Here is a 57,671-nt window from a genome sequence, read left to right as displayed (position 1 = left end):
CCGCACCGCGGGTGGTCACCGTCAGCGCCATCGCGGCGCGGTGGCCGATGGGCAGGCTGGACGACCTGATGAGCGAACGGAGCTACCGCGCCATGAGCGCCTACGCCAAGTCCAAGCGCGCCAACGTCGTCTACACCCTCGAACTCGCGCGCCGCACCGCGAACAGCCCTGTCGAGGCGATCGCCGTCCACCCGGGGTCGGCGATGACCGGCCTGCAGCGGCACGGCGACGGCGCCCTGAGCCGCATGGTCACCCCGATCGCCGCGCGCCTGCTCATGGGCTCGGCCGCGGGGGCGGCCTGGCCCTCCCTGTACGCGGCGACCAGCCCGTACGTCCAGTCGGGCAGGTTCATCGGCCCCGCCGGACGGGACCAGACCTCCGGCACCCCCAAGTCCGCCAAACTCCCCACGGGCGCCGACGACCCCGCGGAGGGCAGGCGACTGTGGGCGGCGAGCGAACAGCTCACAGGTGTCCCCTTCGACCTCGAAGCCGGGACCGGGGCCGGGACCGGGGCCGGGGCCGCGATCTAGGGCCCGTTCTTCGCAGGTCGCCAGATGGCGGATCACGGTGGCGTGACACGCCGTGATGAACTCACCTACGGGTGAGGGCAGTTACTCGCTCCGCTCATGCCGCGGGCCGCGACGGGTCTGCCTCAGGTGGAGGCCCGGGCGGACCGGCCACCAAGATCCGCCTCGCCTGCGACGGTGGACCCTGGAGGACGACCGACCGAGGGCGGCACCCCACGCGGAACCGTGGCCCGGACCATGTCAGTTGAGCGCGCCCCCGCCCCGGGGCCGGATGTCGGCAGGCGAGCCTGGACGCGTCGGTGCCTCGTGTCAGAGCCGGGCCATAGAGTCACCGCATGACCGTTCGAGACCGTGCGGCGTTCGATGCCGCGTGGGGCCGCTGTGAGGCATGGCTGTCCGCGCATTCGCCCATCGATCATGCCGCCCTGCGACCGCCCGCCACCGCCGAAGAGATCACCTCGCTGGAGCACCGGATCGGCTTTCCCCTCCATCCGCAGCTGCGGGCTCTTCTGGAGCGGCACGACGGTGTACTGGCCCATCCGGAGGAGGACAACCATCATGCGGGGGCCTTCCTGCCGCTGGGCCACCGGCTCAGCTCGGTCGACCAGATCGCCTCCCAGCATGCCTGGCTGGTGAGCGAGGCGGAGATGATCGCCGACTGCGGAGGGGACGAGCTCTACGGCCATGCCGGCCAGTGGGTACCGTTCGCGCTGCCCAACGACGGAGGCCTCGCCTTCGTGGACCACTGCCCCGGCCCCGCCTACGGACATGTCTACGAGATGGGTATCGGCTCGGGCTGCGGTGCGGTCGCGTGGGCGTCCAGCCTGGCCGAGCTGTTCGAAGAACTGAGCACCAGCCTGGAGGCGGGCGCCCCCTTCCGGCAGTTCCTGCCCACGCCTTGTGAGCTTCCGTCCGGGCACTTCTGTCTGTCCTGGGACAGCGAACCACGGCAGGAGCCCGGAGGTGTTCCGGGAGGGACGCGGGGAGACGTACGGGGAGGTGGGCGGGGCTGGCCGCCGGCCCGGCGGCCGGCCGTCCTTCGGCCCGCGGTCCCCCGGCCACGGCCCCTCACCGAGCTGGGACGCCTGGTCGTCGGCGAAGTCCCCGCCCCGGTGACTCCGGAGCTCCACTTCGTCGAGGTGGTCCACGACGTCCCGGCCATCGGGCCGTCCCACGCGAGCGAGGTCAGCGGAGCCGAGGGGCAGGCCCCCGACTGACGGGGGGCCGCCTCGCATTCTCCCTCCAGCCGTCCTCCGGCCTCCCGCCTCCCGTCATCCCCAGACAGCCTCCCGACAGCCTCCCCCCAACGGTCTCCCGACGGCCTCCCGACGGCGCCTCCCCCGACGCCTCCCCCGCCCCCTCTCCGACGTCTCCCTCCGGCCTCCCTACCTCGGGCTCGGCGTGATCAGCGCATACGGAGCGCCGAACGGATCCAGCAACATGGCCAGCCTGCCTATGCCTTCGGCGTCCTCCGGCGGGATGACGACCGTCGCGCCGCGTTCCGTGGACGCGGCGGCCGTCGCGTCGCAGTCCTCCACGGCGAAGTACGGGTGCCACTCCGGCGTGGAGCCCGCCGCGAGGTTCCCGGGCGGCAGCTGCATGATGCCGGCGTGGCCCGCGTCGCCGTTCGGGTCGGTGCCGGCGGGCGAGGCGACCGTGTAGACGACGTTCTCGCCCATCGCGTTGTCGACCGTCTCCCACCCGAAGACCGTGCGGTAGAAGTCCTTCGCGGCGGCCGCGTCGGTCGTGTAGAGCTCGGTCCAGCACATGGCGTTCGAGGCGCCGACCACGTCCATCCCCTGGTTGTCGCCGGGCTGCCAGACCGCGAACTCGGCGCCGGCCGGGTCGGTGAACCCGGCCAGCCGGCCGGCGGTGAAGACGTCGCACGGGCCGAAGCGGACCGTGCCGCCGGCCTGCTCCACCGTCTTGGCCAGGGCGTCCACGTCGGTGCTGTGGAAGTGGACGGTCCAGGCCGCGCTCGCGCCCTCCTCGGTCAGCGGTCCGGCCCCGGCGACGGTCTTCCCGCCGAGCTCGAAGAAGCCGTACCCGCCGGCGTCGGGGCCGGCCGACCGGAAGGTCCAGCCGAAGACGCCGCCGTAGAACGCGACGGCCGCGTCGATGTCGGGAGCCCCGAGGTCGAGCCAGTTGGGCACACCTGGGACGTACTGGGTCGTGAGCATGCTGATCTCCTCCGGCGTCCGATCGTCACGGCGCGCGACGCGGGCGGCTGCCGAACGAGCACGCACGCCCTCGTCACCGGGGAACACGCGGTGTCGGTCGATGCCTTTCCCCCGGCACTTCTCAGCATGGCAGGGGGGTCTGACAATCGCCCTCGGCGGACGTCGGGACGAGATCGCTCACACCGCTTTGGAGCGGAACCGGTCCCGGAGTTCCCGCTTGAGGATCTTGCCGCTGGCGTTGCGCGGCAGTGCCTCGACGAACAGCACCCGTTTGGGGACCTGGAACCCGGCCAGCCGCTCCCGCGCGACCGCGATCAGCTCCGACTCCCGCGGCACCCGGGCCGCCGCCCGCGGTACGACCACGGCGGTCACCGCCTCGATCCAGCGCTCGTCCGGCAGCCCGATCACCGCCACCTCGGCGACCGCCGGATGCGCGTACAGCGCGTCCTCGACCTGCCGCGAGGCGACCAGTACACCGCCCGAGTTGATGACGTCCTTGACCCGGTCGACGATGGTGAAGCGGCCTGCCGCGTCGCGCGTCGCCAGGTCCCCCGAGCGGAACCAGCCGTCCCGGAACGCCGCTGCCGTCTCCTCCGGCTTGTCCCAGTATCCCGAGCACAACTGGGGCGAACGGTAGACGATCTCCCCGGGCGTGCCGTCCGGCACCTCCGTGCCGCCCTCGTCCACCACCCGGGCCTCCACGAACAGCACCGGGCGGCCGCACGAGTCCATCCGGCCCTCGTGCTCGTCCGGCCCCAGGACGGTGGCCAGCGGGCCGATCTCGCTCTGTCCGAAGCAGTTGTAGAAGGCGAGGCCGGGCAGCCGGGCGCGCAGCCGTTCCAGCACGGGCACCGGCATGATGGAGGCTCCGTAGTACGCCTTGCGCAGGCCGCCGAGGTCCCGGGTGCCGAATTCCGGGTGCTGGGAGAGGCCGATCCACACGGTGGGCGGGGCGAAGAGGCTGTCGGCCCGCCCCGCCTCCACCAGTTCGAAGATCCGGTGCGGGTCCGGGGTGTCGAGGATGACGTTCTCGGCGCCGACGGCCAGGTACGGCATCAGGAAGACGTGCAGCTGCGCCGAATGGTAGAGCGGCAGGCAGTGCACGGGCCGGTCGGCGGCCTTGAGGTCCAGGGCGGCGACGGCCGACGCGTACGCGTGCACCAGCGCTCCGTGCGTCATCATCGCGCCCTTGGGGAGCCCGGTCGTGCCGGAGGTGTAGAGGAGCTGGACCAGGTCGTCGGAGCCCGAGCCGTACGGGCCATCCGTCCCACCCGTTCCCTCCGCTCCAGCCGCTTCCTTCGCTCCAGCCGCAGCCGGGACCACAGCCTCAGTCCCCTCCGGCAGCCCCTCCCGGGCGCGTTCCAGCAGCGACCCGGAGGCGTCGCGCAGCGGCATGGTGCGCACGCCGGACGGCAGCCGGTGCTCCAGCGCGGGGTCGGTGAGGACGAGGGCGCTGCCCGACTGCTCGACGATGTAGCGCAGTTCGTCGCCGGTGAGGTGGTGGTTGACCGGTACGTGCACCAGGCCCGCGCGGGCACAGGCCAGGAAGCCGATCACGTACGCGTCGGAGTTGTGCCCGTACGCGGCGACCCGGTCGCCGGGCCGGGGCCCGGTGTCCAGCAGGGCGTACGCGGCGGCCGTCACCGCGTCGTCCAGTTCGCGGTAGGTCCAGGACCGGTCGCCGTGGATCACCGCCGTGCGCTCGGGCGTCCGGCGCGCGCTCCGCCGCAGAACTCCGTCCACCGTGTTCGTCCGCGCTCCCGTCATGGCGCGATCCTGTGCCCCGGCCCGCGGCGGGTCAAGGACACGGGGCGCCGCTGCGCCGGCTACACGGCGCGCCCCCGCCCCGCCCAGTACGGGTCGCGGAGCCGCCGCTTGTAGAGCTTGCCGTTCGGGTCGCGGGGCAGGGTCGCGACGAAATCGACCGACCGCGGGCACTTGTAGCCGGCCAGCCGCTCCGCGCAGTGGGCCAGGACGGCCTCGGCGAGGGCCGGCTCCGGCGCGTACCCGTCGGCGGGCTCGACGACGGCCTTGACCTGCTCGCCCCAGTCGTCGTGCGGGACGCCGAAGACGGCCGCGTCGGCGACGGCGGGGTGGGCGAGCAGGGCGGCCTCGATCTCGGCGGGGTAGATGTTGACGCCGCCCGAGATGATCATGTCGATCTTGCGGTCCCGGAGGAAGAGGTAGCCGTCCTCGTCCAGGTGTCCGAGGTCGCCGACGGTGAAGAAGTCACCGATGCGGTTCGCGCGGGTCTTGCCCTCGTCCTTGTGGTAGCTGAAGCCGCCGGTGGTCATCTTCATGTAGACGGTGCCCAGTTCGCCGGGCGGCAGGCGCTCGCCGTCGTCGTCGAAGACCGCCAGTTCGCTGATCGGCCAGGCTTTCCCGACCGTGCCGGGTTTCTTGAGCCAGTCCTCGGCCGTGGCGAAGGCGCCGCCGCCCTCGCTCGCCGCGTAGTACTCCTCGACGCAGTTCCCCCACCAGTCGATCATGGCCCGTTTGACGTGGTCGGGGCAGGGCGCGGCGCCGTGGATCGCGTGCCGCATGGACGTCACGTCGTAGCGCGCCCGTACCTCTTCCGGGAGGGCGAGCAGGCGGTGGAACTGGGTCGGCACCATGTGCGTGTGGGTGCAGCGGTACGTGTCGATCAGGCGCAGCATCTCCTCGGGCGTCCACTTGTCCATCAGGACGACCTGGTGCCCGATGTGCAGGGAGGCGCCCGCGAATTGGAGCACGGCCGTGTGGTAGAGCGGTGAGCACACCAGGTGCACGTTGCCGCCGAAGGGGCGGATGCCGAAGATGCCGAGGAAGCCGCCGAGCGGGGACTCCTCGGGCAGCCTCCCGGAGAGCGGGCGGCGGATGCCGCGGGGGCGGCCGGTGGTGCCGGAGGTGTAGTTCATGACCCAGCCGAGGGTGCGGTCCTCGGGCGCGGTCTCCGGCTGTCCGTCGAGGAGTGCGGAGTACGGGCGGAATCCGGGCACCTCGCCGACGCAGTAGCGGTGTTGCGGCGGCAGGCCCACCTCGTCGGCGGCGGCACGGGCCGCGTCGGCGAACCGTTCGTGCGCGATCAGTGCCCTGGCTTCCGCGTCACCGGTGATCCAGGCGATCTCCGGGCCGACCGCGTGGTGGTTGACCGGTACGAGATAGAAGCCCGCCTGGATGGCGGCGAGATAGGCGGTGAACAGTTCCACGCTGTTGGGCAGCACCACCGCGAACGCGTCGCCCCGCTCCAGGCCCGCGGCGCGCAGGCCGTGCACCAGGCGGTTGCAGGCGGCGTGCAGCCGGGCGGCGGTCCACTCCTCGCCGTCCGGGGCGATCAGGACCGTACGCCCCGGATCGGCGGCTGCCTGCGCCCAGAAGCCGTTCGGGGTGGGTGACGCCATGGATGCCGACATACGTGTCCCTCCTCGGCTCGAAGCCGGTGTTCAGAACCCGGCCGTACGCCCGGCGATGCGGCCGATGCGGTCGACGGCCCGCTCGAAGCCGCGGGTCAGCTCGTCGAAGACGGCCTGCACACTGCGTTCGGAGTTCATCTGGCCGACGATCTGGCCGACCGGTGTGCCGAGCAGCGGCTCGACCTCGTACTTCTGGATACGGGAGACGGCCTCGGCGACCAGCAGCCCCTGGAGGGGCATGGGCAGCGGTGCGGGACTGGACGGGTCGTCCCAGGCGTCCGTCCACGCCGTACGGAGCTGACGGGCGGGCTTGCCGGTCAGCGCGCGCGAGCGGACGGTGTCACCGGAGCCCGCCGCGAGCAGCTTCTCGGTCAGCCGCCTGGAGTGCAGCCCGGCCTCCTCGGTGGTCAGCCAGACGGAGCCGAGCCAGACGCCCTGGGCGCCCAGGGCCAGCCCGGCGGCGACCTGTTCGCCCGTACCGATGCCGCCGGCCGCGAGCACGGGCAGCGGGTCCACCGCGCGGACGACTTCGGGGGTGAGGACCATGGTGGCGATCTCGCCGGTGTGGCCGCCGGCCTCGTAGCCCTGGGCGACGACGATGTCGATGCCGGCGTCCCGGTGGTGCCGCGCGTGCCGGGGGCTGCCCGCGAGGGCGGCGACGAGGACGCCGTGCGCGTGGGCACGCTCGACCACGTCGGCGGGCGGCGAGCCGAGCGCGTTGGCCAGCAGCTTGATCGGGTACTCGAAGGCGACGTCGAGCTGGGAGCGGGCCACCTCTTCCAGCCAGCCGGTGATGCGCCAGCCGGACGCCTCGCCCGGGGGCAGTTCGGGCACCTGGTGCGCGGCCAGGGTCCGTGCGACGAAGCGGCGGTGCTCGGGTGGGATCATCGCCTCGATGTCCGCCTCCGTGACGCCCTCCACCTTTTTCGCGGGCATCACGACGTCGAGGCCGTACGGTCCGCCGTCGGTGTGCCGCTCGATCCAGTCCAGGTCGCGGGCCAGTTCGTCGGCGGCCGCGTAGCGGACCGCGCCGAGCACGCCGAAGCCCCCGGCACGGGTGATCGCGGCGGCCACCGCCGGGAACGGGGTGAACCCGAAGACGGCGTGCTCGACTCCCAGCCGGTTGCTCAGCTCCGTCTGCATGGCCGCAGAATGCCGCAGGGACGCTTCCGAGGGAAGAGGGTTTCTGATGCCTCGTCAGGAAAGGGTGGGGCGGGGCCCGTAAGGCCGGGGTGGCTCCCGTAAGGGCCAGGGTGACTTTCGTAAGGCCGACGGCGGCTCCCGTGTCACACCCTCCGGGGCGCGATCCGTCCAGGAGGGCGGACATCTGCACAGCGGGGCGGACATCCGCCCAGCGGGCCCGGGAGGCACATCTTGCGGACGGGCATCACCCTCATCGGCGGCGGCACGGGGGGCCTGGAGGCCGCCATCGCCTGCGCGGAGACCGGAGCGGCCGTGACGCTCCACGAGGCGCACGGCTCACCGGGCGGGCACGGGCGCGCCACGGCCGCCCCCTACGTCGCCCAGGAGGGGCCGCACGTCTTCTACTGCGACGGTCCGCACTGGACCTGGCTCGCGGAGCGCGGCATGACGGGCCGGCCGGGCCGACCGCCCGCGCGCGGCCTGGTGCGGGTCTCCTTCGTAGGGGACGGGCGGCAGGCCTCACCGGCCGCGGGACCGTGGACGCCGCGTGAGCGCCCTGAGCGTCACCACCGTCCCAGAACGGCCATGGCGGCGTTGTGCCCCGGGATGCCGCTCACCCCGCCGCCCCGGATCGCCCCCGCGCCGCACAGCAGCACGTTGGCGTGCGCGGTCCGCACCCCCCACCGGGCAGCCGCGTCGTCCGCACCGTTCTCCGCACCGTCCTCCGCAGCACCCCCCGTACCGCCCTCCGCCCGGTACGGAAAGACCAGCTCGCGATGGAAGATGTTGCCGCCCGGCAACCCGAGGTCGCGTTCCAGGTCGAGCGGGCTGCGGGCCTCGATGCACGGGCGCCCGTCCGCGTCGGTGGCCAGGCAGTCGGTGAGCGGTTCGGCCAGTACGGCGTCGAGCTGGGCGAGGGTCGCCGCGAGCAGGCGCTCCCGGGTGGCGTCGTGGTCGTCGGCGAAGAGCCGGGCCGGGGTGTGCAGGCCGAAGAGGGTCAGCGTCTGGTAGCCCTGGCGTACCAGGTCGGAGCCGAGGACGGAGGGGTCCGTCAGGGAGTGGCAGTAGATCTCCGAGGGCGGCGCGGCGGGAAGTTCACCGGCGGCCGCCTGCCGGTAGGCGGTCTCCAGCTGCTGGTAGCCCTCGGCGACGTGGCAGGTCCCGGAGAAGGCCAGCCGCGGGTCGACGCCGGTGTCCCGCAGCCGGGGCAGCCGGGTGAGCAACATGTTGACCTTGAGCTGAGCGCCCTCGACGGGCTCCGGGGACGGCGCGCCGAGGAGGCCGGCGAGGACCTGCGGGGCGGCGTTGACCAGGACGTGTCGCGCGCCGACCGTGCCCTGTGCGCTGGTCACCTCGGCCGTGCGGCCGTCGGTGGCGATGCCGGTCACCGGGGAGTCGGTGACGATCTCCGCGCCGGCCTTGCGGGCGGCGTCGGCGAGCGCGTCGGTCAGGGCGCCCATACCGCCGATCGGCACGTCCCAGTCGCCGGTGCCGCCGCCGATGACGTGGTAGAGGAAGCAGCGGTTCGGTGCCAGCCCGGGGTCGTGGGCGCGCGCGAAGGTGCCGATCAGCCCGTCCGTGAGCACCACGCCCCGTACCAGGTCGTCGTCGAACACCGACTCGACCGTCTCGCCGAGCGGCCGTTCGAACAGGGCCTCCCAGGCCGCGTCGTCGCCGACCCGGGCGCGCAGCGCGGCGCGGGTCGGCAGCGGTTCGGTGAGGGTGGGGAAGACCCGTTCCGCGACCTGCCGGGTCATGCCGTAGAACCGCCGCCAGGCCGCGTACTCCCGGTCCGAGCCGGTGATCCGGACGAACGAGGCGCGGGTGGCGGCCTCGTCGGTGCTCACGTACAGGCCGGTGGGGCGGCCGCCGCGGACCGCGGGCGTGTAGGAGGAGACCGAGCGCCGGCGGACCGCGAAGCGCAGCCCCAGATCGTCCACGATCTTCGACGGCAGCAGGCTGACGAGGTAGGAGTAGCGGGACAGCCGCGCGTCCACGCCGCGGAAGGCGCGCTCGGAGACCGCGGCGCCGCCGGTGTGGCCGAGGCGCTCCAGGACCAGCACGCGGCGCCCGGCGCGGGCGAGGTAGGCGGCGGCGACCAGGCCGTTATGCCCGCCTCCGACGATGGCCACGTCGTACGAAGTCCGTTGCGGCATGTCTCTTGGTAGCACGCGGTGATCGGCGCCGCCAGGTACGGACGGCTGAATTCCGCGAGCCCCGCAGCGCGGCGCCTTGCCCCCCTCCTCCTACGTTCCTAACGTCCGACGATGCGTTGTATCGGCCTGCTCCGTCCCCCCGTGAGGTGACCTGTGCACGTTTCGTCGGCAACGCGTCCCCCGAGGCGCACCCCGACCCGCCTGAGCGCCGCCGCCCTGTGCGCGGCGGGTGTCCTGTCCGCGGCCGCCGCCCTCCCGGCGGCGGCCTCCCCCACCGCGCCCGGCCCGGCCGGGCCCCCGGGCGGCACGCGGGCCGCGGCGGACTACCCGAACCTCACCCCCAGACCCCCGATGGGCTGGAACAACTGGTCGTACTACATGTGCGACATCGACGAGAAGGTGATCCTCGGCAACGCACGGGCCCTGGTGAAGACCGGCCTCGCGGCCAAGGGCTACGACACGGTCACCGTCGACGACTGCTGGATGCTCAAGCAGCGCGACGCCAAGGGCAATCTCGTCCCGGACCCGGCCCGCTTCCCGCGCGGCATGGCGTACGTGGGGCGCGAACTGCACCGGATGGGGCTGAAGTTCGGCATCTACGAGGACGTCGGCAAGCTGACCTGCGAGAAGTACCCGGGCAGCCTCGGCCACTACCAGCAGGACGCCGACCTCTTCGCGAAGTGGAAGGTCGACTACCTGAAGATGGACGGGTGCAACCTGCCCACCGCCCCCGGCAAGACGAAGGAGCAGACCTATCAGGACGCCTACCGGGCGGTCAGCCATGCCCTGCGCAAGACCGGCCGCGACATCGTCTTCTCGGTGTCGGCGCCCGCCTACTTCCAGTACGACGGCGACCGGGTCTGGCACCAGGTCATCCGCTGGTCGTCGCAGGTCGGCAACTTGTGGCGGGAGGGCCGCGACATCGCGGTGGAGAAGCACGGCGGCGCCAGGAAGTGGTCGTCGATCAAGTACAACTACGCGTACAACGCCAAGCTGGCGCCGTTCCAGCGGCCGGGCCGCTGGAACGACCCCGACTTCCTGCTGGCCGGCGACTCCGGGCTGTCCACCCGGCAGATCCAGAGCCAGATGGCGCTGTGGGCGATGATGGCCGCACCGCTGATCTCCAGCACGGACCTCACGAAGATCTCACCGGCCGCGCTGCGGGTCCTCGGCAACCGGGACGTCATCGCCGTGGACCAGGACCCGAAGGGCGTCCAGGGACGCGTGGTCCAGCAGGGACCGGGGTACGACGTGCTGTCCAAGCCGCTGCGGAACGGTGACCGGGCGGTCGCGCTCTTCAACTCGGGCGACGTGCCGCGGACGCTGACCTTGACGACGAAGACGGCCGGTCTGTCGAAGGCGGGCGCGTACGAGCTGCGCGACCTGGTCACCAAGCGCACCTCCCGCACCGCCGGGAAGATCTCCGCACGGGTGCCGGCGCACGCGACGGTGCTCTACCGGGTGCACCCGGTGCGCTGAGCGGCCACCGGGCCGGTGCCTCAGGGCACCGAACGGCCGCCGGGGTGCCGGTGCCTCAGGGCACCGGCGGGCCACCGGGCCGGGACCGAAGGCGCAGCCCTCCTTCGTCCCCGGCCCGGCCTTCACCCCCGGCCCGGCGTGCGCCGCTGCCGCAGCGCGGCGACCCGGCGGTACAGTGCCACCGCCTCGGCGGAACGCCCCAGCTGCTCCAGGCACTGGGCCTCGTCGCCGCGGCTCGCGAGGGCGTCCGGGTGTTCGGCGCCCAGCACCCGTTCGCGGGCCGCCGCGACCTGCCGGTAGACGGCCAGCGCGTCGGGCCAGCGGCCCAGCCATCCCAGGGCGACGGCGATCTCCCGGCGGCTGACCAGGGTGTCGGGGTGGTCGGGGCCCAGCACCTGTTCGCGGAGCGCGGCCACCGACCGGGCCTCGGTCAGCGCCTCCTCCCAGCGGCCGAGACGGCCGAGGTTGACGCCGAGGCCGTGCCGGGCGCGCAGCGTCTCGGGGTCGGCCGGGCCCTGCGCGGTCGTACGGGCGTCGACGAGGTCCCGGTACAGCTCCAGCGCCTCGGCGCTGCGTCCGAGGCGTCCCAGGCTTATGCCGACCTCGTAGCGGGCGGCGAGCGTGTCCGGATGGCCGGGCCCGAGCGCCTGGGCCCGGTCGGCGGCCACCTCCCGGTACGTCCGCAGCGCCTCCGCCCAGCGCCCCAACTGGCCGAGCAGGTACGCCACCTCGTACCGCGTCACGAGCGTGTCCGGATGCTGCGCCCCCAGCACCCGGGCGCGGGCCGACGCCACGTCGCGCGCCATCCGGTACGCGTCCTCCAGCCGGCCGAGACGGCTGAGGTTGAAGGCGAGGTTGTGCCGGCAGCGCAGCGCGTCCGGGTGCTCGGGGCCCATGGTGCGCTCCCGGGCCGCGAGGACGGACACGTACACCTGGTGGGCCTCGAAGTGCCGTCCGAGCCGGCCCAGCGCGTACGCGGTCTCCTGGCGGGCGGCCAGGGTGTCCACGTGGTCGGGGCCCAGACTCCGTTCGCGCCCGGCGGCCACCCGCTCGTACTCGCGCAGCGCGTCGGCGGGCCGGCCCGACCGGGCGAGGGTGAAGGCCACCTCGAACCGACTGGCAAGGGTGTCGGGGTGGTCGGGTCCGAGCGCGTGCTCCCGTTCGGCGGCGACCGAGCGGTGCACCTCCCCCGCCTCCGCCCACCGGCCGAGCCGCCCGAGGCTGAGCCCGGCGTTGTGGCGGGCGGCCAGCGCGGCGAGGTGTGCGGGCGAGGGCGCGGGGCGCTCAGGGACGTACGGTGCCGGGGTGTCGCGGCTGAGCGGCGGCAGGCCGCTCGTCCACGAGCCGGTGAGCCCCGCGGCGCCCTCGGCACCGGTCGCCCGCGGCGCACGGGTACCGGCCTGGGACCCGCCCCGCATGCCCTGCGTCCAGGACGGCAGGCGGTACGCGGCGCGCGTCGGCGTGCGCCCGTCCGGCCATGCCGGGAGCGTCGCCTCCACCGTGGGGTACTCCGGCGGCCTGCGGGCCGAGACGAGCCGCTTCACCAGCTCCGAAGCGTCCCGGGGCCGGTCCTCCGGATCTTTCGCCAGCAGGTCCAGCACGATCCGCTCGTACGCCTCCGGCAGGTCGGGGCGGTGCCCGCGCGGCGGCTCCGGCGGCGTGTCGCGGTGGCCGACGAGCACCGCCCAGGCGTCGTCGAGATCGAACGGCGGCGCCCCTGTCGCCAGTTCGTACAGCACACACCCCAGCGAATACAGGTCACTGCGATGATCGACCGTCCCGGCACCGATCTGCTCCGGCGACATGTAGTGCGGCGTGCCCATCGCGATGCCGGTACCGGTCAGCCGGGCGGTGAACCCGATGTCGTGCCCCAGCCGGGCGATGCCGAAATCGCAGATCTTCACCGTCCCGTCGGCGATCCGTACGATGTTCGCGGGCTTGAGGTCACGGTGCACGATCGCCTGCTCGTGGGTGTACGCGAGGGCCGCCGCGACCTGCTCGGCGATGTCGGCGAAATCCGGAACGGGCAGCGGATCGTGCCGGTTGTCCTCCAGCAACTGGCTCAGGTTCCGTCCGTCGAGCAGCTCCATCACGAGATACAGGATCCCGTCGTCCTCACCGAAGTCGTGGACGACCGTGATCCCGCGGTGCTGGAGGGCCGCCGCCACCCGCGCCTCCCGCCGGAAGCGCTCCCGCAGCACCCGCAGGAACGACGGGTCGTGCTGCGGCCCGAGCGGCTTGAGGCACTTGACCGCGACCTGCCGCCCCAGCGACTCGTCCCGCGCCCGCCACACCTCCCCCATCCCGCCGCGCCCGATCAGGTCGAGCAACCGGTAACGCCCCTGAACCAGCCTGCTCTCCACCATCGCCCGCCCGCGCCCCCGTCCCCACCGCGTCCGCCGCGATCCCCCTCGGTGTCCCGCCCGTTCAGTATGGCGGGGCGGGGGCGTGGGGTGTAGGGCGCTGAGGAGGCACTGGGCGGAAGCAGACCGCCTCCGCGCCTCCGACGGACGCGGTTGGCGATGCGTGTGTGACCGCGGCCGCTGCGGTCACACACGCATCGCCCTGCCGCACTACGCCACGATTCCCCACGCCCGCGCCAGCACCGGCTCCAAGCGCCGACGGCCGTCGTCGTCGAATACCTGGAGAGCGTCCAGGCACGTCGGCAGCGCCCCCCTGCCCGTCCCGGTTCTGTGCCGGCCACCGCGAGAGCCGTCAGAAGATGCTCGTGCTCTCTCCACCCGGTCCCGAATGCCTCAAGGAGCACGCCGTACGCGTCGCACAGGCCCTCGTCGTCCGGCAGGCCGATGGCGTCCACTGACCGTTCGGCACCTTCGGCGCTGTTCAGCCACTCGTCGACACGGCTCAACGCGCGGTCTGGAATCACGTCACCGGCGAAGTCATGTACGACAAGGACTACAAGGTCGTCTTGAACGAAAGAGGGAGAAAGAAGCAGTGAAGGTGCGCTTCACCGGCGTGGAAGGCCACGAACAGCGCGTTCGGCAAGGAGCGGACGCACTGCGCCCTGGACAAGTCTACGAGGTACTGGAGACATGCAGTCAGTCGGACGGCCCCAACTACTTCAGGATCGAGTTCCACCGAGGTGAACTGCCTCCCATGTTCGACTCGCGACTCTTCGAAGTGGTCGGTCCGAAGATGCACCCGACCTGGACGGCCTGTGTCGGGTGGGATGGTTCGATCACCCTGGCTCCGCCCGCCTGGCAAGTCGCCGCCTTCTGGGAAGAGTTCATGAACCACTCCCCTGAAGCCGTGGAAGCCTACGAAACGGTTTCGAGCAGGAATCGAAGTGCAGCCAGCGGGCCTCGCAGTGAGAGTCCAGCGTTGCTTGAACCGCAGCCAGTGTGACCAGCTCCGCACCGGTCGGCCGGGGCGGCCGTCCGCGCCGCCGCAGGCTTTTCACGTGGTCATCGGCATGCACTCACGGTGTGGCCAAGAGGGTGTTCGACTCGGTCGCCCCAACCCGATGCCGGACATCTTGCGGGTCGCGTACTTGTCCAGGATCAGGTGGATTCGAGGCCGTCGGGAACTTCCCGGTCCGATCTTGGTCAGGAATTCCTTGAACTCCGCTGCCCGGTGCCGACGATGGACCATCACACGCTCGACGTCGGCATCGGTGTCCTTCCGCGGAACACCGGGCCGCCACTCGTCGCACAAGCTGCCCGGACCACGCTCGAAAAAGCGCCTTCGCCAGGTGCGGACCGTGTCCGCAGCGATCCGCAGCTTACACGAGACCTCTATGATCGAGCGCCCCCGGCGCGCTCCGGCACGATCCGCGACCGCTGGGCCGGCGGCCGAGCCGTCGTACGCCGACGCACCCATCCCTCCAGCACAGCCCACTGGGCATCAGTGACCGACAGCAGCGCGACCCTCGTCACCGCGCGTGTGACCACTGCTGCTAGGTGACATCTCAGCCCTGCCTCCCACCTGCTCTTTTGCCAGGTAGAGGCAGCACAGTAGCGTGCGTTCTGCAGAGCCTTCTTGGCACATCGGTACAGATCCGAGCAGTCCTCCTCGCGCACCTTGATAGCCGCGCGCGAGACGTCCTGCGCGCTGGCAGCAGCGGCACGCTGAGGTCCTTCCCTCGAGATTGCCGGATCATTCCCTCGAAAGGATGCTCGGCCACCCACCGCCGTCACTGCGAAGCGGATGAAGGGGGCTCCCAGCCATCGGCGAGGGTCACGGAGTCGGCAGGGCTGACACGTGCGACCGCAGACATGACAGGACCGACGCTCTCTCGAGGTCGATTGGGGTAACACCAGCTCCCCTCCAACACCCCCGCTACCACAGGGGCCTTGGTGGGCGATCTAGTCCTATGAGACGAGTTGCGGGATCGCTACTCATTTCACGATCATCACCGGAATTCCCTCGTAGCTCTATTCTCCCAAGGCAGAGACGTGACGCCTCAGACCCTGCTGCACGCCCCCGGTACCCATCGAAGCTCCGAGCACTTGCCCGTGGTCGGATACCTCGAACCTGTTGGACCTCGCCCGAACACATCACATCTCAGCTGATGCGGTCTCTCAACTTGCCATGCCACCGAACTGGGCGTCCCGATGGGTAACGCATTGGCGGTTCGGACGGACGGCAGTCGGGTGCGCCGTGAAAGATCTCGCCGAGATCGACTGCCTTTCCAGCGTTCCGGTGCGCCGTTTCACCTGGCGCACCGGCCAGTGGCATCGGCCCGGCCTCGAGTATCTGGTCAGCACGGATCGCCACCACGGATTCGAGAGTTTCGAGGAGGAGCTCCTTCTCCTTGCCGGAGGCTTCTCTGGATCACTGGTGGAGGCACTGTCCCAGCCGTTCTGTCTGCAGTTCCAGACGATCCACGGGAGTGTGAAACACACACCGAACTTCTTGTTGCTGACGGAGGGGATTCCGCTCCTGATCGACGTGCGTCCGGCAAACCGTATCGCTCCGGAAGATGAGATCAAATTTGCCGCTTCCGCGGAAGTCGCGCTAGCTGCCGGATGGAATTACGCCGTCGTCACAGGCTGGTACGACCACGCCGTGACCGTGATCGACTCGTTTTCTGCGGGGCGAAGGAAAATGACTGACCCTTTGCGTGTGCAGGAGCAGCTGCTGCGCGCGGCTGCCGACGGTCCTCAACCCTTCGGGGACCTGGTGGAGCGTTGCAGCATCCCGGCAGTTGCCCGTGCGCACGCCATGCATCTCCTGTGGTATCGCCGTCTGGGGCTGGAGCTGACCGGCCCGCTGATGGACGCAAGCATGGTTCGCCTGTCCCCCACCCGCCGTGCAGCAGTCGGGGGTTGGTGAGGATGGAGCGTCAGGCATGGGATCTTTCGCCGGGCAACGAGTTCATCCTGAACGGCACCGCCTGGACAGTGCAGACCTTCCAGCCTCAGGTGGGGAAGGTAGTGCTCGTACGGCCCGAGTGCGAGCCATGGCACACAACAGTGCGGCAGTTGATGCACCATCCCCAGATTCGTCAGTCCACACGGACACGGAAGGACCTTCCGGCTGCGAGCCGGGGGCGGCAGCCCAAGGGCATGCTCGATCTCCCGCCGGAGAAGCGGACGTTGGCGATACTGCGGGTCGCTCACCTGCATGAGGTGGAGACGGGGTTTCGCAGCGGCAACCCGCTGCATGCCCTGCCTATGGAGCCGAAGCCTAAGTACGACCCAGGGGTCACCACGCTGACCGAGCGCCGCCAGGCCAAGGTGCGGAAGTTGCGGAAAGCTACCGTGGCCGACCCTGACTTGGCAGCGGAGCAGTGGCTGGACCGGGTCAGCTATCGCACCTTGGTCCGCTGGGACTTGGCCCGCCGACGGTTCGGGCCCGGTGGGTTGCGCTGATGACCGGTGGCTGCGTGCGGCTACCGGCCGGAAGATCTCAGACGAGGTACGTGAGGCGATCTTCGCGGTGCGGCACGAAACCCTGCACCGCTCCAAGCTGACTGCCAAGGACCGTGAGCGGCTGATCAATCAGTACGTGCGCGAAGTGTACGGCGAGGAGACGGAAGTGCCGAGTTACGAGACCCTTCGCGTAGTGTGGAAGGAGTGGTTCGGATCCTCGGGCGCCCGACAGCGTTACGCGAGGTCGGCGGCGCGGGCCAAGGAAGTGGCCACCGGCCGGCATGTCGTGGTGAGCCGCCCCGGTCAGGTGGTCGCACTCGAGACCACGGTCCTTCCGGTCAAGGTCCGTGAGAACGTGTTCGGCGATCCGGTCTCGGTGCACCTCACGTTGGCGTTGGATGTGTACACGCATTCCATTGTTGCGTTCCGGCTCACGCTGATTTCCGATACTTCGGTGGACGTTGCCATGATCTTGCGTGACGTCATGATGCCCTTGCCTATGCGGCCCGACTGGGGCGAGGAGATGGAGTGGGCATATCCAGGGGTTCCCGGAACTGTGATCGCTGGATTCACCGGAGGTAAGGTCGCCAGTCTGCCGTTCTTCGCCCCCGAGACGGTAACCACCGACCACGGGTCGGTCTACAAGAATCACCATCTCATCGAGGTGCAACGAGTGATCGGGGCAAATATCCGCCCGAGCCGGGTATTGCGCCCCACGGACAAGCAAGCCGTCGAGCGGGCTTTTGGCGCTATTCAGTCGCTGCTGTTTCGGATCCTTCCGGGCTATCAGGGGATCGACACCGCAGATCGCGGGGTGGACCCCGAGGGGGATGCGTGCATCACCGTCGCAGAGATGGAGCATTTGATTGCTACCTGGATCGTGAGGATCTGGCAGAACCGCAGTTTTGGCTCGTATGGGCCGAGTTGGGATCCATCGGGCGACCACAGTCCGAATTCGCTGTTCGCAGCGTCCATGGCCCAGGGTGGCTTTGCCCTGCAGATCCCTCCGCCTGAGCTGTATTACCAACTGCTGCCCACGCACCGGGTGATGATCCACGGCCGCCGCGGCGTGAAGGTCAAGAACTTGTGGTACGACGGCCCGGCCCTGCGCGAGTGGCGGTTCCGCGGCTCGGGCAGGGGCGGCACGTCGAAGAACAAGTACGTGGTTCACCGGGATCCGCGGGATCCATGCTTTGTGTACTTCCAGGATCCGCAGACCCATGAGTGGCATCAGCTGCGCTGGGTGGGTTTGCCGGAGGAGGGGCGGATCCCCGCCTTCAGTGACGCGCGGGTGCGGCAGGTCATGCGTGAGCTGCGTATCAGGGGCCTGTCGCCGAAGTCGGACAAGGATCTGCTGCCGCTGCTGCTGGACTTGATCGGCGGGAACGTGCCGGTGGAGCAGTGGCCGACGCGTCTGACCAAGGCCCAGCGACTCGAGCACGCCCGCGAGGAGGCCCAGGCGGCCGCGGCCGCGGCGGACCGGCCCGAGATGCTCCCGGCGGATGAGGAGGAGCTGGCGCGTGTGCCCCGGCAGGGCGGTGAGAGCGACAACGTCGTTGATCTGCGCTGGCGTCAGCGGGCCGCGCAGGGCCATGCGGCCATCGACGAGGAGCGCCGGCGCCGGCGCGAAGAGGCGTCAGAAGAGGTGCCCGTGCCGTCCACACTCGGCCAACGGCTGCGGGGAGCAAGTCTGATGGAGCTCCTCGACGAAGACAACGACACGGCCACCGAGCGGGGAGAGCAGCCATGACCAGTCCGGACAAGCCTCGACCTGATGCGGCTGCCGCCTCGTTTCTTCCGGGCCCGCCCATCGATCGCACCCGTGTGGAGGGGTGGCAGAGGTGGATCGGCACGCGCGAGTTGTTCGAGCCGGCGCCGGTGCTGAGCAAAGGCCAGTACGCGCAGATGACGCCGCGCCGGCGGCGCCTGTATGACCTGCACCGGTTGGCAACGCACAGCAGTCTGCCGGTGCTCAGTACGCCGATGAGTGACGCGGTGGCGTGGCTGGTGAAGGCACGGATCGCGGACGGCTCCTACAGCCACAAGGCCGGCATCCGCACCGGGGTGATGGTCAACGGAGGCGGCGCGCAGGGAAAGACCGAGACGGTGTGCGCAGCGCTGGCGGCTTTCGAGGCGGAGTGGCTGGAGGTGAACCAGTTCATGAATCCCGAGGCCATGGAGGGGACCCGGGACTTGCTGGCGCCGGTCGCCTACGTTCGGTGCCCGGTGAAGGCCACGCCGGTGTCCACCTGCCAGCGGATCCTCGACTTCTACGGCGAGGACTACAAGAACATGCGGCAGGAGGATCTGATCCGCACGGTGAACGCCTCGATCTCCGCGCACGCCACCAAGGCCCTGGTGATCGACGACATCACCCGCCTCAAGCTGCACAGGGAGAGCGATCAGGACGTCCTGGACCTGCTGCTGGAGGTGATGAGCATGTCCGTCACGCTCATCCTGGTCGGGGTCGGCATCCCCTCCTCCGGGCTGTTGCGTCGTGGCCGATTCGACCCGGTAGCCAAACAGTGGATCTTCCCGCCGGTCAGGGACCGCGGGCGCAGCCCCAATCCGGAGGCCGCCACTCAGCATGAGCGGCGCTTCGAGATGATCGAACTGGAGCCGTTCAGCTACGACTCAGCCGCACAGACCAATACCTGGATCAGCCATCTGGTGGCGGTGGAGAAGAGCCTGCGGCTCCTGGACGACACGGACGGCATGCTCAGCGGCGGTTCCATGCCGGAGTATCTGTTCGGCCGCACCAATGGGGTGGTCGGGCTGCTGGAGAAGCTGATCCAGCGGGGATGCCGGCTCGCCATCGAGAACGGAAGTGAGCGCCTCGATACGACCTTGCTCAACCGCTGCCGGGTCAGCCCAACCGATCTGCCCGACCTCGACGCGGAATCCGGTGAGCAGCCGCTGATCCCTCCGATCAAGAACCCTCCCAAGAAGAAGAGGGGCAGGAACACCGTCTTCGACGACTCCGGGCCGGGCACGGAGGCCGCCGGATGAATCTGCCTGCTGCCCGGCCGCTCGCCCGCAGCCTCGATCCGCTGCCGGGCGAGTCCTTGGGCGGGTTCCTCCTCCGACTCTCCTACCGGCTCGGCGTCACGCCGCACCGGGTGGCGACGCTGTGCGGTCTGGAGGCTCGCAGTGACAGCATCCCGCAGGAGCAGCTGCGCTGGCTGAGCCCGAGCGCCGCCCGCACTCTGGCCACGGCCACCCGTCTGGCACCGGACGAGGCCACGGCTCTGACGCTGGCGGAGTTGGCCCGCGCCTATCCGCCCCTGGCCAGACTCCGAAGTGTCGAGACCAGTACCGGAGGCAAGGCGAAGATCAACTGGGCGGTCAACCCGGACAGCCGCTACTGTCCACAATGCCTGCAGGGGAACGGCAGCCCTGTCCAGGAGGCGTTCGGCGGCGCCTGGCAACTGCGCTGGCACCTACCAGTCGTCTTCGCCTGCACCCGGCACCGGCGTCTTCTGGAACATACCTGCCCCCAGTGCGCACAGCCCCTGAGCGGGCGTGTGGTGAGCCGGCACACCGTACTGTCATCACCCCACGTCGGTGGACTGCATCCCGCGCAGTGCCGCAATCAGGCGCCGGACGTTCCCCGCCGGTTCCACACCCGGGCCACCCCATGCGGGGGCCGACTGGACATTACAAAGGGGCTCGCCCTTGACCTGCCGCACCGGGACATTGAGCAACTCATCGGCCTTCAGGCCCAGTTCAATCTCGCTCTCGCCCCGCGGCAGGACAGTCGATCCAGAAGCGGCTCGACCGAAGCAACCTACTTCTCCGATCTGATCCTGACCGCTCACCTGATCGTGTTGAGCTGGCCGCTCGGGGCATCGCTGCTACCGTCGCCGGCCCTGGCGGACCTCGTCGACCGGTACGCCACCGCGCCCGAACACTTCTCCTCCAGCAAGTGTTTCCACGGCACGCGCACCGCACCATGGGACACCGCCCAGTGCGCCGCCGTGCTGCTTGCAGCGGCGACCGCACTCGGCGACCGCCGCCTGCTCCCTCTGCGGGAGCGTGTCAAGCCACTGGTCCGTGAGGTCTATCGCCAATCCCACTCGGGAGCAAACAAACTCTTCGGTCGCTACGACGTCTCGACAGTTCTGCTGCGGGCTACCGCGCCGCGGCTGTACGGACGCCAGGAACGTGCTGTCCTGCGCGTACGTCCTCGCCCCTACCGCTTCCGCGTCGAGGAGATCCCTCCGCTGTTCCCCTGGGACTGGTACGCCACCCACCTCCAGCCGCTGACCGAGCACTTCCCCACGATGACTATGCGCGTGGAGCGCCATCTGCGGTGGGCTGGCTCCCTCAGGCTCGCCGAACTGCTCAGCAGCCACCACTGGAGCCGGTGCGCTGTCGACCTGGGCATCCCCCCAGGCAGTGCGCGCCGCACCATGCACGTACTGGGCAAGCAGATGAACCCCGCCAACCTCTGGCCCTCCTTTGACCAGGCCGTCGAGCGTGCCGCCCGCGACCTGCACGACCAGGACAACCGGATCGATTACGCCAACCGGCGGCGAGCGATGACCCACTGGCAGCTGTCGCGTGAGCACTGGATCGATCTGTGCGCGCCGATCCCAGGACTCGAGCGACGGGGCAGCGAAGGAGACCCGCGTGTCGGTGAGGCCATCATCTGGAGCAAGGTCAATGAGGCCTGCTATCTGCGCAGCCCCGCCATGCTCCGGCCTTCCGCCATCTCCGCGGCACAAAACAATGTCGCCGATGACGCAGGGGCGATCATCCGCCGATGTCGGGGCTCCTACAGGGCCTTGAATCAGCGCCTGAAAACCTACGCTGCCCGCCTGGCCCAGGCCTGCGACGAGAAAAGGGAGCTGAATTTCAGCGTCCGCGTGACGCGCGCCACCGCGACCCCTGCAGCGCAGCCGGGTTTGGTCCGCTGATGGCTCGTCCACTGGCCCGCAGCCTCGCCCCGCTCACCGAGGAGTCGCTCCCCGGCTTGATCCTGCGACTGGCCCACCGGCTGGAGCGCTCCCCCGCCCGGATCGCTGAACTGTGCGGGCTGAACGGCCATCAAAACAGGCTTTCGGCCCACTACTTGATGGCCCTGCCAGACGATCTGACGCAGGCCTTCGCCATCTCCTCTCATCTGCACACAGACGAGGTCCGGACACTGACACTGTCCTGCTTCGCCTCTGCCTATCCTCCCTTGGGCTCGGTACGGCTGGACGGAAGCCGCAACACCGCTGCCGCCCGCAAAATGTGGGCTGCGGGCCTCTCGAGGAGCTACTGCCCCGCCTGCTTGGCAGGCGACGGAAGCACTGTCCAGAACCTCTACGGAGGGCCCTGGAGACTGCGCTGGCACCTTCCCGTCTCCTTCGCCTGCACCGCACACCACCGCCTGCTCGCCCGCTCCTGCCCCCAGTGCGATGGCACCCCGAACCAGCCCGCGAACACCGAACGCCAAGGGCTGATCACGCAGCGCACTACCAGCGGACTGCACCCGGCGCAATGCCGTCATCTCGCAACAAGCGACGGCGCAGGGCAGCGCCGGCCCGCCGCTATGTGCGCAGCCCGTCTCGATCGCCCCCAGGCAGCCGCGATACTGTCCGGCTGCGATCTGCGTCAGCTGATCGCCCTGCAGGCCCGCATCGACCGGCACCTGCTGCCCGGCCCGCATTCCCTCACCGTCACCGGGCCAGGACCGGATCCCGGCTTCTTTCCCGACCTCATCGCCGCGGCCCAACTCATCCGTCTCGCCTGGCCGGAAAGTGCCCGCTTCGCACCCTCTGCTCTGCTGGCTGAACTGATCGACCGTCACCTGGCCTCTGCCGCCGAGCAGCGTGCCGCGCTCGCCCCGGGTCAGCACGCTCGCCACACCTGGGCCGCCCCTACCGACCCTCTTGAGTGCGGCGCGCTGCTCGTGACCGCGGACTGTCTGCTCGGCGAGAACGCGAGCGACGATTCCGGCCTGGTCGAGCGCGTCCAGCCGCTCGCTGTCGCCGCGTTCACCCGCCATCCGGCCAATATCGGCGCCGCGTTGCGGCGCATGGACTTCTCCCCGCACCTGGCCCGCGCCCTGGCCCCCCGGCTGAACGGCTTCTACCGGGCGGGCGGTCATCGCCCCGCGGTGCGCGTCCCTTCACGCCACAGCACTTTCTCGATCGACCATGTCCCCGCGCGCTCCTTCCCGAGGAGTGGCTCCTCGCCCACTTCGGCTCCCTTTTGACCGACTGGAAAGACCTCACCCGCTGGCAGTCGCGGCACTTGCGACGTGGTGCTGTACTCAAACTCGCCGAGATGAGCTCCGGAAACACCTGGCCGGAATGCGCTCAGACACTTCACATTCCGTGGAACAGCGCCGAGCAGTCCCTCAAAGTGCTCAAGCAGCAAATGACTTCCCGCCATCTGTGGCCCGCATTCGATCACTCCGTTGCTGAAGTGGCTGGCCGCCTGGACTCCCCAGCGCACCGGGTGAACTACGCCCAGCGCCGCGACTTCCTCGCCACGTGGCAGATCCCGGCAGCCGACTGGGAGAAGCTGCGCCATGACCTCGGCGCGTTGGGGCAGGAGTACACCTCACCCACCCCAAAGACGGCGACCGCGCTCATCTGGGCTCACGTCACCCAAGGCGACTACCTCCACAGCCCCGCCCTGCAGAGTCTGCGCCGCTCCGGCCACAGCACTCGCCAACTGGTGGCGTCGATCGGGCAGCTGTGCACCCCCGCCAATTGCAAAGGCAGTAAACGCGAACTACTACGCCGCCTCAGCCAGTACGCCGTCGGCCTCGCCGCCGTCTGCGACCATCCGCAGACCTCTCCCTGAGTCGATCGCTGCAGGAGGGCGCAAGTCCGCCACCGTGGTCACCTTCATCCTCACCGCAGCTGTCAGGTCACCCCGAGCACGTCCAGTCCTCGGTAAAGCTGCTCGCCTCGGCCATCGCCGGTCTCGGCGCGCGCTAACCGGCACCTGCTCAACATCTCCGTCGCGCGTGGCTACCCACCGCACGCCCGCTGCCACCTCAAGGCGGAGGCGTTCGGCGAACCGCTCGACGGACGGCGGCAAACATCAGTGGTCGGCCTCGAGCGCCGCTGCGGCTGGCGGGTCACCGAGCGCTCACATCTCGTCGAGCGTGAACCGGGCAGCGGTTCCGACGCGCCAGCCGGGAAACAGGGGCCGGCCAGTCTGTCCTCACTTGCGGCGGTCGAGGGCGGTGTGACCTCGGATGCCGACTGGCCGCTGGCGACCCGGCTCGTCCACGTGCTGCACGTGGCACAGCAGACTCCGGGTCAGAGGGCAGAGTCCTCGCTCGCGGGCGTGGTGTTGTGCTCGCGGATGAGGCGCAGTGCGGTGTCGCGGTCCCGTTGGTCCAGGGCGTCGACGAGGGCGCGATGCAGATCGTGACGGTGCTCGATGTACTCGCCCAACGGCTGCTCGCTGCTCGGCAGGACCGAGAGCGTGTGTGACTCGACCAGGTCCAGAAGGTGGGTGTAGATCGAGCTGAGCAGCATGTTCGGGCTGATCGCAGCAATGTCTGCATGCAGTCGCCAGTTGGCGTGGATGAAAGCGACGGGATCGGCGCCGGCCACGGCATCCTCCATGGCCGTGATGTGCCGCCGCAGTCCTGCGACGTCGGCCGGCGAGGCGTGCCAGATGGCGTACTCGATCAGCAGGGGTCGAGGGCGTTGCGGATCCTGACGGCAGTGGCCACGTCGTTCGCCTGCGCGTCCAGGGCGAGTACAGAATTGCCGAGGCGGACCATCGGTGACTGCTCGGCGCTGAACAGCCCGCCCCCAGGTCCTGGCTTGACGGTGACCAGGCCGCGGGCCTGCAGCAGCCGCAGTGCTTCGTTGAATGTGCCGACGGACACGTTGCACAGGGTCCGCAGTTCCTCCTTGGTTCCCAGCCGGGAGCCCGGAGCCACGCTGTCGACCAGCTCCGCGACGTGCTGCGCTGCTCGTTCGGCCCGCCCCGAGGGCGTCTGCCGGCTGCACCTCCATCGACCGGCTTCTCAACTGCCGTACGACGCCGCTCCTCAGGTCAGGCGATGCCACAGGTCCGGCGGGACTGCGCACTGTCCGGGGACGACTCGGGTACCCAACCCGTGTCCGTAGGTCCCCGCTTCGAGTGCCTGTCGGGGACGGTTCCGGCAGTGCCCCGCCGGTGCGCGCGCCGGCGGCGCGGACAGTCCCCGCCGCTCGACGAAGTCCAGACATGCCCGCTCGGCGGACATGTCAGAGCAGCGGAATAGAGTCGCCGTCCCGGCCCCATGGCCGGGCCATCGAGAGGGGAGTCGCCGTGCGAGTGCGCCGGTGGTCCACGTACACGAAGGACGAGAAGCAGCGTCTCGCGCGGGGCCTCCAAACGGTCCTCAGGGAAGGGGGTGCTCCGGATGCGGAGACGCTTCTCGCCCAGGGCGATGGTGGGGTACTCGTCGAGGTTCCTGCCCCGCTATATGAAGGGGACCTCGACCGCTACGGTCGCGCACCCATCAAGGTACGAAACGGCTGGGCCGAGGAAGCAGTCCGAGGGATCCGGCTCCTCGCCGAACGGGTCGGCATCGACCTGACCTGTCACGGTGAGCACAGCAAGTACGGTGCTGGAAGCGACCACGGCTTCGACCCACTCCCTGTTTCTGGGTTCGTGCACGTCACGGTCCCATGGTCAGATGCCGATCACCTGCTAGCCGCCCTTGCAGGAGTGGCGCCGATTGTTCCGGCGGAAGACCCGCAGTCCGACCCAGCTGCGATCGAGGGGCACGTTAGCCAGGTCGACGAATCGGCCGAGGTAATTGCCTGTATGGAGGCGGTCACTTCTGCAGGCATCGCCCTGGCCCGGGCCGTGACGGCTCTGCGGAAAGCTGCACGGGACGTAGGGGTCGACACGTACGCCGCTTCACAGCACCGCCTGGCGGGAGTCCATCGCGCTGTTCCGCACAACACCGACCGCCAGATTCCCGCCCCCAATATCTACGACCCCTTTTGGGATGACCCTGTCGGCAGATACCTCATCCAGGCCAACTACCACCTGGCCGGCCTACGAGGCGTCGAGACGTCGCGTCTCTGGGACGTCGTTGAGGCGAGCTGGGAGGATCGCAATCACCAGGATGGCGAGTACACCCTGGACCAGGGGCACATCGCCGAGGCGATCGTGCGGTTCGAGCCGGGCATCGACTACGACCGCTTCCACGCCTATATGCACGTGATGCGTGTGTACGCGACCGAGCAGAACTACGCGGAAGCGCGTGAACCCTCCCTCCGGACTGAGCGCGAGGCTGCCGAGCGGACCGAGCGCGAGGCCGCCACTCAGAAACTGAAGGCCGAACAGGAGGCCCGGTTCAGGGCGCAGGAAGCACGCGCCGCTGCAGCTGCCGAGCGGAAAGCGGCCAGCCAAGCCGCCCACGCCGGGACCGCCAAACCGAAGGATGTGTTCTACGTCGTGACGGGCACAGACCGGGTGACCGGCAATCCGGGGGTCAAGTTCGGCATCAGCAACGGGGACGGAGAGGTCCGGCTCTCGCAGCACGCCCGCGACGGCTACAACACCCGGCATCGGCTCTTCACTGGTCTTCCTGAGGGGGTTGCCCGGGAGGCGGAGATCGGGATGCTGGCGCGCCTCAAGAGTGCAGGCCACCGGCCGCTGCACGGGCGCGAGTACTACCCGCAGGCCGCCCTTGCACTGATTCTGGACTCGCTCGACGGGGACCTGAGCCCTGCTGCCGAATCCGTGGACAAGGAAGTTAAGGCATTGACCGGCTGAGCGTAGACACCAACGCCAAGAGTGTTGGAAGACCCGGCTTGGTGCGGGTCAGTCAGCGAGCGCGTCAGCAGGGCGTTCCACTCGGGGCATGAGCGTGGAGATGAGAACCCCGAGGGCGGCCATCGCGGTGAGGAGGTAGTAGCCGTTGGTGAACGCCGCGTGCTGGTAGAAGGCGATCCCGTTCATCACGTTGGACTGGTTCGACATCACGACGAACACCAACTGGAGCCCCTGAATGGCGATGACGGCGCCGAGCATGCCGCTCATTCCGTTGGCGGGGGCCTGGTCGTCGGCTCCGACCACCGACACGATCATGGCGTTCGATGTGCCCTGGATGACTCCGGTACCGACGGCGACCACCATGCCGGTCAGGACGATCTCGGCAGTGGTTCGGTGGTAGAGCGCGCACAGGAAGAGCCCTACGGTCAGTGTCAGGCTGCCGGTGAGCCACACCGTGCACGGCGGTATCGCACGCAGTGCGTACCCGGTCAGCAGTCCTGACGCGATCCATGCCAGCGCGGCCGAACGTACGAGGGAAGAAGAGGCGCGTCAGCGGGTGAGCGAGGAACGGATGCGGATCGCCCGCGATCTGCACGATGTCATCGCACATCACATCGCGCTCGCCCACGCCCAGGCAGGTACGCCGCGCACCTGCTGCACAGCGATCCCGGCCAGGCGCAGCGCCTGCTGGATCACCTCTCGGACACCACATCCTCGGCGCTCCATGAGCTGAAGGCGACCCTCGGCCTGCTGCGTCAGCCCGACCACCCGGACGCTCCGCTCGAGCCTACTCCCGGCCTGGCGCAACTGCCCGACCTGGTCGCCGCGTTCCGAAGAGCGGGACTGGAGGTCACCGTTTCGTCGCAGGGGACGGAACAGCCTCTTTCCCCCGGCGTTTATCTGAGAAGCCGTATTCCTATCGATCATGAGGACGGTCCGGATCGAACGGGTTCCCTGGTCGGGTGATCTTGGCCGCGCGGGCGCATGAAAGCAGGGCCTCCGGCGCAGCACGAGGGTTGCGAAGCCGACTCGTGCACCAGGAGGCCCTGTTGTCCCAGTCGTGCGTGACGACGTTGTTCCCGTCCAACTCGGGCGTGTCGGCGTGCGATTGCCTCGCTCACCGGTTCGGAAACGCGGCCGACCGCCCCGACCGGATGCGGCAGTACCCCTCCGATATGACGGACGCCGAGTGGCAGGTGGTGCGCGACGCGATGCCGGTCCCGGCCTGGCTCGAAGGGCGGGGCTCCTCGTCCTACCAGTCGAGCAGCCACTGCCACAGCCCCAGGTGATGGACCTGGACAAACAGGGGCCGCTCCTCGAACTCCTTCGCCTTGAGCTTGGCCCACACCGGCAGATCCGTGCCGGGTACCGGAACGTGCACGCTGGCGCACAGGTGCTCGGTCCCGGCGGCCTGCCACATCAGGCGTCGACGACGCCCTGACGGGCGTAGTCGCGGTGGCGGACACGCCCCCCGTCGTCGGTCATCAGCATGCGCTGCGCTTCCAGCGCCACCTTCATGCCGTTGGCTAGTAGCCCCGCGACATCCGCCCGCCGGTCACGGTCCTGAGCCCCCTTCACCGGTCTGCGCGGCTTTGATGGTGGAGCGGGCGGTGCGCGAGGGGTGGCCGAGCCGCTTCGTGACGTCGGCGGCGGCGAGGCCCCGTCGCCCCGCCTCCGCCACGCGCGCCGTAGGAGGTGGGCACGCGCGTGCGTCCAGGAGCGACACCTGCGACGCCATATCGGCAGGCGGCCGAAGACCTCAGACGATCTCGTCCGGGATCGTCAGATTGCGAGCGAAAGGAGCGAGGGCCGCAGCAGTGACAGGGGCAGACAAGTACGCTCCGAAGGTGTGGAAGTCGATACGCCCAATCTGAATGTCGGCGTGCTGGTCAACCGGGAATCGGTCACCGAGACGACGAGGAATCGCCACCAGGTCACCCGTGTCGGCAAGGTTTACCCAGTAGCGGACCCCGGCAGGCCGAGCCCCCCGATCAGCGATTGGCGAGGGTACGAGGTGATCGAAAATCCCACCCGGTAGGCCAAGAGGAGACCCCAAGGTCACGAAGCAGTCCACGGTCAGTTCCGGGTGAGCATGGAGAGCCTCGTACGCCACGACCGACCCGAGGGAGTGGGCCAGCACTACGCGAGGGCGCACCCGTCGTATCGACTCGGCCACGGTTGAGCGGGCGGCGGCCCGTACCTGCGGAACGTGAAAATAGCGGCGGACCTCGCCTGCCAGCTGGACAGCGAGCCGAATAACCGTCCCGATGGGTAGGTTGCGGCGTCGGGAAACCCAGGACAGGACCTGCCGCAAGGGTGCAGTAATCAATCCCTGCCGTTCCTGGAGTGTGGGTGACCCCAGGGCCAGCGCCCAGTCGATGACCACGGACTGTTCTCGTTCGTCGAGGGCGAGTAGATCCGGCGCGCCGGTCTGCCGCTCCGCAGCGTGGGTGTGGTGGGCGTAGTACGCGGCGTGCATGGCAGGGAGTAGGTGGTCGCCCAGTCCGGCGGCCGTGAACCCCTGCTGAAGTTTGCGCTGCCACTGCCCTGCAAGTTCGGTGGCCGCCTGATCCGGAGAGCGGCCACTTTGGTGGTTGCCGATGCCGTGTACGGCGACGATCGTCACTGCTGTGGCCTTTCCTCGGAATGGCAATGAACGGAGTACGCCGGAAATCGCCAAGGGCCTTCGGCAGCTGCGCCGTTGACCGTCCTGATCTCGTACCAGTGTGCCTCCAGCCGGACGACCTCGAGTCCGTCGAGCGCCAGTACATCGACGAGCGCATCCTGGAGTTCGGCTGTCGTCGCAGTGATGGGGAGGGTGTAGACGAGGCTGTGGGAAGGCGGCAGTCCTCCCTCCCACTCATCGACAGTGTGCAGCTCCCATCCGTCTGCCTGGGCATCGTCGCAGAGCAGTTCGCCCGGGAACCACGCCAGGACGTGGGTGATGTGGACAGTCGGCCTCGTCGGGCGAAGTGTCGACGCCGCTGTGGAGCAGGCCCATCCGAGGGCTGTGACGTCGCCGGCCTTGCTGCCTACCAGCACGCCGCTCTCGTATGGGGTGATCGTGTGGACTCGGTCTGGCACTGGGGCCGGAGGTCCGAGTGGAGCGCCGGATTCGGCGTCCCAAGCCTGGACCTCCGTCTCATTGACGGCGGCCACGAGGACCGGTCTGCCGTTCACTTGGCTGACGGTCATCACCCGCTGGTTGGTCACGGGGACTGAGCCCACGAGCGAGGTGGTTACGAGGTCCCAGACCCGTACCTGGCCGTCGTGCGCCGATGGCTCGGCAGCGAGCGGGCGGCCGCCTTGCATCACGATCGCACCAACCTGATCTAGCGTGACCGAATGCCGCAGGGTGCTGTCAGCCAGGGACCAGAGAGAGACCCTGCGTTCGTTGTGGACGCTGACCAGGAGAGACTCGCCGCCGACGTCGCCTGCGGCCAACTCCGTGACCGGCCCCTCCACGCCGGTGAGGACGTGGGAAGGCGACTCCTTGCTCGTCTCCCACACGTGGATATCGCCGTCGGCACCGCCGACCACGGACCACATCGAATCGCCGTGCGACACAGTGGTCAGTGCGGTGGCAGGTACCGGTAGTTGGACCGTCGATTCCAGGGCATCTTCACGGACATTCCAGGTGTCGAGCTCGTTCTCCGTGGTCACCGTGACGACGTAGGGCGCATCGCCGGCCATCACGGTGGCGGCATGGCTGAGACTGCCGAGGTCGGTCATTTCTCGATTCTCGACTCCGGTGGTCAGGTCCCAAGCCTTGATCTCTCCTGACGCGAGTTCGGCGCTGAGGGCGAGTTCCGAGCCGCCGAGCCGGATGGTGCCGAGAACCGTGGCGGGCCGCCAATTGTTTTGGCCGTGACCGAACCGCGGACAAACGTCGAGGTCCCACACCCGAATGGTGTCGTCGCGATGGGCAGTCAGCGCGAGCTGAAAGCAGTCGACACGACGAATGTCTACGAGTGCCAGCCCTCGGTCTTGGGGTTCCGTGATGATGTGGACGGTCTCACCGTTCACTCTTGCCGCATACTCGCTGGGGTGGTAGGCGATGAGCGAGAACAGCGGAGTGTGCTCGTTCGCGGCTTGGATCCGCACCTCCTGGAGCGGTCCCTGCGACGAGATGGTGACGGGCCGCTCATCCAGATTACGCAACACCATCAGTCCATGTTCCTGAGACTCGGCGGAAACGCAGTGGAAGGCCAGGGAGCCGTCTGCGGACTCCACGCCGAGCAGCGAATCGATGGCGGCGCTCCCGGCCTCGACGGTATGGAGGATTTTGCCGAACTCCTCGTTCAGCAGGCCGACCAGGCTGATCTCGCCACTGATCCGACCAACTGCAAGGACCGTCTCGTCGCCGCTGCCGACGACCGACAAGGCTGAGACCCTCGCACCGTCGAGGAGTGTGTCGGCGACGAGCTCACCCGTCGCGAGGTTGTGCAGCAGGAGCGCGTTCCGGTCAGTGATCGAAACGATGACCGCCCGCTCGTCCAGATGCACGATCGCCACGTGGGTGATGACACCCCCGTCGGTCCGAGGAGTTGAGAAGTACCGGAACGCGTGGTCGGGGCTCGGTGTGATGTCCCATGCCTGGAGGGAGCCGTCGGTGCCGGCGAACACGGCAAGGGCCCGTCGATCGACGTATCCGAGAGCCAGGGCTGACACTCTGGTGCCCAACTCGTCCTCGCCGATGACGTACAGCAGGGACTCCTCGGGCAGGCCCGTGCTCCATCGCGTGCGGAGCACGGCCTGTTCGTCGTGGATATGGCGCGCGAGCCCGACCGCCTGGTAGGTCGCCAGGTTCTGCTGAAGCCTGGCACGGCGCGTCTCCAGCGGCATGGGCTGGCCAAAGAGGCCATCGGTATCGAAGCGACCGAAGGCCGTCCGATACGCGACCCCGGCCCGCCGCGCTGCCGGGGTCCTCGTCCGGTGGACGGCCTCACGGACACTGTTGTGATCCGCGCGGACTAGGTACTCCGGGTCCAGGAACAGCTGGTCGACCGCGGAGCCACCCGGTACGGCAACGGCATGCTCCATAAGGTGTCGCAGCAGATACGGTGCGGCCAGGTCCCACCGGGACCCCTGAGCGGCCCACCGCCCGGGGACGGCCGACAGCAGTTCGTGGAAGAGCGTCTCGGCGAGCCCGTCGCGTTCTGCCCCGGCGTCACGGAAGTGCTCGCTGATCGTTTCGTGGAAGAACCGGTAAAGCTGACGTCCGTCCACGTCGATGTTCGTCCGCAGATAGAAGCGGGCACCAGCCAGCTTCTCGCGGGCCTCGTCCGGGATCAGCGGGCGGAGTTCCTGACCCGCGGCCGTGGCGGCAGCGGTAGCTGCTGCGACCACAAGCTCCAGCGGCATGCCCTGTCCGCGCGCTTGTGCCAACCCCACCATCAAGTGCCGCATCCACGGGTCGCCGTCCAGCGTGGGCTGCAGGTGCAGTTCGAGCAGCTGCGGCAGGTTCTCGGGCAGTCGGGCGACCGCCTCAGCGGGAGTCAGGGGTGCGCCGGTCCGCAGGAAGTCGGCGAAGAGTGCTGCGACGAGGAAGGTGCTGAGGTCGGGGCTATGAGCGATCGCGGTAGCGACCGCATGGGCCACGGACTCACGAAGAGCCTGGTCGCTGTAGCCCGGAGCGCTGTACAGGATGTCGGCGATGTAGGTGGTGAGGTCGTCCGCGAGGCCATCGCCACCGGAAGAGGTGTCCAGGTCAAGCACCACCACGGGGGCACCGGGCACCTCACAGAACTCGTAGCCATCCTCCTGCGGCGGGCGTATCCCCACGAGCGCTCGGAAGGCGGGGCGGTCGTCCGAGCGGACCGTACGCAGGAGCTCGGCTAGCAGATCGGCGATGATGCGGTCGCCCTCCAGGGCTTCGTCAATGGCATCGAGGACGAGCACCACCGGCTCCGGCAGGTCCTGGGCGATGCGTTTGAGCTCGTCCAGAGCTTGCTCACTGCTAGCGACGGCCAGCTCCGCGCCCTCCGGCGTCAGTTGAACCATGATCGAAGCAATCACCTCGTCCATGCTCCGGTGCCGGGCATGGACGGCCACAAGTGTTGGATACCGGCGCTCCGGGCGGTACTGAGCAGGAATGCGACCAACCAGCACGGTACTCAGCTCCGCGAGCTGGTTGTGCGACAGGAAGACCGTCACCCCCAGCAGCGCCGACTTTCCGGCCCCGGGGCTCCCGGTGACCAGCAACAAGGGTTCGTCGCTCGCCAACCAAGAGCGGATCAGGGTCAACTCCTGGGTCCGCCCAGTGAACAGGCAGCCCGTCATCGCAGCGGCGTCGTCCAGGCGGCCGGACGCCCGGGTGAGAAAGTGCACGGGGTCCAGACCGGGGTCGAACTCCGCCGCCAGTTCCCGAACTGCCAACCGGAGCCGGCTCCGGAGCCGTTGCCAGCCGTCGGTACTGAACGCCGGGTTGGCGAAGAACTCCGGCACCGGCAATGAGGCGGCTCGGCGCGGCGAGTGCAGCACAGTCTGCGGATACCCTTCGCCGAGGCGGACCAGCTCCCGCGCGATCTCGTCGGCGACAGCCTCCACCGGCACGTGGGACAGAGCCGGAGAGACATCCCAGTGCCCCAAGCGGAGCCGCTCCAGCGCCTGGGCTGCGGCCTTGGTGAACCGTGCGTCGAAGGCGCTCTCGTCTGCAGTGCAGGCCGCAATCACCCAGGCTCTTCGGTCGCCCTCGGGAACGTCCTGGAACAGCTGGTGGTCCGTCGCGGCCCCCGCACCGCAAACATCGAGGAGGAACAGAACCGAAGACTGGTCGGATCCGTGCTCGACCTCGTTCAGCCATCGGCCGATATCAATCGCTGATTTCGGGAGGTCGGTCGGACGGCTGTCGTGCGCGGGCAGGTACAGGACCCGGCCGCGAGGAATCCCGTGACCGGCAAAGTGAACGATATGCGGCGGGCCTTGCGCATCGTGCCGCAATTGCTGCCAGCTCTCCTCAATGCTGGACCGGTCCGCGTCGATCACCGGTTCACTGACGTTCAGTCCGTCGAAATGTGAGAGCGCCACAGCAAGCTCACGCACCCGCGGTTCAACGGACGGCAGCGGAGTCAACCCCTCTGACGTGGGGCTCCACTCGTCGTCGGCCACGCTCTCGAAGGTCCCAACTCCGAGCAGAAGTACTCGAACCATCATTCCCCCCCGTGTCTGTGCAATTCAGTCGCCAGGCTATCGGGATCGAGGCCGTTGATCTCTCGGGACCAGGTTCACTGTCAAACGGCTTGATTGGACGACAAAGGACATGGGGTGACGATGGGGACGGGACCGGTCCGACAACTGCTTAGGGACGCCGGGTGTGCACGATGCCGCTGATGAGGGCATCAAAGATCAAGTTCCGGCGCGTGGCGGGTGCACCAGCGACAAGTTCCCCGGCCAGCGCAGCAACGCACGGGTGCCGGTCGACTGAAGCCTGCCGGAGGACATTCGTCAAGGCGTTCCAGTCCTCCTCGGCCCTGTCGGACTGCGTATGGGCCGACTGCTCCGCCGCGGTGGCGGTGGCGACCTGGAGCAGTGCGTCCACCCCCCAAGCAGCCTGGTCATCGGGGACACCGCCCTCGGCCATATGGGCCAGCAAGGCCTCGACCAGGTCGAGGTAGTTGGGGCCTGAGGGGCAGGCGGTCAGTGCCGACTAGGCGAGGCTGGTGTGGGCGTAGAGCACCTCGATGTACGAGGCGAGCAGAGCCTCGATCCGCTCGCGCCAGTCACCGCTCGCCACGGCCGGGCTCAGATCGACTTCGCCCAGCAGCTCCTCGAGGATCGCGGCGTGAAGCTCGGCGACGTTGGCGACGTAGACGTACAACGACGCCGGTCCCGTGTCGAGCTCTTGCGCCAACCGGCGCATCGTGACCCGTTGCAGGCCCTCGACCTTCATGATGCGGACCGCGGTGGCGATGATCCCCTCGCGCGTGAGCGCCGGCTTGGCGGGTCGCTCACGGCGGCTGCGGCGACCGGACGTTGAGAACTTCGTACTCGGCGGAGTGATTGATCTGGTGTGCACTCGCACCCCGCAGAGATGGCGCCTCTCCCAGTTCACGCTCGTCGAGGGGTGGGCGCTCGGAGACTCGCCATCTGCAGCAGCATTCGACGGCGCGTAAGACACGCAGGACTCCTTCGCCCTCGTCCCGTCGGGCCGTCAAAGTCGATCACGAACCGAAAGTCCGGCGGCGGGTGCTGCTCACACCCGACCGAAGAGAACACAACTGCAAGTCCCGAACGGTCGTGCGTATCAAACGCCTCGTTCGCGGGACCAGCAGGACACGTTGGGCAAGACCGGCGCGTCGCGGCTGGGAGTTTGCGGTGCATGGCTTCCACCTTCAGCATCCCCACCAGGGGCGAGCATGCGGCGGCCCCGGGTGCCGCACGGCAGGCCCTGTGGAACGTGAGTGCCCGCGACGTCGCAACGATCGTGTGCCCGACCTGCGGGGCGCCGCGGTACGCCCCCTGCCGGACCTTGCGGGACCGTCCGACAACGGCCCTGCACCGTGGCCGCACCCTGCGCTACCTCAACACCCGATTCGCACTGAACGATGCGCGAGCCTCACGTGCGCACCAAGCAGAAGCGCTCTGCGCCGGTCATCGACGGGGCGGGGCTGCGCGCGGTAAGGGTGCCGCATCCGCAGCCCTGGCAGCTGCCGCTGCACGAGCTGTCCGACCTGATCAATGTGAGCCTCCTGGACCTGGCCAGGGTCGTGACCGCACAGGCTTGCGGGATGCGACGTACCGGGCTCGACGAGTTGCTGTTCGGCCAGGACCGTATCCACCAGAGCCACTGACCTACGCACTGCACGACCGGCAGCTCCGGCGCGAAATGCGCGTCCTGTCCGGACGGCACGACAACATCGCACAAACCTTGCACTCCCAGCAGCACGCCGTGCACAAGCGGCTGCGAGAGGCGGAGCAGCGCCTCAAGCAGGAGCGTATCGCCGAGCTCACGGAAGCAGGGGTTCTCCCGTTCCCAGCGGCCTCCGACGACTCCAGGCGTGTGGCGCGAGCATGGCTGGGCCGCTATCGCAGCGACGAGAAGGAGGAGCTCGTCCGTGAACTCGCGGCAAGAGCTGGCGTGGCCGCCTCGGCAGCCGCTCCGGTGCGCCGCATCCAGGACAAGATCACCCGTTGCATCGACAACGGGTGGCTCATCGCACCCGTGAACGACGCCGTGCGAAAGGTCCTCGAACTCGACTCCCCCGCCTTCCAGCAGCGGCTGCTCACCGACGCCGCACAGCAGGAAAACGCGACGATGTGATGTGTCACCCGCTGGTGCTCAACCGGTGGCGAGACCAGCTCACCGAAACCCTGCTCGCCTTCGCCGCAGCCACCGGCAACCCGCACTGCAAGGGCCTACACGATCTGACGCTCCAGCGGACGCCGCGCACCCCGGATCAGATCGAGCGACTCCACTCCCAGCGGCGCTTGTTCGCCGCGCTGCTGCAGCGCCGCGCGGAGGCCATCCGTCTGATCATCTCGCTCAACGATGCCCTGTCCCTGGCCGAGCGCCGCGACCCCAGTCACGCGGTGCTCAAGCACGTCGCCGACCAGGCCTACAACGAGCTGGTGCGACGCTATCCAGAGCAGTACCGGCACATCCGCGCGCGCCTGTCACCTTTCGAGACCCGCGCCGGCCGTCTGCAGATCCCCGGCTCGCGCACGGAACTGCGCCGCCAGATCTTTGAGGAACTGGACCGCCGACATAGCGGATGACCGGTCGGACCCAAGTGACACAGCCAGACCGAAGGGTGCGGTGGGTGCCCGATACGTCTGAGTGGTTGGTCCCGCGGCGGATTTCTGCGCGTGCGTACCACCGAGGGAGCGGTTGCCCCCCGGTCTGCTCAGCGGTTCAGAGCGAGGCCGCGTCTGCCTCAGTCTCCTGAGGGCCCGTGGGGAAGAAGCCGTTTCTGCCAGGTCCTGTTCCGGTGAAGCGGTAGATGCTGGCTTCGGACAGGACGCTAAGGGGCGGGTCACCGTTCTCGATGATGACAGCCTGACCGGGGAAGTCGAGCATGTCTGCGTAGAACTGGTCGACCACGTGCGTAGTCATGTCGACGTCCTCGCCGACCGGCTCGTCGTCCAGGATGGGGTCCCGATAGGTGACCACCGGTGAGTCAAGAACGATGAAACCCGGGTGCGGCCTGTCGTTCTCCAGACAGAACTGGGCTAGCGCAGTGGTGAATGCGGAGTGCAGGACGGAGCGCACCCCTTTGCCTCGGCTGGGACGAGCACGGCCACCCGCACGGATGTCCATGGCGTACTGGTCGTACTCGGCGAACTCCACCGAGGGGACCTTCCATGCTTCCAGGGTGCGGCGCAGCGCCTCGTCGAACAACGTCAGGATCCGGTTGGGGACATAGTCGGACGGCCGCTGGGCCCCTCCCACCGCTTCACCGTCCAGCCGTGAGCGCCGCTGTTCCAGTTCGTCGATCCGCTCGTGGAGTTCGAGGTTCCGCTCGATCTCGGAGCGGGCATGGAGATGCTCCTCCATACGGGCGCGCATGGGGGCGAGCTGTTCCTGGGTGGCGGCGATCTCCTGGTCCATGCGGGCGGTGTCGTGCAGCAGGGATGCCCGGCGCTGGGTGAGCGTTTCGAACTGGACCAGCAGGTCCTCGATCGTGGGCAGCAGGTCGGCAAGGAGGCTGGTGGTCTTGGCGGTCTCGTTCTGGACGGCGAGGTGGAGCTGGGTCGTCTCGTGTTCGCTGTGTCCGGGGTGTTGGTGTTCCGGCTGAGCGCCGCAGAACACGCAGGTGCCCACCCGGAAGTAGCCCAGCAGGCTGCCGGCTTCGGTCACCATCTCCAGGCGGGCGAGATCGGAGCGGTACTGATCCTCCAGCAGGCGGAACCGGGACACCAGGTCGCCGGTCTCCCCGAGGCGGGACTCCACCACGGCCAGTTCCTCGGCTGCCTTCATCCGGGTGGTGACCGCCGTCAGGTGCCGGTCCGTGATCACTCGCAAGGTCGTGGAGTGCTCGTCGATGGACGCCTGCAGCCGCACCTGGCGATCCCGGAGCTCCCTGACGTTCTCGTTTGTGGTCAGTTTGCTCTGCAGATCGAGGATTATCTGATCGAGCAGAGTGATCTTGCCTTTGTTGACCCGGCGCTGTCCCGCGTTGAGGCCGGAGTCCACATCCGGATCGCTTTCACCGGTCAGCACCAGCCGCATGACCGAGGCTGCCGCCGTCTTGCCGCTGGCCGCGCCCGAGGGCAGGACCGGGGACAGAGGAGCGACCATTCGCGTCTCGGGGATGACACAGAGGTGGACGAGATCGCGCAGGGCCAGGCTGCGGCTGGCGCCGGCTTCGTTCTTGCGGATCCTCAGATCGGCCAGCGCAAGCTCGTTCATGAGGAACAGCGACAGGCTGTTCTTGCTGCGTGCCGTGTGGGCGGCGGTGACCTGGGTGTCGGCGGGCGCGGTCACCACCGAGCGATGATCGCTGCGGTAAAGGTGGATGGTGCTGCTGCGGGGGGCCCGCAGCAGGGTCAGCGGCGTCCCGTCCGGCAGCCGCAGTCCCAAAAGAATCTGGCTGTAGCCGTCGGCTTCCGGCACCTCGGGGGCCTGGCTGCCACCGAGCATGTACTCGATGGATTCAGCGATGAACGACTTGCCGGTGTCGGACGCCCCGTAGATCACGGTGAGGGCCGGGCCGAAGCTCACGCTCGCGGTGGGCTTGCCCATGCCCGCATAGGTGAGGTGGACCAGGCGCAGCTCACTCATGGCCGGCCCCCGCTGCGCGCGAGTTCGGCGGACGCACGGTCGATGATCTTCTGTGTCGCGGCGCGGGCGTCCGACCGCGCCGCGAAGCGGTGCAATGCCCACTCGGCCCGCTCCCGCAGCGACTCGACGTAGGACGCCTCCAGTACGTCGACGAAGGCGGGCCCCCGGTCGGTGGCCTTGTACATGAGGCCTTCGCTATCGTCGACGATGCTGGCGAGTCCGGCACGGATCAGCACGAGCAGCGCCTCCTCCAGGATGGCCCGTTTCATCCCGAGCTCTCCCCCGCGTGCCGGCAGGTCGGGATGAAGGCTGGGTGGCCCGTCGAATTCGCCGCTGTGGAGCACCACATGGTCCAGGGCGACCAGCCGCGCGACGTCCATGGGCTCGGGATGGCTCTCGGCGAGAAGGACGAGCGCGCGGACACCGACTTCGAGCGGGCTGTTGAGCGGGTTCACTTCTCCCCCTCCCGGCACCAAGTCAGACGATCCTCATTCGCTAGGTGATGGCATACCCCTTTGCGGGCGTTCGTCTCGACGAAGGGTGTGAGGACCGTCGGGGTCAGCTGGAGGGTGCCGGCCACGGCCATGACCGCGCCGTGCCGCTCCCAGCCGTCCAGGTAGGAGCGGGCTGCCACTTCCACGACAATGTCGTACACGTCCTTCTTCACCCGTTCGAAGTACGCCGGGTGCGTGGCATCGCGAGCGAACACGCGCACCGACTCGGCGGCGTAGAAGGCCTCGCGCTGTCGTTTGAGATGCTCGCTGGCCTCCTCGACGGTGGGCACGTCCTCGAGGTTGCTGACGGAACTGGGAAAGTGCTCGCGGTAGACGTCCACGAGGTGCTGGACGTAGCGGGCTTCGTCCTCGCGGTGCTGCGGCGGCGGAACCATCTGGCGGGGGCCTTGACCGAAAGGGGCGTAGGGGAAGCGATCCACGTAGTGCGAGGTGTTCTTGTGCAGCTCGAGCATCTCGTCGAGGTCCACGCACTCGAACATGGCGAAGTCGGTGTCCGCCGCTAGATCGCGACGGCTCGCCGCTGGTCATCGGTGAGCGCGGTCACGAGCTTGTCCCGGGTGGTGGACAGTTCCTGCAGGAACTTGGTCCGGCACTCGGTGGGCTTTGCGAACTGTCGGGGCAGGCTGCGCGAGATGATCGGGGCGACGAAGACGTACCGGGTGGGGACGGTGAACGCGCCGGCTGCGGCGGCCACGAACATCTTGCGTATCTCCCCGGCCGCGGTGCCCCAGGACAGGGCAGCGGTGTACCGCTTGCACTGATAGTTGTGCCACTGTCCCTCCAGCCTCTTGTGCGACAGATAGCCCGCCACGTCCACACCATGGTCGCCCGAGCCGCCGTGGCGCTCGACCAGGACGTACTTGGTGTCCAGCGCCGGAACCCACTCCTTGACGAACTCCTCGAACTGGTCGGGGTCGTAGAAGGACACCATCTGCTTGGGTGAGGGCATCGGCGCCATGCGCAGCGAATGAGCCAGCACGGTCAGCGGCGGCTGCTCTGCCCCCGCGGGCCCTGCACCGGACGAATCAGACACCCTTCCATCCCCCATTGCTCCAGATGACAGCACGACCCCGTCAGGCCTGAGCAGACGCGATTCATACCCCTGGCCACATCCACCAAACGACGTGGTCAGTTCCCCGACTGCGTGTCCCTTGGATTGGCCGACGGGCGCGGGTGTATGGCGGAAATTGGCTACGTGAGCGCCTGCCCCGAGCGCTCGCCGCTGACCCGTCCGCGGTCCTCGCCAAGGTCAGCGGACACCTGCCCAGCTGCTGATGGAGACGTTCACACTCGGCGTTGGGCACGATCAGGTCCGGCCACGAGGGGAGTCAACGCGCCTCGTGGTCCGGGAGCGCGATCGCTGTCCGCTCAGTCAGCTGCGGAGCCAGGAGCCCGGGGGTGGGCCGTCTGGTGCGTGGATTCCGTCCCGGGCGCAGTCGACTGCGTAGACCGCCCAGTCGCGTGTGTGTTCGCCAAGAGATCTGTCGCTGCTCATGTGATGGAGGGTCGCTAGGGTGTCCGGTCCGCACGCGAGGTCGACCATGAGGAGGACCGTGGCTGCCTTGTAGCGATGGACGTCCGCGATCTCGGCGTCGAAGGCCAGCTCACTCAGTACGCGCCTTGCCTCCAGCAGGCCGCCTGCGGCAGCGAGATCCCGGGCTGTCTGCAGGGCCATCACAGGCGGTGCCTGCCTTCCCTGCACCAGCTGGTGCAGGATCTCATCCGCGACACGGCACCGGTCCGGGCCGTGACGCACCAGGGCGTGGGCGGCCGCTATCCGAACCCCCGGCTCCTCGTCCGCCTGGTGTGCGATACGGGTGAGGAGGCGCGACGACCGTGCTTCGCTGGTCCATCCCCACCGATGAAGCTCCGCTGCCATCGATACGCGCTCGAGCCCGGCGCGGCGCTGTGTCAGACGTTCCCAGATGCCCTGGGCGGAGCGATGCAGATCCGGTCCCCACTGGGAGACACTCCGCAAAATGGTGAGCCGTTCAGTGTGCGAATCGGTTGGTCGCGTGTACAACGTCTCGAGATCCGAAGCGAGTTGGCGCCGGACATCGGGCCCCAGGACGGCCAGAGCCGCAAGACCTTGACGACGGGCCCCGGAGGGAAGCGCAGCGTCGCGCAGGGCAGAGAGAACGAGTGCAGTTGCTGTTCGGCATCCCGGCGGGTCGATGTTGCGTAGCGTCTCAGCTATGGCGAGGCGCTGGACAGGCGAGGCATCGGTAATGAGGTCCGCCAGCACCGTGTGGGCCTGTTCGGCGCAGCGTTCGCGTCCCTCCCCACGGGGAAGCAGCTTGACTGCTGCATGCCGGTGCTCCGTGCTCACCGAGGCGTCGTGCGCCAACTCCAGCAGGTGCTCGGTGGCGATGTCGAGGGCGGAGAAGTCGAGCAGGACCCGGCACAGCTCCAAGACGTCCTGCGGAGTGTGTGCCTCTTCGGTGACCTCTCGCACCAACTTGATCACCGGCGCGGAGGCGTCGGGAATCCGTCGCAGGAACCGGATGGCGGCACACCAATTCGAGAGGTCGCGTTGAGCGGTATGAGCGTGGGCGGCAAGGAAGCTGATGGCGTCGCTGGTGTGCTCGTCGCCCAGTCTGAGCAGAGCCCGCACGGTTGCCCGGGGGTCGCTGGAGATGTCCGACACCAGACGGTGTGCGAACAGGCCGGTTCCCAGGACCTGCACAGTCCGCTCGTACGCGGAAGTATCCCGGTACTCGCTCTTGCGCCGCAGTTTGAGGCAAAGGGCTGCGATGACGGGCTCGGCCGCGATCTGGTCAACGGACCGCGAGCACGCGGCGGCGATGCGGACAAGCTGCAGCGGGGCCTCGGCCGCATCAGGTACAAGGATGCGCCGCGCCAGCAGTTCGTAGGCCTGGTGTGCGGTGGCGCGCGGGCCGTGGATAAGCAGGGCGGCCAGGGCATGGGTCCGGCCGGGTGTGGTCGAGGCGGAGACCACGTTCACGTCGAAGACGTCGTCGGCCACAGCCGGCAGGTACGCCTCCGGGTGCGCGCACAGCCAGCGCGCCACCGCGTCCCACTGCTCTTCGGACAGGTCCGGCTCGGCGGAACCTTGTGCGTCGGCGGGCAGCACGCGCATTTTAGGCCTCCCCCTCCCGTCCCAGGACGGGAGGGGAAGCGGGCTGGCATCGCGTTCGGGGGCGGGGGCGGTGAGGGCGGCCCAGAGCGCGCGGTGGATCGCCGCCACTGTCGACCCGGGATCGCGGGATTCCGGCAGGCCCAGAGCGGCCAGCACCTTGGGGTACAGGACGTGACCTGCGGGCCCGGATGCACTTCGGCCTGAGATCTCGGAATCCAGGCGCCGAAGACCTACCGGGCCCGGTGTCCATGTCGGCGCGAAAGAGCCAAAGGGGTCTTCGGACGCGACGCGGTTGTTCCAGGCTGCCGGATGCCTTTCGGGGATCAGCGTCGAGTACGTCCATGGTGGGGCGATGCGGACTACCGCAGGGCGTCTCATCACCTGCGCGGCCTGGGCATCTCGCGAAGGTGACGAGGCGTCGATCTCCTCGATGAGCTTCACGGCCCGCTCGCGGTCGCTGGAGTGCACCCAGTGCCTCTCGCCGGCGATGCGCACCAGGCCCGCGCGAGCGGCGGCACGGGCCGGCCGCCCCAAGTCCATGAGCATCTCGGCCGAGCGCACCCGCTGGAAGCCGGTAAGCGGTCGCTCGTCCATGATCGCGGTGAGAGCCCGTACCGCTTCCGTCGTGGCGCTGCCCGCACGCAACAGGGCGCGGACAGCGGCATCCCGCAGCACCAAGGGGTAACGCGAGGCATCGAGCAGGTCCACGAGGAGATCCGCCACGGGGGCAGGAGCTATCCGGACCGTGTCGATGAGGAGTACCAAAGGCTCGAGCCACTCGTCCGACCTGCCTGTCCGCGCGACCCAGTAGCTGAGTGTCTCGGTGAGCGCGGCGTGGTGCGCCGGCGTGCTGGGAACGCCCTCGAAGATCAGGCGGGCTCCGAGTTCGCGCGCCTGGTCGTCGCCGGCCAGCAGCCAGTCCAGCAGGCCGCCCGTGTCCGACAGCAGCGCCCGGTGCAGCACCGCTTCATGGTCCCGCGGGTTGCTGCCGGTCAGCGCGCCGCGCAACGTATGCCACCACCGCGGGTTGGCCGCGTCGAACCGAGCCGGGAGCCGCCGCGCCGCGCCTGCCGAGGACAGGTGCTCGGCGAAACTGCGGTGCACGAAGGTCAGGTCGGCGCCGTCGTGGACCACCAGCCCGGTCGAGGTCAGGAGGGCAGCGACGACGTCAGGCCAGTCGGTTGGCCGCGGGTAGGGCTGGGAGTCGGCCGTGCGCAGCCACTCCAGTGCGGCGGACAGAATGTCCGCGCCGCGCAGCCAAGCCGACGCGCAGTGTTCCAGCAGATCGATTCGCCCAGCAACCAGGCGTTCCATGAGGTGGTCGGCTTCCGCCCAACCCGCCAGCCGGGAAAGCAGGTTGGCGGTCACCTGTTCCAGGCGCGATTCATACAGATGCGACACGAACCGCTGGTAGAGGGCAAAGGCCGTGTGCGGCAGCGGCTGGCCGGCTCGTTCCTCAAAGACAATGGCCGCGACGGTGGCCATCAGCGGAACGGATACGACTTCCTCGAGACGGGCTGTGTGGATCTGGGCCAGGAAGTCACCAGCGAGATCGGGCCTGCTCCGGAACCACCTCTGCACGAAATCGCGGCGCTGATCCCGCTCGAACGGCTCGATCTCGCATCGGCCGAGATCACGGCGGGCTTCCCAGCGGGACCTCTCGCGTGCCGGCAGCTGCCGAGTCGTGACCAGAAGCCGGTGCTTGGTCTCGATGTCCATGAACCGCCGCAGCCGATCGCACAGGTCCGTGCGGGCAGTCGCATCCTCCACCTCGTCCAGGCCGTCGATGATGACCAGCCAACACGTCTGCCCGGCCGGGCGGACGCACAGGTCTTCACCAAGGTCGACGTGCAGGCGGGCCGCGACGGCGGCACGAGCCGCGGCGGACACGGCCGCGAGGAGTTCCGTCTCGGGGCGGCCGGCCAGGTCACGCGCAGACACGCGGATCGGGACCAGCTGGGTCGCCTCACCCCGGCGCGTGGCCGGGATACGCACCAGCTCGGAGGACAACTGCAGGGTGAGCGTCGACTTCCCCGTTCCCGGAGGGCCGACGACCAGTACATGACGGAAGCGGGCGAGGAACTCCTCGACGGTCCGCGGCGGCCGCTCGTCCTCGGCCTGGGCGGCTTCTTGCGCGGTGTGGGAGCGCTGACGGGATTCGGCGCCTTCGGCGAGCTGCTGGCGTACGTAGACCTGGGTGAGGTCGTCTCGGTGGAGTCCCACGGACCGGTACGGGAAGGACACCGCTGCCTGCTGCTGTGCCTTCAACAGCTGCCAGACGCGGGGATTGAGCCAGCTGCGAGGGTCCTGGTCGCCCAGGAGACGTTCGCGCAGAACGTCGCCACGGACGCCATAGCTCTGCCGGATGGGTACGGCGGTGGTCATGTTGCTGTAGGCGACGCGCTCGTGCGCGCTGACCATGAGCCCGACCACGGCCGCCTTCCTGCGGTCCCAGAGCGGACCTCCGCTGTAGCCAGGCTGGACGGCAAACCCGGTCGGCGGGGCTTCCAAGACCAGCCACTCACCCGCCGCTCCATTGGCGCGCAGGCGCACCACGGTCCGCGGGTCGGCGTTGCCCCGCCAGGCCCACAGAGTGTCACCCAGTTCCGGAACGGCTACCGGCACCGGCCACAGCTCGCCCGGCAGAGCCGTCACCGGCTCGAGTTCGGCAAGGTCTGCAGCCCAGCGCCCGTCGCGCCCGCGCACGGGGGCGGTGTCCGGATCGGTCAGCGCACTGGCCGGCCACCACCTGCGTACCCGGGCCTGGACGCGCACACCGGGAGCCGCCGGGAACTCCAGGGTGACTTCGGCCCGACCCGGAGAAGCCGCGGTGAACTCGTCGCGGCCCAGGGCGAGATTGACGACGTGCGCGCACGTCAGGAGACTCGGCCGGTCCGGGTCCCCGCAGTGCGCGTAGACCCCACCGCCGATGACACGTCCGTCGTCCGCCACGACGGTGGCGAACGCGCTCCACAGAGGTTCGTCGGCCTCCATCATGCTCTTCCTGTCCCGCGCCGCATCAGCTCATCGACGGCCCGAGAGCCCCGGCCGGGGTCGCGGACTGCGACGCCTCTCCCGGGTCCTGGTTCTCTCTCTGGGCCCGGGACGTGTTCCAGGTGGCGGTCACGGTGAAGCTGGCCTCGCCTCCACTCACGACCGCCACTTTCAGCCCGGCCGTCAGTTTCACGCCGAATTCGACGGACAGCTCATCCGGCGCGTTGCCCATATTCCGCGCCTGGTCGCGGATACCCGACAGGATCGGCGCCAGAGGCGCGAAAGCGTCGAGCAGCAACTGACCTGACCGTTGGACCACACGCGACCCGGCGCCGACCGGCCCGACGGGGGAATCGTCCTCCCACTGGCCATCACCAGGGGTTCCCGCATCAGCCCCGGCCACGGGCGAAACCTCCACCAAAGCCGAGGTTCCATCCTCGAATTCGAAATCCACAAACTGGGACACAATTCCCCCGTCACGCTAATGAACGAACCCCCGCGAAGTCACAGAAGACTACCGTCCGCCCATCCATGTATCGAAGAGGTCCACGGTCTGCACGGAGACCGAGGGCTGGGACTATTTCCTCGCTGCTTGGGTGGGTTCGGTCAGGTGGGGAGTGGTCCGGGGTTGTCCGGGTGGTGGGTGATCCACGCCAGCCCGGCAGGGTCGAGGTGGCGGCGGGCACGAGTGACGGCGACGTATGCCAGGCGGGCTTCGGCCTCATCAACGGATCCGGGGACGGGGTGCCCGGCAGCGCCGAGTTCGTCGGCGTCCGGGGGCGGTGTGAAGTCGGGCGCGATGCGCACCCAGGGCCACTCACGGCCCTTGGCCTTGTGCGCGGTGGAGACGGTGACCTGGGCGTCGGACTCGCTGACCAGCCGGGCCACCGCGTTCAGGATGGCTTCGGGACCGTGTTCGTCGACGAGGTTGGCGAAGGGCTGCAGGTCGCTGCCGGAGGGGTCGTGCTCGGCGTATTCGCGCAGTGCGGCCCAGGTGGTGAACAGCACGAGCTCGGGGTGGTGAGAGCGACGGCCCTGGATCAGATCGCGGGCGGCCTGCGCCAGGCCTCGCAGGGCATCGCCGCCGCCCACCAACGCCGTCGCGACACCGCTCGCCAGGAGAGTGAGGATCTCAGTGACGGCCCCGATGTTGGTGCGGCACAGCACGGCATCGGGATGGCCTCGGCGCGGGCCGACGGTGGTGGGGATTTCGGGAGACCCGGTGAGGCGGATCGGCGCCTTGCTCAGGGCGAGCCAACGGTTGGCTTCCGCGGCAACTTCGGGGCCGAACCGGAAGGAGCGGGTGAGCGTGAGGTGGCGTGCATGGAAACCGCTCATCACATCCCGCGCGCCGCGCCAGCCGTAGATGGCCTGGGCGGAGTCGCCGACCATGACGATCTGTGTGCGTTCCTTCTGGGCCAGGACGATGTGCTCGAGGACGGGGTTGGTGTCCTGTGCCTCGTCGAGCAGCAGAAAGTCTCCGGCGAGCGCGGGCTCGGTCAGGGCCCACATCTTCAGGTAGTGGTCGTGCTCGAAGCGGACCATGCCCGCGTGCGGGTCCTGCAGGTCCGCCCAGGCCTTGGCGGCATACGGCAGCAGCAGGTCGGCGAGGTCCTCGTGTGCTTCGTCATCCAGGCGGCGCAGTCGGGGGACGTGGTGGTGGTCTAGTTCCCGGTCGGCGGACTGACAGAACCGGGTCACTGTCCGCAGCACCGTGTTGGACAGAGTCGCCGGCATCAGATCGAGGTCACCGATACGGGCCGGGGCGTTCAGCCCGAGGTCCTGGCCGATCTGCCAGCCGGGGCGGCGCGGGCTGTTGAGCCGGCCGCGGTAACGGAATCCCAGGGCGCCGTAGGCAAGGGAATGGGCGGTCTTGCATCTCACCGTGGCCGGGAACCGTGCGCTGGCGTCGACGGCGATGGCCCGGTTGAAGGCGAGGTAGTGGCCACGGCGCGCGGGTGCCTGCTCGGCGAGAAGGGCGAGTGTGGAGGTCTTGCCGGTGCCTGCGCCGGCCTGGACGGCGAGGTGATCGCCGTTTTGGAAGGCTTCGAGGGCAGCGGCTTGTTCTTCGGTGGGCGCAAAGGGCATGGCTGTGTCTCCGGAAAGCCGCAACGACACGTCTCGCAGGCGTGCACGGGACAGTCCTGCACCAGGGCAGGTCGGGAGAACAACGTGCCAACGGACACGCCCACAGACCCCGCACGCGCCGCCCCATTGCCTCGCAACGGTGACCGGATGGGATCAGGCACTCGAACTTAGAACTGAGATGCGGGCGAGGTTTCCCCTTCGGGTGGCCTTCAGGCCACCCGATCAGCGCTCGGATCCCGGCCGTTCATGGTCCGCGCACAGCGGGTCCAGGAGTGTGCCCAGCGGAACGCCGAGGGCGTGCGCGAGGGCGTGCCAGGTACCTAGCGATCCGATGGTGCGGCCCTGTTCGACCTCGATGAGAGTGCGGCGTGAAAGGCCACTGCGAGCGGCGAGGTCGTCGTAGCTCCAGCCCCGCTCGGCGCGCAGCCGGGCGAGGGCCTGCCGCAGTGCCGTCGGGTCGGGGTCCGGCGGCGGGAAGATCGTCACCCGACCATCCGACGGTGCAGACCCCTGCCCTGACAGTGCAGACCTCTGCCCTATTTGCGGCGGTACGGAGGTATCCCGCCAGGGCAGGTGTCTGCACTACCCTCGCGCCGCGCCGTTGGAGTCGAGTGACGGCGACGACCGATGACGGCAAGGAGGGAACCGATGACCACCGCTGTGCCTTCGCGCGCCTGGACCATCACCATCAGCAGTCCGACTGGACGGCCTCTGCTGACGTGCAGCGAATGCTCCCAGCCGAACCCGATGACGGGGATGCCGCGGGCGACGGAGGTCCTCCAGCACTTGGCGCGCCACGTGCTGGAGTCCCGTCTGCCGCCCCACTTGCGTACGTGTCAGTGCCGCGAGCGGTCCTGCGCCTGGGACCGGAGGCAGGCCCCATGCGCTGGCGCGCTGCGGTTGGTTCTGATTCGAGCAGATCAGGGCCGGACCTGGCACCTGGCCGACACGTGCGTGGCCTGCGCCACTGCCATCCCACAGGCCGCGGCCGTCCGTGAGCCTCCGGTTCCCAGTTCCGTCCGGCCTGGCGCACAGCTACCGGGGAGTGTGTGCATGCCGGAGGAGCCTGGGGAGTGGGTGGAATCGCTGTGAGTCGCCACATGATGCAGTTCGGGCTGGTGGCGGGTCATCGACGCACTGGCGCAGCAGTGCGCGAACACTCGGTGAAGTGCAGCAGCAGGTCGGTGTCCTGGACTGCGGCGATCGGGTCGTCGGTGTAGTCGAGTTCAGGGAGTGTCTTGCGGGCGTTGTCCAGGGCGGATGGCCAGGGCCGGAGAGTCACGGCTGTCGTCGGCACGGTTTGAAGGCGGCCCGCAGATTGTGTTCCGGTTTCCCATGAGGCTGACGGTGCACTGCTCGCGGGCGCGGTCGACCAGGCGCTCGCGGCGCGGACCCTTGACCGCGTCGACCTCGCAGAGGATCGCCGCCGCCGAAGCCGAGGACTTCGTGGCCGAGTTCGGCCATGCAGCCGGGTGCGATCGACCACGATACGGCTCTGCGCGAGCGCCCCGACCAGCAAACTCAGTCCATCGACGGCGCCGCGCAGAGCCGGTAGTTCCACACAACCGGAGCTAAGCTCAGCTAGCGCGGTTCGGCTCAGTCGCTTGCCTTGACCTGGTCGGCCCCTGTGCCAACTAACCTCGGTATGTGCCAACTAGAGACGGTGGTCGCAGCGCGCTACCGCCGCACCCGCGGCATCCCCAGCCCGATCCATGCGATGATCTCGCGCTGGATCTCGTTGTTGCCGCCGCCGAAGGTGAAGATGACCGCGGAGCGGTAGCCGCGTTCCAGTTCGCCGTGCAGGACGGCGCCGGCGGAGCCGTCCTTCAGGGGGCCCGCCGCGCCCACGACCTCCATCAGCCAGGCGTACGCGTCGCGGCGTGCCTCCGAGCCGTGGACCTTGACCGCGGAGGCGTCCTGCGGGGTGAGTGTGCCGTGCTGGAGGGCGTCCACCATCTGCCAGTTGAGCAGCTTCATGGCGTCGAGCTTGGTGTGGGTACGGGCCAGGCGGCCGCGTACCCAGCCGAGGTCGATGACGCGCCGTCCGTCGGCGAGCTTGGTCTCGGCGGCCCAGCGCTGCACGTCGTGCAGGGCGCGTACGGCCATCGTGCCGTGGGCCGCGAGGGTGACCCGTTCGTGGTTGAGCTGGTTGGTGATGATGCGCCAGCCCTGGTTCTCCTCGCCGACGCGGCGGGTGAGGGGGACGCGGATGTTCTCGTAGTAGCTGGCGGTGGTGTCGTGCGAGGCGAGGGTGTTGATGCGGGTGCAGGAGTAGCCGGGGTCGGAGGTGGGCACGAGCAGCAGGCTGATGCCCTTGTGGGGCGGCACGCCGTCCTCGGCGGGTGCGGTGCGCACGGCGAGCCAGACCCAGTCGGCCGTGTCGCCGTTGGTGGTCCAGATCTTCTGCCCGTTGACGAGGTAACCGTCGCCGTCGCGCACGGCCCGGGTCTTCAGTGACGCCAGGTCCGTGCCGGCTTCCGGTTCGCTGTAGCCGATCGCGAAGTCGATCTCCCCGGCCAGGATCCTGGGCAGGAAGTACGCCTTCTGCTCGTCGGTGCCGTACCGCATGATCGTCGGGCCGACGGTGTTCAGCGCCATCAGCGGCAGCGGCACACCCGCCTGTGCGGCCTCGTCGAAGAAGATGAACTGCTCCATCGGGGTCAGGCCCCGGCCGCCGTACTCCTCGGGCCAGCCGACCCCGAGCCACCCGTCCGTACCGAGCTGCCGGATCGTCTCGCGGTAGAACCGTTTCTGCGGGCTGGGGCCGGCGGCGTCCCGCGCGCCGGTCCCGGCGCCGTGGAATCGTGCGGATGCGCCGTCAGGGTTCAAGGCGGCGAAGTACTCCCGCAGCTCGGACCGCAGCCGCTGCTGCTCCGGGGTGTATTCGAGGTGCACGGCCCCTCCTGGTCTGACCGGCCCGGATCGCACGGTGAAACGTCCGCACTCCGGCGCACGGGCGCGGCACGGCGCGCGGGATCGTGAATGTCTGACGGGCCGTCGGGTATCGGGTCGTGGGCACAGTAGAACGTGTTCCACCGATACGGAAGGGCGCGGACGGGGGCGGGCCACGGGGCGCCCCGGCCGGTTCGGCGGTGGACGGCCGGACAGTCGGCAGCGGCTGCCCGGACGGTCGGCGTGACTACCTGAACAGCTTGAGGATGTCCGCCTGGCCCGCGCCGGGGTACCTGGTTTCGGAGGGGGGCTGATTCGACACGTACTCAAACCCTGGGTCGTCGTCCGGCGCTTCGTTGCCCTGCTTGTTGCCGGGCAGGTCGGCACCGCCGCAGTGGTTGAGCGGGCTGCCGAAAGGAATCTGCCCGAGCAGGCCGGCCGCGCTCCCGGTGCCGTGCGTGGCGGCCCCGCGCGTAACCGTGCCCGCCCCGTTCCTGCAGGTGTTGTCGTGGGACGGAGACCCGATGACGACGAGCCCGCCGGCCGATGCGGAGGCCGCGCCGGCGAGCGATGCCGCTGCTGCCGCTGCCGTGACCGCAAGGGTTGTGACTGTCCTATGAGTGGTCATGGCCTGAGAACGACGGTCCGCACGGTAGGTCATCGTTCCTACTCCGACCGGCCCTACGGGCGCCGTCAGAAGCGCGCCCCGGCGGCCGGGCCTGTCACCTGTTCCCCCGCCCGCCGGCCGGTCAGTCCGCCGCCTCGGCCAGGCGCCGCAGCAGCGGCTCGATCTCGGCGAGCCGGCGGACCTCGTCGGGCCGCAGCGAGGCGAGGCGCTTGGCCAGCACCTCGGCCTCGCCGCGCGCGACCTCGGCGAGTGCGGCCGTGCCGCGTCCGGTGGCCAGGACGCGGCTGGCCCGGCCGTCCGTGGGGTCCGGTTCGCGGCGGATCAGGCCGCCGGCCTCCAGTCCCAGCACGGCCGCGGTGGCGGTCGGCTGGGAGCAGGGGACCCAGGCCGCGATCTCGCCGATCCGGGAGGGGCCACGCTGGGTCAGCATGGCGAGGACGGCGAGCTGGGTCGGCTGGATGGCGCCCGCGGCGGCGGCCCTGCGCAGGCTGCGGGTCAGCCGGTTCAGGGAGATCACCAGCTGGAGTGCCGCATCGTCACCGATTGTCATCGCTCAGCCCATCGCGCGCCCGGTCCGGGTCAGGAAAGGGTAAGCCGGGGCTGGTAGATGTCCAACCACTGGGCCAGGTCGAGGGTCTTTTCGAGGCCCTTCCGGGACGCCTGGGTGCTCTGCGGTGCGGCGTGTTCGGCGGCGCGCTTGAGCCAGCTGCGGTCGACGATCTCGAAGACCGGGTGCGAGGAGCGCGCCAGCAGTTCCTTGGCGTGCTGCTGGAGCGCGACCGCGTACTTGGGGTCCTGCGTCGACGGGTAGGGGCTCTTGACCCGGTCGTAGACCGACTTCGGCAGGACGTCGGCGGTGGCCTCGCGCAGCAGGCTCTTCTCGCGTCCGTCGAAGGACTTCAGCGCCCACGGCGCGTTGTAGACGTACTCGACCAGCCGGTGGTCGCAGAACGGCACCCGCACCTCCAGGCCCACGGCCATGCTCGCGCGGTCCTTGCGGTCGAGCAGGATGCGCACGAAGCGGGTCAGATGCAGGTAGCTGATCTTGCGCATCCGGTACTCGAAGTCGCTCTCCCCGTCGAGCCGCCGCACGTCCTTGATCGCGGTCCGGTAGCCGTCCCGTACGTACGCGGGCAGGTCGAGGGAGTCGGCGAGCGCGGGGACGAGGATGTCGCCGTCGTCGCCGAAGTGCTCGGCGACGCGCACCAGCCAGGGGAAGGTGTCGGCCTGGCGTGCCTCCTCGTCGAAGAACTGCTTGTAGCCGCCGAACACCTCGTCGGCGGACTCTCCGGAGAGGGCGACGGTGGAGTGCTGCCGGATCGCCTTGAAGAGGAGGTAGAGCGAGGCGTCCATGTCGCCGAAGCCCATGGGGATGTCGCGCGCCCGTATGACCCTCGCGCGCACCTCGGGGTCGGCCAGTGCGTCCGAGTCCAGGACGATGTCCTGGTGGTCGGTGCCGGAGAGGCGGGCGACGTCGTGGACGTACGGCGTGTCCGGGGTGGCGCGCAGGTCGTCGGCCACGAAGTGTTCGGTCTGGCCGACGAAGTCGACGGCGAAGCTGCGTACGGTCTCCCCCGTCTCGCCCAGCTGCCGGGCCGCGAGGGCGGTCATGGCGGAGGAGTCGAGGCCGCCGGAGAGCAGGGTGCACCGCGGGACGTCGGAGACGAGCTGGCGGCGGACGATGTCGTCGAGCAGCGTACGGACGTGGGCCACGGAGGTGTCGCGGTCGTCCTCGTGGGCGCGGGTCTCCAGCGACCAGTACACGTGGCGGCGCAGACCGCCGCGGTCGACGGTGACGACCGTGCCGGGCTCGACCTCGTGCATGCCGTCCCACACGGCGTGGCCGGGCGTCTTGACGAAGGCGAACAGTTCGCGGACGCCGTCGAGGCCGACGCGGCGCTCGGCAAGCGGGTTGGCGAGGATCGCCTTGGGCTCGGACCCGAACAGCACACCGTCGGAGGTCTCGTAGTAGTAGAACGGCTTGATGCCCATGCGGTCGCGGACCATGACGAGCCGTTGCCGCCGCTCGTCCCACACGGCGAAGGCGTACATGCCGTTGAGCCGCTCGGCGACCGCCTCGCCCCACTCGATGAAACCGCGCAGCACGACCTCGGTGTCGGACTCGGTGGTGAACCGGTGCCCCCGGGAGACGAGTTCCTCGCGCAGCTCGCGGAAGTTGTACGCCTCGCCCGAGTAGACGATGACCACCGGGCTGCCGTCCGCCTGCTGCGCGGTCATCGGCTGGCGGCCGCCCGGCAGGTCGATGATCGCGAGGCGGCGGTGTCCGAGGGCGGCCGGCCCCTGCACCCACGTGCCGCGGTCGTCGGGCCCGCGGCAGGACATCGTCTCCGTCATCGCGTCGACGGTCTCCTGCTCGGAGCGCAGGTCACGATCGAAGGAAATCCAGCCGGTGATGCCACACATGCCATGTCCTCCTGTGTCCGGCCCGGGGAGGCGGTGGCGTCCGGTGACGGCCCGTACGGTGAGGTTCCGTCCGGCGACGGCCCGCACGGTGACGGCCCGTACGGTGACGGCCCGTACGGTGACGGCCTGTTCAACGGCGGCCCGTGCAGCGGTGGTCCGTCCGGCGGCGGCGCGTGTGCCGTGTTCGGGCATGGCGCTGCCCGGCGGCCCGGCACTCCCCAGGATCAGTTGTATCGAGCACCTATATAACGAGGGTGTGCCTCTCGGTGCCGCACCGTCAACCTGGCCGTGCCACGGACGCAACCGCCCAACGCCCCGCTCCTGGGGTGGGTTTGAGGAGCGGTCGGCGGCCCTGAGCTGCGGGTTCGGTGGGTGGTGGCAGGAGAGGGAGGGCGCGTCGGACGGCTCGTCCCTTACGAGAACGTGGGCAAGGCTTTACCCGGGCGGGCCGATGGTCGGCAGCGGCCTGGCGGAGCCGGACGGACGCCGGGAGTTCGGCGGCGGCGGGATCCGGCGACCCTAGCGCCGGAAGATGTGCAGCGACCGGCCCAGCGCACTGCCCATCCGGCGGATCAGTCCGCGCCGGCGCCGGGGTGGGGTGATGTCGCCGGCGGCCCGCCAGTCGGCTGCCTGGGCCACCATCGCGGTCAGGCTCCGGTAGAAGGCCGAGGAGCGGTCGGCGCCGTCCAGGTCGGTCCACGTCAGGATGTGCGAGAGGACGCCGTCGTACTCGTGGTACGGGCGGGCCCGCATGTGGTCGGTGAGCTTGGTCCGTATCGCCTGCTGCCGCTCGGGCGTCAGCCGGGACGAGGGCAGTTCGTCCAGCAGCCGCTGCACATTGCCGACCACCAGGTCCACGAAGGCGTCGCGGCGCCGCGCGTCCACCCGCCCCAGACGGGCGTTCTGGTGGTCCTCCTCGCGGCCGGGTGTCTCGTTCCGCACCCGGTCCTCCTCCGCCGCGGAGAGCCTCGGCACCGGGAAGTTCAGCATCCGGGAGTCGTACGCCTGATTGACCGCGACATGGGTCAGTTCGTGGACCATCACCGCCAGGTGGTCGCTGCGCGACATGCCCGGAGCATGGGCGTACGAGATGGTGTACCGCCCCTGGCCGAGGTCGCGGGTGTTGCCGCCGCCCGCGCCCGGCGTCCGCTCGAACTGCGCCCGGTTGACGTGGCCGAGCAGTTCCCCGAGCAGCCGCTGGACGTACGGGTCGCGGGTCTCCCGGGAGTAGTCGTGCAGCAGTTGCCGGTCCTGTGCCGTCGAGTCGTCCGCCACGGTGCCCTCCGCTCGGTGTGACCTGGGGTGCGGTGGGCGGCCGCGCCGGCGTGCGGTGCCGCTGCCGTCGCACCGCACCGGTGGCGCGGTGTCACGTGCTTGCGCGCCAGTCTGCTCAGTCCCGGCCGCCGCGCGGTATACGTAAACCCGCCTCACCGCCCGTCTCCGCCCTCACCCCCGGCCCAGAAGCCTCAGGTCCCGGCGCTCCGGCGTCCCGGCGCTCCGATGCCCCGGTGCCCCGTAGCGGTCAGACGCCCGTACTGCCGTCGATGCGCTCCCGTATGAGATCGGCGTGACCGCAGTGACGGGCGTACTCGGCGATCATGTGGGAGTAGATCCAGCGGAGGCTGACCTCGTTGTCCCGCCACAGGCCGGTGTCGTCCAGCGCGTGGGCGGCGGAGTTCTTCCGGGCGTGCTCCACCTCGGCCTGCCAGAGGAGGCGGGACTTCGCGTAGGTGGCGTCGTCGCCGAGCCCGAACCCTCGGTCGGCGGGCTGGACGTCGGCGTCGGCGCTGACGACCGTCGGGACGTCCTCCCCGGTCAGCACCCTGCGGAACCAGGTCCGCTCGACCTCCGTCAGGTGCTGGACGAGACCGAGCAGGGTGAGCGAGGAGGGCTCCGCCGACGCCGTACGGAGCTGCTCCTCCGTCAGGCCGTCGCACTTCTGGGCGAGGGTGGCGCGGTAGAAGTCGAGCCAGGCTTCCAGGGTGGTCCGCTCGTCGGCGGCCATGGGCGGGAACGTGCGTTCAGGTGTGCTCATGTCCGTCATCGTGACACGAGGCACTGACACAAGCGGCACGTGAGTTCTTGTCCGCTTCGGGGTTGGGGTCGGGGAAGGACCGCTGGTCGCGGGCGGGTGGGGCTCGTCAGGCGTCGGGACGGGCGAACGGGCCGGGTCCGGGCTCGGCGATGATGCCGTGGCTGACGAGTCGTGTGACACCGACCAGCAGCGCGATGCCAGCGGTGTTCTCATGCGGGGGTCTGTCACTCATGCCATGCCCCGAGCGAACCCCGAACGCCCGACCGGTCGCCCTATCCCAACATCACAGCATCGAGCGATCACAAGCCGGACAGAAGATCACGTTCCGCACTCTGAGCGCGGTATGCGGTGTCCGGTGTCTGGTCCGTGGTACCGGATTCGGCGACTGTCAGGTGACCTACCAGGCGACGGGGAGTTCGACGGCGCCCTGGAAGGAATCGCCAGGCTTGAACGGGATCTCGTCGGGCGGGACGGCGAGGCGCAGGCCGGGGATGCGGGTGAAGAGGGACCGCAGGGCGATCTCGGCCTCGGCGCGGGCGAGGTTCTTGCCCAGACACTGGTGGATGCCGTAGCCGAAAGCGAGGTGGTGGCGGGCGGGGCGGCCCAGGTCCAGGGCGTCGGGGGAGGAGTAGACGGCGGGGTCGCGGTTGATCAAGGACGAGGCGAGCACCACAGGGTCTCCGGCGCGGATGGTGTAGCCCGCCACGTCGATGTCCTCGACGGCCACGCGGTAGATGCCGTCCACGACGGTCAGGAACCGCAACAACTCCTCGACGGCCGCGGGATAGCGCGCGGGGGCGGCGTACAGGGCGGCGAGCCGGTCGGGGTGTTCCAGGAGCGTGTAGGTCCCGAGCGAGATCAGGTTCGCGGTGGTCTCGTGACCGGCGACCAGCAGGACCATGGCAAGAGGCACGAGCTCGTCGGTATCGATGGCATCGACGGCGGGGTCGCGTGCCCCGCTCGTGTCCCTGTCGGCCGTGACGTGCTCGACGAGCAACTGGTCCAACAACCCGTCGATGTGACCGGTTGGGGAAAGAGGGCTGGAAACGGCCCCGGATGCGCTGCACTCATGGGATTCGGTGGTTCGAGAGGTGGCTGCGCGCACCGTGCGGGACCGATGGGCCTGACGGGACTGTTTGCGAGCGATGAGGTCGGCCAGATAGGACTCCAGGTTGCTCCGGGCGGTGGCCGCCTCGCCGGCCGTACTTCCGCGCAGCATGATGCGCGAGTTCTCCTCGAAGTACGCATGGTCCTCGTACGGAATCCCCAACAGCGCGCAGATGACCCTGGACGGTATGGGCAGGGCGTAGGAAGAGACGAGATCGGCCGGCGGACCCTGCCGGAGGACGGCGTCCAGCTGCCGGTCCACGATGGCCTGGATGGGCTGCCGCAGCGCCGTGATGCGCCGCACACTGAAGCTGGGGATCAGCATGCGACGCTGGTGATGGTGCTGGGGGTTGTCGACGCCGAGCAGGGGCGTGACGACGTTCCGGAACTTTTCGAAGCGGGCGGTCGGTACGGGGAAGGACGGGTGGCGGGAGTCGGAGGAGAGCCGGGGGTCGGCGAGCAGTCGGCGGGCCTCGCCGTGGCCCGTCACCGCCCACACCGTGCTCCCGTCGTAGAACCTGACCCGGGCCAAGGGGCGTTGCTCGCGCAGGGGTTGGTAGGCGGCGGGAGGGTGATAGGGGCAGGAACGGTCCTGGGGGTAGGCCGGGTATGCGGCGCCGTCGCTCACGGTGCACCTCTCACAAGTCACACGAGTCCGCATGAGAGCCTCTGAACTCGTCTGAACCGACCCATTCCACTTCATGTAATGTACAAACATCGCCGGTGCGAAATTCGGTCGGTTCGTGATCGCTTGTTTTGCGATCCAGGGCTACGGCGGCGTCATGGCGTGACGTCCGGCTTTCGGTGATCTGCCAGGCGGCGGCGCGACCCCGAACGTGACAGGTCCGGGCTGCACCGGCCCGGGCCTGGTACACCAGCGCGTGGTCCATGTCCCGCGTTGCGTGACCGCCTTCCTGGCCGCTGGCCGAAGGTGCTTCACCTTTCACGCGCCGATGTCTCTCCCCGTGCCCTCACCCGCCACTGAGCCGGCGCATCCCGGCATCCCGGACCACCCCGCCTGCCGGCAGGTCCTCACCGCCCGGGGCGGCTCCGGCCGCGTCCGGATCGTGTCCCGCTCCGTCGCCCTCGGCGATCGCCCGCAGCGCCGCCACATGCCGCCGGTACACGGCGCGCCCCTCGGCGGTCAGCGCCAGCCAGGTCAGGGGGCGGCGGCCGACCCGGTCCTTGGACACGGCCACCCAGCCCGCCGCCTCCAGCGCCGCGACCTGCTTGGAGAGGGCGGAGTCGGTGACCTCGACCAGATCCCGCACCACGCCGAACCCGGCCCGGTCCACCGGCGACAGGGCCGCCACTACGGACAGCCGGACGGGAGAGTTGAGCAGCGGCACGAGGACGTGCCGGGGGTGGCTGCCGCCCGGGCCGGCCTGGGCCTTCCCCTCCGTCACGACGCCCGTCGCCTTTCCAGGACGGCACCTACGACGAGCGGCAGGGCACACGCAGACGCCGCCACGGCCGCGAACGTACGACTGTCCACGAACACCAGTAGACCGAACAGGAGCGAAGCGGAGTAGACCGCGGCCCACAGGCCGATCAGCACACCGTGCCGGGCCCCGAACCCGCGGCGCACGATCCGCTGCCGGGCGGCGTACAGCGAAAGCCCGGCGACCAGGGTGGTCACGGCCAGCGTGAAAGCCAGCGCGGCGACAGGCCCGTGCCACAGCAGCGCCATCGGGACGAGCGCCGCCTGCGCCGCGGCGAA

46 protein-coding genes and 3 pseudogenes (2 of these 49 cut by a window edge) are annotated in these 57,671 nt (G+C 69.2%); 17 read left to right on the top strand and 32 right to left on the bottom strand.

The annotated features are described in order from the left end of the window. Positions 1 to 530 carry the 3' portion of an oxidoreductase gene (locus tag JXZ78_RS13070; protein WP_050502089.1) on the top strand. 421 nt of this gene lie to the left of the window's left edge, so 530 of the gene's 951 nt are visible here — the last part of the coding sequence; the start codon falls outside the window, past its left edge; it ends in the stop codon at positions 528 to 530. Between the two features lie 332 nt (positions 531 to 862). Beyond that, entirely contained in the window at positions 863 to 1,744 is an 882-nt protein-coding gene (locus JXZ78_RS13065) for an SMI1/KNR4 family protein (RefSeq protein ID WP_063726024.1), read from the top strand. A 168-nt stretch (positions 1,745 to 1,912) separates the two neighbouring features. Here the strand turns inward: JXZ78_RS13065 and JXZ78_RS13060 are convergent, their stop codons facing one another. The 4 genes from JXZ78_RS13060 to JXZ78_RS13045 all read right to left on the bottom strand — a co-directional run bounded on the left by JXZ78_RS13060 (position 1,913) and on the right by JXZ78_RS13045 (position 7,242). After that, positions 1,913 to 2,707, bottom strand: coding sequence for a VOC family protein (locus tag JXZ78_RS13060; RefSeq protein WP_030018170.1), 795 nt, complete (start codon positions 2,705 to 2,707; stop codon positions 1,913 to 1,915). 177 nt (positions 2,708 to 2,884) lie between these two features. Next, positions 2,885 to 4,474 carry an acyl-CoA synthetase gene (locus JXZ78_RS13055; RefSeq protein ID WP_030018171.1) on the bottom strand — a complete coding sequence of 530 codons (1,590 nt, stop codon included), beginning with the start codon at positions 4,472 to 4,474 and terminating at the stop codon, positions 2,885 to 2,887. Between the two features lie 59 nt (positions 4,475 to 4,533). After that, complete coding sequence (locus tag JXZ78_RS13050) at positions 4,534 to 6,087, bottom strand: acyl-CoA synthetase (protein WP_030018172.1); 1,554 nt, start codon at positions 6,085 to 6,087, stop codon at positions 4,534 to 4,536. Between the two features lie 42 nt (positions 6,088 to 6,129). Next, positions 6,130 to 7,242, bottom strand: coding sequence for an NAD(P)H-dependent flavin oxidoreductase (locus JXZ78_RS13045; RefSeq protein ID WP_030018173.1), 1,113 nt, complete (start codon positions 7,240 to 7,242; stop codon positions 6,130 to 6,132). A 231-nt stretch (positions 7,243 to 7,473) separates the two neighbouring features. Between JXZ78_RS13045 and JXZ78_RS40245 the strand changes: the two are divergent. Further along, positions 7,474 to 7,653, top strand: a pseudogene (locus JXZ78_RS40245) (NAD(P)-binding protein); the annotation flags it as partial. Between the two features lie 152 nt (positions 7,654 to 7,805). Here JXZ78_RS40245 and JXZ78_RS13035 read toward each other — a convergent pair. Next, positions 7,806 to 9,398 (bottom strand): phytoene desaturase family protein, encoded by a 1,593-nt coding sequence (locus tag JXZ78_RS13035; RefSeq protein WP_030018174.1) that lies wholly within the window; start codon positions 9,396 to 9,398, stop codon positions 7,806 to 7,808. Between the two features lie 153 nt (positions 9,399 to 9,551). Between JXZ78_RS13035 and JXZ78_RS13030 the strand changes: the two genes are divergently transcribed. Then, positions 9,552 to 10,877 (top strand): glycoside hydrolase family 27 protein, encoded by a 1,326-nt coding sequence (locus JXZ78_RS13030; RefSeq protein ID WP_030018175.1) that lies wholly within the window; start codon positions 9,552 to 9,554, stop codon positions 10,875 to 10,877. A 122-nt stretch (positions 10,878 to 10,999) separates the two neighbouring features. Here the strand turns inward: JXZ78_RS13030 and JXZ78_RS13025 are convergent, their stop codons facing one another. Further along, complete coding sequence (locus tag JXZ78_RS13025; RefSeq protein ID WP_030018176.1) at positions 11,000 to 13,243, bottom strand: serine/threonine-protein kinase; 2,244 nt, start codon at positions 13,241 to 13,243, stop codon at positions 11,000 to 11,002. 589 nt (positions 13,244 to 13,832) lie between these two features. Between JXZ78_RS13025 and JXZ78_RS13020 the strand changes: the two genes are divergently transcribed. The 8 genes from JXZ78_RS13020 (at position 13,833) to JXZ78_RS12985 (ending at position 23,512) form a co-directional block, all read left to right on the top strand. Further along, the gene (locus JXZ78_RS13020; protein ID WP_157851471.1) at positions 13,833 to 14,243 is read left to right on the top strand and encodes a hypothetical protein; all 411 of its coding nucleotides are present in this window, start codon (positions 13,833 to 13,835) and stop codon (positions 14,241 to 14,243) included. Between the two features lie 1,254 nt (positions 14,244 to 15,497). Continuing rightward, positions 15,498 to 16,172, top strand: a complete 675-nt coding sequence (locus JXZ78_RS13015) for a hypothetical protein (RefSeq protein ID WP_050502090.1) — start codon at positions 15,498 to 15,500, stop codon at positions 16,170 to 16,172. Between the two features lie 2 nt (positions 16,173 to 16,174). Then, on the top strand, positions 16,175 to 16,711 hold the full coding sequence (locus JXZ78_RS13010) for a hypothetical protein (protein WP_238783079.1): 537 nt from the start codon (positions 16,175 to 16,177) through the stop codon (positions 16,709 to 16,711). A 67-nt stretch (positions 16,712 to 16,778) separates the two neighbouring features. Then, on the top strand, positions 16,779 to 18,461 hold the full coding sequence (locus JXZ78_RS13005) for a transposase (protein ID WP_238783078.1): 1,683 nt from the start codon (positions 16,779 to 16,781) through the stop codon (positions 18,459 to 18,461). After that, positions 18,458 to 19,720, top strand: coding sequence for an AAA family ATPase (locus JXZ78_RS13000; RefSeq protein ID WP_030018179.1), 1,263 nt, complete (start codon positions 18,458 to 18,460; stop codon positions 19,718 to 19,720). The genes JXZ78_RS13005 and JXZ78_RS13000 overlap by 4 nt, the downstream gene beginning before the upstream one ends. Continuing rightward, positions 19,717 to 21,630, top strand: a complete 1,914-nt coding sequence (locus tag JXZ78_RS12995) for a TniQ family protein (RefSeq protein WP_030018180.1) — start codon at positions 19,717 to 19,719, stop codon at positions 21,628 to 21,630. The genes JXZ78_RS13000 and JXZ78_RS12995 overlap by 4 nt, the downstream gene beginning before the upstream one ends. Next, positions 21,630 to 22,916 carry a TniQ family protein gene (locus JXZ78_RS12990; protein ID WP_030018181.1) on the top strand — a complete coding sequence of 429 codons (1,287 nt, stop codon included), beginning with the start codon at positions 21,630 to 21,632 and terminating at the stop codon, positions 22,914 to 22,916. The genes JXZ78_RS12995 and JXZ78_RS12990 overlap by 1 nt, the downstream gene beginning before the upstream one ends. Next, positions 22,913 to 23,512 (top strand): hypothetical protein, encoded by a 600-nt coding sequence (locus JXZ78_RS12985; protein ID WP_157851472.1) that lies wholly within the window; start codon positions 22,913 to 22,915, stop codon positions 23,510 to 23,512. Before JXZ78_RS12990 ends, JXZ78_RS12985 begins: the two co-directional genes overlap by 4 nt. Positions 23,513 to 23,976: 464 nt before the next feature. Here the strand turns inward: JXZ78_RS12985 and JXZ78_RS12980 are convergent, their stop codons facing one another. Continuing rightward, entirely contained in the window at positions 23,977 to 24,309 is a 333-nt protein-coding gene (locus JXZ78_RS12980) for an FCD domain-containing protein (RefSeq protein WP_238783085.1), read from the bottom strand. 44 nt (positions 24,310 to 24,353) lie between these two features. Next, the gene (locus JXZ78_RS12975) at positions 24,354 to 24,611 is read right to left on the bottom strand and encodes a GntR family transcriptional regulator (RefSeq protein WP_238783077.1); all 258 of its coding nucleotides are present in this window, start codon (positions 24,609 to 24,611) and stop codon (positions 24,354 to 24,356) included. 380 nt (positions 24,612 to 24,991) lie between these two features. On the opposite strand from JXZ78_RS12975, the gene JXZ78_RS12970 reads away from it, so the two are divergent. Beyond that, positions 24,992 to 26,446 (top strand): hypothetical protein, encoded by a 1,455-nt coding sequence (locus JXZ78_RS12970; protein WP_030018183.1) that lies wholly within the window; start codon positions 24,992 to 24,994, stop codon positions 26,444 to 26,446. Between the two features lie 48 nt (positions 26,447 to 26,494). On the opposite strand, the gene JXZ78_RS12965 is transcribed toward JXZ78_RS12970, so the two are convergent. After that, positions 26,495 to 26,899, bottom strand: coding sequence for an MFS transporter (locus JXZ78_RS12965; RefSeq protein WP_030018184.1), 405 nt, complete (start codon positions 26,897 to 26,899; stop codon positions 26,495 to 26,497). A 46-nt stretch (positions 26,900 to 26,945) separates the two neighbouring features. Between JXZ78_RS12965 and JXZ78_RS12960 the strand changes: the two are divergent. Further along, a pseudogene (locus JXZ78_RS12960) lies at positions 26,946 to 27,349 on the top strand (sensor histidine kinase); the annotation flags it as partial. A gap of 349 nt (positions 27,350 to 27,698) precedes the next feature. Here JXZ78_RS12960 and JXZ78_RS40240 read toward each other — a convergent pair. From JXZ78_RS40240 to JXZ78_RS12940, 5 genes and pseudogenes are all read right to left on the bottom strand, one after another. Next, on the bottom strand, positions 27,699 to 27,827 hold the full coding sequence (locus JXZ78_RS40240; RefSeq protein ID WP_275127731.1) for a hypothetical protein: 129 nt from the start codon (positions 27,825 to 27,827) through the stop codon (positions 27,699 to 27,701). A 38-nt stretch (positions 27,828 to 27,865) separates the two neighbouring features. Further along, the gene (locus tag JXZ78_RS12955) at positions 27,866 to 28,024 is read right to left on the bottom strand and encodes a hypothetical protein (RefSeq protein ID WP_157851475.1); all 159 of its coding nucleotides are present in this window, start codon (positions 28,022 to 28,024) and stop codon (positions 27,866 to 27,868) included. A 181-nt stretch (positions 28,025 to 28,205) separates the two neighbouring features. After that, positions 28,206 to 29,072 (bottom strand): serine peptidase, encoded by an 867-nt coding sequence (locus JXZ78_RS12950; protein WP_238783076.1) that lies wholly within the window; start codon positions 29,070 to 29,072, stop codon positions 28,206 to 28,208. Beyond that, positions 29,069 to 33,556 carry an AAA family ATPase gene (locus tag JXZ78_RS12945; protein WP_157851476.1) on the bottom strand — a complete coding sequence of 1,496 codons (4,488 nt, stop codon included), beginning with the start codon at positions 33,554 to 33,556 and terminating at the stop codon, positions 29,069 to 29,071. Before JXZ78_RS12945 ends, JXZ78_RS12950 begins: the two co-directional genes overlap by 4 nt. A gap of 190 nt (positions 33,557 to 33,746) precedes the next feature. After that, positions 33,747 to 34,448: pseudogene (locus JXZ78_RS12940) on the bottom strand (TetR/AcrR family transcriptional regulator). A gap of 544 nt (positions 34,449 to 34,992) precedes the next feature. On the opposite strand from JXZ78_RS12940, the gene JXZ78_RS12935 reads away from it, so the two are divergent. Genes JXZ78_RS12935 through JXZ78_RS12925 form a run of 3 tightly spaced genes read left to right on the top strand, consistent with a single transcriptional unit; the run spans position 34,993 to position 36,163 of the window. Then, a complete protein-coding gene (locus JXZ78_RS12935; RefSeq protein ID WP_030018189.1) occupies positions 34,993 to 35,238 on the top strand; it encodes a hypothetical protein in 246 nt (81 codons plus the stop codon). 35 nt (positions 35,239 to 35,273) lie between these two features. After that, positions 35,274 to 35,708, top strand: a complete 435-nt coding sequence (locus JXZ78_RS12930) for a hypothetical protein (protein WP_030018190.1) — start codon at positions 35,274 to 35,276, stop codon at positions 35,706 to 35,708. Beyond that, positions 35,708 to 36,163: a hypothetical protein gene (locus JXZ78_RS12925; RefSeq protein ID WP_030018191.1), complete on the top strand. Its 456-nt coding sequence runs from the start codon at positions 35,708 to 35,710 to the stop codon at positions 36,161 to 36,163. The genes JXZ78_RS12930 and JXZ78_RS12925 overlap by 1 nt, the downstream gene beginning before the upstream one ends. A 136-nt stretch (positions 36,164 to 36,299) precedes the next feature. Here JXZ78_RS12925 and JXZ78_RS12920 read toward each other — a convergent pair whose 3' ends face one another. From JXZ78_RS12920 to JXZ78_RS12840, 18 genes are all read right to left on the bottom strand, one after another. After that, the gene (locus tag JXZ78_RS12920; RefSeq protein ID WP_238783075.1) at positions 36,300 to 38,129 is read right to left on the bottom strand and encodes a hypothetical protein; all 1,830 of its coding nucleotides are present in this window, start codon (positions 38,127 to 38,129) and stop codon (positions 36,300 to 36,302) included. 35 nt (positions 38,130 to 38,164) lie between these two features. Next, positions 38,165 to 38,623, bottom strand: coding sequence for an ABC-three component system middle component 2 (locus JXZ78_RS12915; protein ID WP_030018193.1), 459 nt, complete (start codon positions 38,621 to 38,623; stop codon positions 38,165 to 38,167). Further along, entirely contained in the window at positions 38,620 to 39,150 is a 531-nt protein-coding gene (locus JXZ78_RS12910; RefSeq protein ID WP_238783074.1) for an ABC-three component system protein, read from the bottom strand. Before JXZ78_RS12910 ends, JXZ78_RS12915 begins: the two co-directional genes overlap by 4 nt. A gap of 32 nt (positions 39,151 to 39,182) precedes the next feature. Next, the gene (locus JXZ78_RS12905) at positions 39,183 to 39,716 is read right to left on the bottom strand and encodes a restriction endonuclease (RefSeq protein ID WP_238783073.1); all 534 of its coding nucleotides are present in this window, start codon (positions 39,714 to 39,716) and stop codon (positions 39,183 to 39,185) included. A 339-nt stretch (positions 39,717 to 40,055) separates the two neighbouring features. Beyond that, a complete protein-coding gene (locus tag JXZ78_RS12900) occupies positions 40,056 to 44,780 on the bottom strand; it encodes an NACHT domain-containing protein (RefSeq protein ID WP_030018194.1) in 4,725 nt (1,574 codons plus the stop codon). A 22-nt stretch (positions 44,781 to 44,802) separates the two neighbouring features. After that, entirely contained in the window at positions 44,803 to 45,231 is a 429-nt protein-coding gene (locus JXZ78_RS12895; RefSeq protein ID WP_157851477.1) for a CU044_2847 family protein, read from the bottom strand. A 152-nt stretch (positions 45,232 to 45,383) separates the two neighbouring features. Then, complete coding sequence (locus JXZ78_RS12890; RefSeq protein ID WP_030018196.1) at positions 45,384 to 46,865, bottom strand: UvrD-helicase domain-containing protein; 1,482 nt, start codon at positions 46,863 to 46,865, stop codon at positions 45,384 to 45,386. A gap of 222 nt (positions 46,866 to 47,087) precedes the next feature. After that, on the bottom strand, positions 47,088 to 47,351 hold the full coding sequence (locus JXZ78_RS12885) for a helix-turn-helix transcriptional regulator (RefSeq protein WP_030018197.1): 264 nt from the start codon (positions 47,349 to 47,351) through the stop codon (positions 47,088 to 47,090). Between the two features lie 1,191 nt (positions 47,352 to 48,542). Then, positions 48,543 to 49,760: an acyl-CoA dehydrogenase family protein gene (locus tag JXZ78_RS12880; RefSeq protein ID WP_030018199.1), complete on the bottom strand. Its 1,218-nt coding sequence runs from the start codon at positions 49,758 to 49,760 to the stop codon at positions 48,543 to 48,545. Between the two features lie 244 nt (positions 49,761 to 50,004). Beyond that, positions 50,005 to 50,418, bottom strand: a complete 414-nt coding sequence (locus tag JXZ78_RS12875) for a hypothetical protein (protein ID WP_050502092.1) — start codon at positions 50,416 to 50,418, stop codon at positions 50,005 to 50,007. Between the two features lie 88 nt (positions 50,419 to 50,506). Next, positions 50,507 to 50,935: a MarR family winged helix-turn-helix transcriptional regulator gene (locus JXZ78_RS12870; protein WP_030018201.1), complete on the bottom strand. Its 429-nt coding sequence runs from the start codon at positions 50,933 to 50,935 to the stop codon at positions 50,507 to 50,509. A 29-nt stretch (positions 50,936 to 50,964) separates the two neighbouring features. Then, the gene (gene asnB / locus JXZ78_RS12865; RefSeq protein ID WP_030018202.1) at positions 50,965 to 52,809 is read right to left on the bottom strand and encodes an asparagine synthase (glutamine-hydrolyzing); all 1,845 of its coding nucleotides are present in this window, start codon (positions 52,807 to 52,809) and stop codon (positions 50,965 to 50,967) included. Positions 52,810 to 53,328: 519 nt separating this feature from the next. Further along, positions 53,329 to 54,084: a hypothetical protein gene (locus JXZ78_RS12860; protein ID WP_030018203.1), complete on the bottom strand. Its 756-nt coding sequence runs from the start codon at positions 54,082 to 54,084 to the stop codon at positions 53,329 to 53,331. A 247-nt stretch (positions 54,085 to 54,331) separates the two neighbouring features. Beyond that, positions 54,332 to 54,844, bottom strand: coding sequence for a DinB family protein (locus JXZ78_RS12855; RefSeq protein WP_030018204.1), 513 nt, complete (start codon positions 54,842 to 54,844; stop codon positions 54,332 to 54,334). 106 nt (positions 54,845 to 54,950) lie between these two features. Then, a complete protein-coding gene (locus tag JXZ78_RS40235; protein WP_275127730.1) occupies positions 54,951 to 55,076 on the bottom strand; it encodes a hypothetical protein in 126 nt (41 codons plus the stop codon). 165 nt (positions 55,077 to 55,241) lie between these two features. Beyond that, entirely contained in the window at positions 55,242 to 56,612 is a 1,371-nt protein-coding gene (locus JXZ78_RS12850; protein WP_033037137.1) for a cytochrome P450, read from the bottom strand. 310 nt (positions 56,613 to 56,922) lie between these two features. Continuing rightward, entirely contained in the window at positions 56,923 to 57,357 is a 435-nt protein-coding gene (locus JXZ78_RS40730) for a winged helix-turn-helix domain-containing protein (RefSeq protein WP_078623991.1), read from the bottom strand. Further along, a protein-coding gene (locus tag JXZ78_RS12840; protein WP_050502093.1) for a hypothetical protein crosses the window boundary here: on the bottom strand, positions 57,354 to 57,671 show its 3' portion. It continues 81 nt past the right edge of the window; the window shows 318 of its 399 coding nt (coding positions 82–399); the start codon falls outside the window, past its right edge; its stop codon occupies positions 57,354 to 57,356. The genes JXZ78_RS40730 and JXZ78_RS12840 overlap by 4 nt, the downstream gene beginning before the upstream one ends.

Source organism: Streptomyces monomycini, from assembly GCF_022271435.1.
GTDB lineage: Bacteria > Actinomycetota > Actinomycetes > Streptomycetales > Streptomycetaceae > Streptomyces > Streptomyces monomycini.
Note: the sequence above shows the minus strand (reverse complement) of the source record. Positions and strands in the feature narration are given on the sequence as shown.

Bases quoted from the DNA above. Each gene is read 5' to 3' on its own strand.
- JXZ78_RS13045 (WP_030018173.1), bottom strand. From the start codon at position 7,242: ATGCAGACGGAGCTGAGCAACCGGCTGGGAGTCGAGCACGCCGTCTTC.
- JXZ78_RS13025 (WP_030018176.1), bottom strand. From the start codon at position 13,243: ATGGTGGAGAGCAGGCTGGTTCAGGGGCGTTACCGGTTGCTCGACCTG.
- JXZ78_RS13050 (WP_030018172.1), bottom strand. From the start codon at position 6,087: ATGGCGTCACCCACCCCGAACGGCTTCTGGGCGCAGGCAGCCGCCGAT.
- JXZ78_RS12870 (WP_030018201.1), bottom strand. From the start codon at position 50,935: ATGACAATCGGTGACGATGCGGCACTCCAGCTGGTGATCTCCCTGAAC.
- JXZ78_RS13065 (WP_063726024.1), top strand. From the start codon at position 863: ATGACCGTTCGAGACCGTGCGGCGTTCGATGCCGCGTGGGGCCGCTGT.
- JXZ78_RS12900 (WP_030018194.1), bottom strand. From the start codon at position 44,780: ATGATGGAGGCCGACGAACCTCTGTGGAGCGCGTTCGCCACCGTCGTG.
- JXZ78_RS12935 (WP_030018189.1), top strand. From the start codon at position 34,993: ATGCGCGAGCCTCACGTGCGCACCAAGCAGAAGCGCTCTGCGCCGGTC.
- JXZ78_RS13000 (WP_030018179.1), top strand. From the start codon at position 18,458: ATGACCAGTCCGGACAAGCCTCGACCTGATGCGGCTGCCGCCTCGTTT.
- JXZ78_RS12855 (WP_030018204.1), bottom strand. From the start codon at position 54,844: ATGAGCACACCTGAACGCACGTTCCCGCCCATGGCCGCCGACGAGCGG.
- JXZ78_RS13060 (WP_030018170.1), bottom strand. From the start codon at position 2,707: ATGCTCACGACCCAGTACGTCCCAGGTGTGCCCAACTGGCTCGACCTC.
- JXZ78_RS12930 (WP_030018190.1), top strand. From the start codon at position 35,274: ATGCGCGTCCTGTCCGGACGGCACGACAACATCGCACAAACCTTGCAC.
- JXZ78_RS12920 (WP_238783075.1), bottom strand. From the start codon at position 38,129: ATGGGCAAGCCCACCGCGAGCGTGAGCTTCGGCCCGGCCCTCACCGTG.
- JXZ78_RS12995 (WP_030018180.1), top strand. From the start codon at position 19,717: ATGAATCTGCCTGCTGCCCGGCCGCTCGCCCGCAGCCTCGATCCGCTG.
- JXZ78_RS12850 (WP_033037137.1), bottom strand. From the start codon at position 56,612: ATGCGGACTCGTGTGACTTGTGAGAGGTGCACCGTGAGCGACGGCGCC.
- JXZ78_RS13055 (WP_030018171.1), bottom strand. From the start codon at position 4,474: ATGACGGGAGCGCGGACGAACACGGTGGACGGAGTTCTGCGGCGGAGC.
- JXZ78_RS12925 (WP_030018191.1), top strand. From the start codon at position 35,708: ATGTGTCACCCGCTGGTGCTCAACCGGTGGCGAGACCAGCTCACCGAA.
- JXZ78_RS13010 (WP_238783079.1), top strand. From the start codon at position 16,175: ATGGAGCGTCAGGCATGGGATCTTTCGCCGGGCAACGAGTTCATCCTG.
- JXZ78_RS12990 (WP_030018181.1), top strand. From the start codon at position 21,630: ATGGCTCGTCCACTGGCCCGCAGCCTCGCCCCGCTCACCGAGGAGTCG.
- asnB (WP_030018202.1), bottom strand. From the start codon at position 52,809: ATGTGTGGCATCACCGGCTGGATTTCCTTCGATCGTGACCTGCGCTCC.
- JXZ78_RS12875 (WP_050502092.1), bottom strand. From the start codon at position 50,418: ATGACCTACCGTGCGGACCGTCGTTCTCAGGCCATGACCACTCATAGG.
- JXZ78_RS40235 (WP_275127730.1), bottom strand. From the start codon at position 55,076: ATGAGTGACAGACCCCCGCATGAGAACACCGCTGGCATCGCGCTGCTG.
- JXZ78_RS12890 (WP_030018196.1), bottom strand. From the start codon at position 46,865: ATGCCCTTTGCGCCCACCGAAGAACAAGCCGCTGCCCTCGAAGCCTTC.
- JXZ78_RS13035 (WP_030018174.1), bottom strand. From the start codon at position 9,398: ATGCCGCAACGGACTTCGTACGACGTGGCCATCGTCGGAGGCGGGCAT.